This window comes from Shewanella sp. A32 (genome assembly GCF_029167175.1).
Taxonomy (GTDB): Bacteria; Pseudomonadota; Gammaproteobacteria; order Enterobacterales; family Shewanellaceae; genus Shewanella; species Shewanella yunxiaonensis.
On sequence record NZ_JARFTS010000004.1, the window covers coordinates 57,672 to 115,342 of the forward strand.

At 48.5% G+C, this 57,671-nt stretch carries 50 protein-coding genes and 1 pseudogene (2 of these 51 cut by a window edge); 24 read left to right on the forward strand and 27 right to left on the reverse strand.

What is annotated here, in order from left to right; all coding sequences use genetic code 11:
• The 3 genes in view from PY479_RS04675 to dinG are tightly spaced (at most 12 nt apart) and all read right to left on the reverse strand, a layout consistent with a single transcriptional unit that may run on beyond the window.
• Positions 1-335, reverse strand: partial view of a primosomal replication protein gene (locus PY479_RS04675; protein WP_275483039.1) — the 5' portion only. It extends 328 nt beyond the left edge of the window; only the first 335 of its 663 coding nucleotides appear in the window; its start codon is at positions 333-335; the stop codon falls past the left edge of the window.
• Positions 332-1,102, reverse strand: a complete 771-nt coding sequence (locus tag PY479_RS04680; protein WP_212593733.1) for a TSUP family transporter — start codon at positions 1,100-1,102, stop codon at positions 332-334. The genes PY479_RS04675 and PY479_RS04680 overlap by 4 nt, the downstream gene beginning before the upstream one ends.
• 12 nt (positions 1,103-1,114) lie before the next feature.
• Positions 1,115-3,187 (reverse strand): ATP-dependent DNA helicase DinG, encoded by a 2,073-nt coding sequence (gene dinG / locus PY479_RS04685; protein ID WP_275483040.1) that lies wholly within the window; start codon positions 3,185-3,187, stop codon positions 1,115-1,117.
• Positions 3,188-3,271: 84 nt separating this feature from the next.
• Here dinG and PY479_RS04690 point away from each other — a divergent pair, with 84 nt between their 5' ends.
• The 7 genes from PY479_RS04690 to PY479_RS04720 all read left to right on the forward strand — a co-directional run bounded on the left by PY479_RS04690 (position 3,272) and on the right by PY479_RS04720 (position 10,979).
• Complete coding sequence (locus tag PY479_RS04690; protein ID WP_275483041.1) at positions 3,272-5,635, forward strand: DNA polymerase II; 2,364 nt, start codon at positions 3,272-3,274, stop codon at positions 5,633-5,635.
• A gap of 393 nt (positions 5,636-6,028) precedes the next feature.
• Complete coding sequence (locus PY479_RS04695; protein WP_212593728.1) at positions 6,029-6,811, forward strand: DUF3450 domain-containing protein; 783 nt, start codon at positions 6,029-6,031, stop codon at positions 6,809-6,811.
• Entirely contained in the window at positions 6,811-8,166 is a 1,356-nt protein-coding gene (locus tag PY479_RS04700) for a MotA/TolQ/ExbB proton channel family protein (protein ID WP_212593727.1), read from the forward strand. Before PY479_RS04695 ends, PY479_RS04700 begins: the two co-directional genes overlap by 1 nt.
• Positions 8,166-8,693 carry a MotA/TolQ/ExbB proton channel family protein gene (locus PY479_RS04705; RefSeq protein ID WP_212593726.1) on the forward strand — a complete coding sequence of 176 codons (528 nt, stop codon included), beginning with the start codon at positions 8,166-8,168 and terminating at the stop codon, positions 8,691-8,693. The genes PY479_RS04700 and PY479_RS04705 overlap by 1 nt, the downstream gene beginning before the upstream one ends.
• A 13-nt stretch (positions 8,694-8,706) precedes the next feature.
• Positions 8,707-9,111, forward strand: coding sequence for a biopolymer transporter ExbD (locus PY479_RS04710; RefSeq protein WP_133037629.1), 405 nt, complete (start codon positions 8,707-8,709; stop codon positions 9,109-9,111).
• Between the two features lies 1 nt (position 9,112).
• Positions 9,113-9,733: an energy transducer TonB gene (locus PY479_RS04715; protein ID WP_212593725.1), complete on the forward strand. Its 621-nt coding sequence runs from the start codon at positions 9,113-9,115 to the stop codon at positions 9,731-9,733.
• A 1-nt stretch (position 9,734) separates the two neighbouring features.
• Positions 9,735-10,979: a tetratricopeptide repeat protein gene (locus PY479_RS04720; protein WP_212593724.1), complete on the forward strand. Its 1,245-nt coding sequence runs from the start codon at positions 9,735-9,737 to the stop codon at positions 10,977-10,979.
• Positions 10,980-11,050: 71 nt separating this feature from the next.
• On the opposite strand, the gene PY479_RS04725 is transcribed toward PY479_RS04720, so the two are convergent.
• A complete protein-coding gene (locus tag PY479_RS04725; protein WP_275483042.1) occupies positions 11,051-11,554 on the reverse strand; it encodes a deoxycytidylate deaminase in 504 nt (167 codons plus the stop codon).
• Between the two features lie 81 nt (positions 11,555-11,635).
• Here PY479_RS04725 and PY479_RS04730 point away from each other — a divergent pair, with 81 nt between their 5' ends.
• From PY479_RS04730 to PY479_RS04765, 8 genes and pseudogenes are all read left to right on the forward strand, one after another.
• On the forward strand, positions 11,636-13,462 hold the full coding sequence (locus tag PY479_RS04730) for a DUF885 domain-containing protein (RefSeq protein ID WP_275483043.1): 1,827 nt from the start codon (positions 11,636-11,638) through the stop codon (positions 13,460-13,462).
• Positions 13,463-13,612: 150 nt separating this feature from the next.
• A pseudogene (locus PY479_RS04735) lies at positions 13,613-14,101 on the forward strand (GNAT family protein); the annotation flags it as partial.
• Between the two features lie 61 nt (positions 14,102-14,162).
• Positions 14,163-14,393 carry an RNA-binding S4 domain-containing protein gene (locus tag PY479_RS04740; RefSeq protein WP_275483044.1) on the forward strand — a complete coding sequence of 77 codons (231 nt, stop codon included), beginning with the start codon at positions 14,163-14,165 and terminating at the stop codon, positions 14,391-14,393.
• A gap of 12 nt (positions 14,394-14,405) precedes the next feature.
• Positions 14,406-14,795 carry a ribonuclease E inhibitor RraB gene (locus tag PY479_RS04745; protein WP_212593719.1) on the forward strand — a complete coding sequence of 130 codons (390 nt, stop codon included), beginning with the start codon at positions 14,406-14,408 and terminating at the stop codon, positions 14,793-14,795.
• Positions 14,796-14,922: 127 nt separating this feature from the next.
• Positions 14,923-15,699, forward strand: a complete 777-nt coding sequence (locus PY479_RS04750) for a TSUP family transporter (RefSeq protein ID WP_275483045.1) — start codon at positions 14,923-14,925, stop codon at positions 15,697-15,699.
• 33 nt (positions 15,700-15,732) lie between these two features.
• On the forward strand, positions 15,733-16,866 hold the full coding sequence (locus PY479_RS04755) for an exonuclease SbcCD subunit D (RefSeq protein ID WP_275483046.1): 1,134 nt from the start codon (positions 15,733-15,735) through the stop codon (positions 16,864-16,866).
• Positions 16,863-19,937 carry an SMC family ATPase gene (locus tag PY479_RS04760; RefSeq protein WP_275483047.1) on the forward strand — a complete coding sequence of 1,025 codons (3,075 nt, stop codon included), beginning with the start codon at positions 16,863-16,865 and terminating at the stop codon, positions 19,935-19,937. Before PY479_RS04755 ends, PY479_RS04760 begins: the two co-directional genes overlap by 4 nt.
• 143 nt (positions 19,938-20,080) lie before the next feature.
• Positions 20,081-21,364 carry a peptidoglycan DD-metalloendopeptidase family protein gene (locus tag PY479_RS04765; protein WP_212596614.1) on the forward strand — a complete coding sequence of 428 codons (1,284 nt, stop codon included), beginning with the start codon at positions 20,081-20,083 and terminating at the stop codon, positions 21,362-21,364.
• Between the two features lie 159 nt (positions 21,365-21,523).
• Here PY479_RS04765 and PY479_RS04770 read toward each other — a convergent pair whose 3' ends face one another.
• Genes PY479_RS04770 through PY479_RS04780 form a run of 3 tightly spaced genes read right to left on the reverse strand, consistent with a single transcriptional unit; the run spans position 21,524 to position 23,861 of the window.
• Positions 21,524-22,042, reverse strand: coding sequence for a YgjP-like metallopeptidase domain-containing protein (locus PY479_RS04770; protein ID WP_275483048.1), 519 nt, complete (start codon positions 22,040-22,042; stop codon positions 21,524-21,526).
• Positions 22,042-22,479, reverse strand: coding sequence for a DUF3010 family protein (locus PY479_RS04775; RefSeq protein WP_212593714.1), 438 nt, complete (start codon positions 22,477-22,479; stop codon positions 22,042-22,044). The genes PY479_RS04770 and PY479_RS04775 overlap by 1 nt, the downstream gene beginning before the upstream one ends.
• Positions 22,480-22,514: 35 nt before the next feature.
• On the reverse strand, positions 22,515-23,861 hold the full coding sequence (locus PY479_RS04780; RefSeq protein WP_275483049.1) for a DEAD/DEAH box helicase: 1,347 nt from the start codon (positions 23,859-23,861) through the stop codon (positions 22,515-22,517).
• Between the two features lie 187 nt (positions 23,862-24,048).
• Between PY479_RS04780 and rssA the strand changes: the two genes are divergently transcribed.
• The 4 genes from rssA to ribA all read left to right on the forward strand — a co-directional run bounded on the left by rssA (position 24,049) and on the right by ribA (position 28,833).
• Positions 24,049-25,005: a patatin-like phospholipase RssA gene (gene rssA / locus PY479_RS04785; RefSeq protein ID WP_212593712.1), complete on the forward strand. Its 957-nt coding sequence runs from the start codon at positions 24,049-24,051 to the stop codon at positions 25,003-25,005.
• A gap of 294 nt (positions 25,006-25,299) precedes the next feature.
• A complete protein-coding gene (gene nrdD, locus PY479_RS04790) occupies positions 25,300-27,417 on the forward strand; it encodes an anaerobic ribonucleoside-triphosphate reductase (protein ID WP_275483050.1) in 2,118 nt (705 codons plus the stop codon).
• 44 nt (positions 27,418-27,461) lie between these two features.
• Positions 27,462-27,935: an anaerobic ribonucleoside-triphosphate reductase-activating protein gene (nrdG, locus tag PY479_RS04795; protein WP_212593710.1), complete on the forward strand. Its 474-nt coding sequence runs from the start codon at positions 27,462-27,464 to the stop codon at positions 27,933-27,935.
• Between the two features lie 283 nt (positions 27,936-28,218).
• A complete protein-coding gene (gene ribA, locus PY479_RS04800) occupies positions 28,219-28,833 on the forward strand; it encodes a GTP cyclohydrolase II (RefSeq protein WP_212593709.1) in 615 nt (204 codons plus the stop codon).
• 57 nt (positions 28,834-28,890) lie between these two features.
• On the opposite strand, the gene PY479_RS04805 is transcribed toward ribA, so the two are convergent.
• A complete protein-coding gene (locus PY479_RS04805) occupies positions 28,891-29,922 on the reverse strand; it encodes a purine nucleoside permease (RefSeq protein WP_275483051.1) in 1,032 nt (343 codons plus the stop codon).
• Positions 29,923-30,324: 402 nt separating this feature from the next.
• Here PY479_RS04805 and PY479_RS04810 point away from each other — a divergent pair, with 402 nt between their 5' ends.
• Positions 30,325-30,939 carry a tyrosine-protein phosphatase gene (locus PY479_RS04810; protein ID WP_212593707.1) on the forward strand — a complete coding sequence of 205 codons (615 nt, stop codon included), beginning with the start codon at positions 30,325-30,327 and terminating at the stop codon, positions 30,937-30,939.
• A gap of 337 nt (positions 30,940-31,276) precedes the next feature.
• Here the strand turns inward: PY479_RS04810 and PY479_RS04815 are convergent, their stop codons facing one another.
• The 14 genes from PY479_RS04815 to PY479_RS04880 form a co-directional block, all read right to left on the reverse strand.
• On the reverse strand, positions 31,277-31,771 hold the full coding sequence (locus PY479_RS04815) for a FlxA-like family protein (protein WP_212593706.1): 495 nt from the start codon (positions 31,769-31,771) through the stop codon (positions 31,277-31,279).
• Between the two features lie 159 nt (positions 31,772-31,930).
• Positions 31,931-32,257: a VF530 family protein gene (locus tag PY479_RS04820; protein WP_212593705.1), complete on the reverse strand. Its 327-nt coding sequence runs from the start codon at positions 32,255-32,257 to the stop codon at positions 31,931-31,933.
• A 98-nt stretch (positions 32,258-32,355) separates the two neighbouring features.
• Positions 32,356-32,727: a rhodanese-like domain-containing protein gene (locus PY479_RS04825; protein ID WP_212593704.1), complete on the reverse strand. Its 372-nt coding sequence runs from the start codon at positions 32,725-32,727 to the stop codon at positions 32,356-32,358.
• Positions 32,728-32,742: 15 nt separating this feature from the next.
• A complete protein-coding gene (locus PY479_RS04830; protein ID WP_212593703.1) occupies positions 32,743-32,955 on the reverse strand; it encodes a DUF2892 domain-containing protein in 213 nt (70 codons plus the stop codon).
• 1 nt (position 32,956) lies between these two features.
• Positions 32,957-36,208 (reverse strand): efflux RND transporter permease subunit, encoded by a 3,252-nt coding sequence (locus PY479_RS04835; protein WP_275483052.1) that lies wholly within the window; start codon positions 36,206-36,208, stop codon positions 32,957-32,959.
• A gap of 15 nt (positions 36,209-36,223) precedes the next feature.
• On the reverse strand, positions 36,224-37,231 hold the full coding sequence (locus PY479_RS04840) for an efflux RND transporter periplasmic adaptor subunit (protein ID WP_212596613.1): 1,008 nt from the start codon (positions 37,229-37,231) through the stop codon (positions 36,224-36,226).
• Between the two features lie 169 nt (positions 37,232-37,400).
• Positions 37,401-38,114 (reverse strand): SIMPL domain-containing protein, encoded by a 714-nt coding sequence (locus PY479_RS04845; protein ID WP_212593701.1) that lies wholly within the window; start codon positions 38,112-38,114, stop codon positions 37,401-37,403.
• 210 nt (positions 38,115-38,324) lie between these two features.
• Positions 38,325-39,776: a sodium/proline symporter PutP gene (gene putP, locus PY479_RS04850; RefSeq protein WP_275483053.1), complete on the reverse strand. Its 1,452-nt coding sequence runs from the start codon at positions 39,774-39,776 to the stop codon at positions 38,325-38,327.
• A 177-nt stretch (positions 39,777-39,953) separates the two neighbouring features.
• Positions 39,954-41,582: a BatD family protein gene (locus PY479_RS04855; protein ID WP_275483054.1), complete on the reverse strand. Its 1,629-nt coding sequence runs from the start codon at positions 41,580-41,582 to the stop codon at positions 39,954-39,956.
• Positions 41,576-43,645, reverse strand: coding sequence for a VWA domain-containing protein (locus PY479_RS04860; RefSeq protein ID WP_275483055.1), 2,070 nt, complete (start codon positions 43,643-43,645; stop codon positions 41,576-41,578). Before PY479_RS04860 ends, PY479_RS04855 begins: the two co-directional genes overlap by 7 nt.
• Positions 43,642-44,628, reverse strand: coding sequence for a VWA domain-containing protein (locus tag PY479_RS04865; protein ID WP_212593698.1), 987 nt, complete (start codon positions 44,626-44,628; stop codon positions 43,642-43,644). The genes PY479_RS04860 and PY479_RS04865 overlap by 4 nt, the downstream gene beginning before the upstream one ends.
• On the reverse strand, positions 44,622-45,140 hold the full coding sequence (locus tag PY479_RS04870) for a DUF4381 domain-containing protein (protein WP_275483056.1): 519 nt from the start codon (positions 45,138-45,140) through the stop codon (positions 44,622-44,624). Before PY479_RS04870 ends, PY479_RS04865 begins: the two co-directional genes overlap by 7 nt.
• A complete protein-coding gene (locus tag PY479_RS04875; protein ID WP_275483131.1) occupies positions 45,137-46,075 on the reverse strand; it encodes a DUF58 domain-containing protein in 939 nt (312 codons plus the stop codon). The genes PY479_RS04870 and PY479_RS04875 overlap by 4 nt, the downstream gene beginning before the upstream one ends.
• Positions 46,076-46,077: 2 nt before the next feature.
• Positions 46,078-47,034: a MoxR family ATPase gene (locus tag PY479_RS04880; RefSeq protein ID WP_212593696.1), complete on the reverse strand. Its 957-nt coding sequence runs from the start codon at positions 47,032-47,034 to the stop codon at positions 46,078-46,080.
• Between the two features lie 366 nt (positions 47,035-47,400).
• Here PY479_RS04880 and fadI point away from each other — a divergent pair, with 366 nt between their 5' ends.
• The 3 genes from fadI to PY479_RS04895 all read left to right on the forward strand — a co-directional run bounded on the left by fadI (position 47,401) and on the right by PY479_RS04895 (position 52,979).
• Positions 47,401-48,711, forward strand: a complete 1,311-nt coding sequence (fadI, locus tag PY479_RS04885) for an acetyl-CoA C-acyltransferase FadI (RefSeq protein WP_275483057.1) — start codon at positions 47,401-47,403, stop codon at positions 48,709-48,711.
• Between the two features lie 5 nt (positions 48,712-48,716).
• Positions 48,717-50,846: a fatty acid oxidation complex subunit alpha FadJ gene (fadJ, locus tag PY479_RS04890; protein ID WP_275483058.1), complete on the forward strand. Its 2,130-nt coding sequence runs from the start codon at positions 48,717-48,719 to the stop codon at positions 50,844-50,846.
• Between the two features lie 126 nt (positions 50,847-50,972).
• On the forward strand, positions 50,973-52,979 hold the full coding sequence (locus PY479_RS04895) for a DNA topoisomerase III (protein WP_212593693.1): 2,007 nt from the start codon (positions 50,973-50,975) through the stop codon (positions 52,977-52,979).
• On the opposite strand, the gene PY479_RS04900 is transcribed toward PY479_RS04895, so the two are convergent.
• Positions 52,976-53,173: a DUF4250 domain-containing protein gene (locus tag PY479_RS04900; RefSeq protein ID WP_212593692.1), complete on the reverse strand. Its 198-nt coding sequence runs from the start codon at positions 53,171-53,173 to the stop codon at positions 52,976-52,978. The two genes, PY479_RS04895 and PY479_RS04900, sit on opposite strands and share 4 nt — an antisense overlap.
• A gap of 210 nt (positions 53,174-53,383) precedes the next feature.
• The gene (locus PY479_RS04905; RefSeq protein ID WP_275483059.1) at positions 53,384-54,670 is read right to left on the reverse strand and encodes an alpha/beta fold hydrolase; all 1,287 of its coding nucleotides are present in this window, start codon (positions 54,668-54,670) and stop codon (positions 53,384-53,386) included.
• Between the two features lie 219 nt (positions 54,671-54,889).
• Here PY479_RS04905 and PY479_RS04910 point away from each other — a divergent pair, with 219 nt between their 5' ends.
• Positions 54,890-55,534, forward strand: coding sequence for an MBL fold metallo-hydrolase (locus PY479_RS04910; protein ID WP_275483060.1), 645 nt, complete (start codon positions 54,890-54,892; stop codon positions 55,532-55,534).
• A gap of 108 nt (positions 55,535-55,642) precedes the next feature.
• Here PY479_RS04910 and pstB read toward each other — a convergent pair whose 3' ends face one another.
• The 3 genes in view from pstB to pstC are tightly spaced (each overlapping or abutting the next) and all read right to left on the reverse strand, a layout consistent with a single transcriptional unit that may run on beyond the window.
• A complete protein-coding gene (gene pstB / locus PY479_RS04915) occupies positions 55,643-56,458 on the reverse strand; it encodes a phosphate ABC transporter ATP-binding protein PstB (protein WP_212593689.1) in 816 nt (271 codons plus the stop codon).
• Positions 56,455-57,285, reverse strand: coding sequence for a phosphate ABC transporter permease PstA (gene pstA, locus PY479_RS04920; RefSeq protein WP_212593688.1), 831 nt, complete (start codon positions 57,283-57,285; stop codon positions 56,455-56,457). The genes pstB and pstA overlap by 4 nt, the downstream gene beginning before the upstream one ends.
• Positions 57,282-57,671 carry the end of a phosphate ABC transporter permease subunit PstC gene (gene pstC, locus PY479_RS04925; protein WP_212593687.1) on the reverse strand. 546 nt of this gene lie beyond the right edge of the window, so only the last 390 of its 936 coding nucleotides appear in the window; its start codon lies off the right edge, out of view; the stop codon is at positions 57,282-57,284. Before pstC ends, pstA begins: the two co-directional genes overlap by 4 nt.

Below are 57,671 nucleotides of genomic sequence, written 5' to 3' on the forward strand. Positions count from 1 at the left end.
TGTTGCTGCTGTTCTTTGACATCTATCGCTGTGGTTGCCATAGCCCTCTTTAGTGCTGAAAAGCGATCCTGAATTTTTTCACAGGTCCTGCTGACCGTCGCTGCTGACATCTGTAATTGCAGCTGTTTTTCTAATTGGTTGATATTGTCTCGGAGTTGTTGCACACAAGGTGCGAGCTTGGCGCCATTCTGATGAAATAGTTCATCATTGAAGCGTTCAAGATGGGCCAGTAATTTGTTGTCCTTGGCGGGGAGTGATGCATCGTGTTGCAATACTTGTTGTTCCAGCTGCACCAACTGTTCACGCAATTTGCTTACCAGTTGTTGTTGGTTCATAACCAAGCACTCCAGGTGAGATGTAACGCCATTGCCATGACCATGGTGATAAACAGTGGTCGAATAAACGGCAGGCCAAAGCGAATCGCTGAATGGGCACCCACAAAGGAGCCAAGCATCATGCTAAGTCCAAGCAATAATCCAATAGCAAGGTCAACTTTGCCGAGCAATAAGAACACGGTTAGCGCAGTAGTATTACTGGCAAAGGTCATTGCTCGTGATAAAGCGCAGCTTTTAAGAAATGACAGCTTATGGAGTGTTTTTGAGCTGACTATCCAGATCGCGCCAATGCCAGGGCCTGCGAAACCATCATAACCGCCGAGGATTAACCCCTGAAGGATCTTATGGCTGCGTTTAGGATGTTCTTCGTCTAAAGCTGGTTTGTCTTTCAGTGCCTTTTTACTCAACAGACTGTATAGCGCGATGATGATGATCAGCAATGGTAGTAGCTTTTCAAGCCAAGACGTATCTACCAGATAGACTAAAATGCTGCCACATAGTGCACCAATGGCGGTCGCCACAAAACAGGAACGCCAGAGTTTGGGTTGCAACAGATGCTGTCGGTAGTAAGTGTAAGCCGCCATTGAAGAGCCAAAACTTGCTGCCAGCTTATTGGTACCCAGTGCAAGATGTGGTGGCATCCCGAGTGTCAGTAGTGCGGGGATAGACAACAGCCCACCACCACCAACTACCGCATCAATAAAGCCAGCAATTAACCCAACAATGGCTAACAGCAACCAGCTTCCTGAATGTGCAACTATTTCCACAAAATTCCCGGCTTATTCAATAACGCGGCGGTAGGGCGGTAAGGCGTCGAGCAGTGCTTTACCGTAACGTTTGCTGACCAGCCTGCGATCAAGGATGGTAATTCGGCCATAGTCTTCCTCTTTTCGCAGCAAACGTCCACAACTCTGGACTAGCTTGCGGCTGGCATCGGGAATCGTCAATTGTAGAAAAGGATTACCTCCTTTCAGTTTGATATATTCCGAATGTGCCTGTTCCACGGGGGAAGTGGGCACAGCAAAAGGGAGTTTAGTGACAATGAGATTGGTCAGATAATCACCGGGCAAATCCAGACCTTCGGAGAAGCTGCCCGTGCCGAATAAAATGCTGGGTTGGCCGCTATCACAACGCTGTTTATGCGTTTCTAGCAACAGTTGTCGCGGCGCACTGCCCTGAATAAGCGGCGCAACCGGTAATTTGTCTTTGAGTAACTCGGTGACTTTTTCCATTTGCCAGTAAGAAGCAAACAGCACTAAGGTTGCCTGCTCTTCTTCGACCAAGGCTTTAATCTGTTGCGCCAGTTCGTCCGTATAGGCATCATCCGCGGGCTCAGTCTGCATTTGTGGTAAAAACAGTGTCGCGTTATTGGCAAAATCAAACGGTGATTGTAGCGCCAGATAGCGACTACCATCATTGAGCGATAATCCCACCTGATAAGTGAAATGTTCAAAACTGTTGAGCGCACGCAGCGTGGCGCTGCAAAGTACCACGCCGGCAGCTTTTTCCCACAGCATGTTTTCCAGCATAAAGCCCACTTCGATGGGGGATGCACTGCAAAGATAGTCAGGCTGTTTACCGCTAATCACTTCAATCCAGCGGGCAAGGGGGGCTCCTTTCGGATTGTCTTCCCGCGCCATCATTTTCCAAAGCTTCTGCAGGTTTTCCAGCCGTTGCAGCATAAAACCACATTCAGTAAGTAAGGCTTCGGCCTGATGTTTGGGGATCTCACCGTCTTTAAAACTTTCATTCAGTAGCAATTGCATCTTATTGAACTGTTTGAGTGCATCGCTACTGGCGGTAGCCAGGTTTTCCGCCAGGATCAATAAGGCTCCTGGCAATTTGCCATGCTCAAAGCGCCAGCGTTGATCTTCATTGGCAAACAGCTTGGGTTGTGTTTCGCAAAAATGTGCCACTTTATTGAGTAATGACGTGAGTTCCTCAACGTGGTCCATCATCGCCTGTACTGGCGCGATGATATTGTTACTCTTTATCTGTGTTTGCAGCTTCCCGGCGAGTTTGCCTATTTTCTCCAGCCAGTCAGCAGCACCTCGCACAGGCACTTGGGCGCTGGAAAAGTCCCGCGCCACAATTGGCAGGTGATGGGCCTCATCAACAACATAAAAAAGATTTTCTGGTTCTGGTAGAATCACCCCGCCACCGAGTTCTAGATCGGCAAGCAGCAGACTGTGGTTGGCAATTAACACATCCCATTCCTCAATATCTTCTCTGGCTTTGTGAAACGGGCATTTTGCGTGGTTGGCCAGTTGCTTATGACAACTGTGTTTATCTGAGGCTATCTGTTGCCAAAGGTGATCCGGTAATGGGGTTTCTAGGGTATCCCATTCGCCATTCCAGCGTCCGGCGCGGTAATCCTGCAGTAACTGTTGCAGTGACTGTATTTGTGATTGATCCGGCTTGGTTTGCCACATTGCCATCTGACCCGTGCTGCTTTCGCCAATCAGCATCTCCAGCTTTGCCAGACAAACATAACGCTGCCGCCCTTTTACCAGGCCGAATTTAAAATCGATGCCCGAGTGCTGTAAAAAGAAGGGGAGGTCTTTGTGCAGCAACTGCTCTTGCAGTGCCACGGTTGCGGTGGAGATACAGACTTTTTTCTTGGATGCCAATGCCAGCGGAATGGTGCCCAGAATATAGGCCAACGATTTACCAATACCTGTACCCGCTTCAATCACTATGATGCGGCGCTGCTTATCGTATTCCCCTGCCAACGTTTTGGAGATTTCTGCCACCATATAATTTTGTTCCCGGCGGGAGCGGAAATTGGGTAGCGCGCTGGATATCGCCTTATAAATCTCGCGGATCTGGTTTTTTACATTGGCAGCAAGCATTGAATGGATCCTGGAAAATAATCCTGTATATATTAACAGTAATTTCTTATGCTAATAAACCTTTAATGTCAGCGGACGTGTTTTATGCCCACCAGCGGTTTCACTACAGTCAAAGGCAGAATTCTTACTCGGCAGACATTGCCAGCCACAGATGGGATGTGCCTGCGTTACTGCTTGAAGACCGATTCAGGACCGCTGACGGTGGACGTCCCTGGCGAAGCTCAGGTGGCTTTTGTTCCGCAATTTGCGGTCGCCGCCATTGCCCGCAGATTCCCGTCTGTCACCTGTCGTCATTTGCCGATGAAGGACTTTCAGCAGCAACCCGTAGCTGCTGTATATTGCCACAACCGCAAACAATTTCGTGAGCTACAACGTTGGAGCCGGGAACAGCAAATTGCGCTACATGAAGCAGAAATTCGTCCACACCAGCGCTATTTGATAGAGCGTTTTATCGCTCTGGATGCCGAATTTTTTGGCTGTTTTAATGAGAATAATGCAGCTCATTTTGTTGCCAGTAAAGCTCGACCTGCGACATTGGCCGATGATGTAGCACTTAATGTTGTGTCATTAGATGTGGAGTGCAGTTTCAATGGCGAACTGTATTCCGTTGGCTTATATGGTGAGAATGACCAAGGCGTACTGTTGCGCAAAGTGATAATGGTTGGTCAAGCTCATGGTAGTGAGGACTGGATAGATTGGGTTGCAGATGAAAAGCACTTGTTAGAAGCTTTGGTTGCCTGGTTCGCTGCATGGCAGCCAGATGTCATGCTTGGCTGGTCGGTAGTGGCCTTTGATCTAGCGCTGTTATGGCGCCGTTTTGCTTTTTATAACATTCCTGCCGCGCTTGGCCGTGATGGCGCCTTGCTGGAGTGGTTGGTTGAAGGTAAATTCCGACCGGAAACATTGCTGTTGCCTGGCATTGTTGTGCTTGATGGCATCGATTGGCTCAAAGCGGCATTTTATAAATTTGAACGCTATTCACTGGAACATGTGTCGCAACAGTTGTTGGGTGAGGGCAAGGATATACAGGATGTCGATAATCGTGGGCAGGAAATCACCAGACTTTTTCAGGAAGATAAGCTGGCACTGGCTCGTTATAACCTTAGTGACTGCCGACTGGTGTGGCAGATCTTTGCTAAAACCCATCTGCTGTCATTCGCTATCGCCAGAGCGCAACTCACTGGGCTGGAGTTCGGCCGGGTAGGGGCGTCAGTCGCCGCTTTTAATAACCTGTATTTGCCGCATCTGCATCGCGCTGGATATATCGCACCAGCTGAACCTGTGAGTGATGGCTTGGAAAGTCCGGGCGGCTATGTGATGGACTCTATCCCTGGTCTTTATCGCGATATTCTGGTGTTGGATTTTAAAAGTCTGTATCCCTCTATTATCCGCACGTTTTTGATTGATCCGCTTGGGATGATCCTCGGCTTAGCGCAGGAACCCAGCGAAACCGTAGATGGTTATCGCGGTGCTCGGTTTTCCAGACAGCACTTTATTCTACCTAAATTAGTGGCGAAACTGGCTCAAGCTAGGGAACAAGCAAAGCAGCAGAAAGATGCGCCGTTATCACAGGCGATCAAGATCATCATGAACTCACTTTATGGCGTGCTGGGGTCTCGAGGCTGCGTGTTTCACGACGCCAGACTTGCCAGCTCTATTACCATGCGTGGTCACTGGATCATGCAGACCACTAAGACTTGGATTGAAGAACTAGGCTATAAAGTCATCTATGGCGATACTGATTCCACCTTTATCTGGCTTGGCGACAAACATGGTATCAAAGAGCCCGAAGACTTTGGCATCAAGCTTGCCGCTGACATCACCGAAAGATGGCGAGACTATATTAAACAAGCCTTTGGACTGGAATGTGCGCTGGAATTGGAGTTTGACAGCCATTATCAACGCTTTTTGATGCCAACGCTGCGAGGTTCTGTTGAAGGTTCTAAGAAACGCTATGTAGGGGCCGTACGTGGTGTAGATGGTGAACTGGAGCTGATCTTCAAAGGTATGGAGCAAGTTCGCAGTGATTGGAGCCCCCTCGCTAAACGCATTCAATACGAACTTTATCAACGCCTATTTAACGATCTTGATGTTACCGAATATTTGTCCGAACAAGTAGAACTTTTACAGCAGGGTAAGCTGGATGATGAATTGGTTTTCAGTAAACAGCTGCGTCGCTCAGTAGATGCCTACCAGTCAAACGTGCCACATGTAAAAGTTGCACAGTTGCTAGTCAGTGCATTTGACGATTCGTCCTATGGCAAAAAGGGACAACGGGTTGAGTATGTTATTACCGTTAACGGTCCTGAACCGGTTGAGTTAACACGTTCCGCAGTGGATTACCTCTACTATCTCGAAAAACAGATCAAGCCTATCGCAGAGCCTGTTCTCACATTATTAAATATGTCGTTTGATTCGATAATCTTAAAACAGATGATGTTGATCTAAAAAGGTGTCAATCGGTCTTTTAATATCATTAAAAATCTAAGTTTGACTGAATAACAACCTTTACACAAAAATTATATAAGCAAATGTTAAATTTTGCTTGTTAATCCGATCTCGGATAAAACACGATGGCGCGTTGAAGACCTTTTAAACAGGAGTATTTGATCGTTTTAATCGCTGTAAATTTTCACTACTTTTTAGCTCTCCGATTAGTTGACACCGGTCAACATTTTATGAAATGATTCCTGCGGGTCTATGCCTTTATAAGGTATAGAAAGGGAAGAAAAATCTAACAATCACAAGAGAAAGATGTACTTATAGGCAATAAAAACTGAGTAAAAAACAGTAATTGTCGATAAGTTACCCTGTTTATTCACTTCAAATTGGTTGGGAACTATGTCCAAGGTAAGCAATAGAACCAAAATCGCTTCTGCGCTTGTTGGCGCGCTGGCGTTAGCCAGCAGCAACTTAGTTGTTGCCGATCCTCTTGCCGATGCCCAAAAAGCAGCCACTCAGATTCATTCTGAGGCTGCGGCGTCTCAAAAGAAGGTCGATAAATATTTCGATCAGGCTCAGGATATGCTGTTTGAATACTCAAACGTGGCAGACCAGCGTGAATCTCTGAAAGCCTACAACGACTATCTGGCAACTCTGGTTGCAGATCAGGACAATACTATGAAAGGCATTCAGGACGACATTAATGGCGTAGATAAACTGCGTCAGGGTGTTGTTCCTCTTATGTTCAAGATGGTAGATGGACTGGAAAAATTCGTAGCGCTTGATCTTCCTTTCAGAAGTGAAGACCGCCACGCTCGCGTAGAAAACCTGAAGAATCTGCTGAACAGCGCCGATGTTACATTGGCCGAAAAATTCCGTATGATTCTTGATGCCTACAGCATCGAACGTGACTACGGCAACTTCGTAGACGTTGAAACCGGTAAACTGAACCTTGATGGTAAAGAAGTACTGGTAGACTTCTTCCGTTTGGGCCGCGTAGCTCTGTATGCACAGAGTCTGGACCAGAGAACTGCTTGGATGTACAACACCGAAACTAAGGGTTGGGATAAGCTGGATGACAGCTATCTGCGTGACATCACTAAAGGCATTCGTATTGCTCGTAAACAAGGAGCAATGGACCTGTTCGCGTTACCAATTCCAGCTGCGGAGGCTGCTAAATAATGAAGAAGTTAATCGCTACAGCGCTGGTTGCTGCAAGTTTCTCTCTGGCCTCTGGTATGGTTAGCGCTGCTGACGCGCCAAAGACTATTGATCAGTTGCTGCAACAAATCAAAACTGAACGTGCCGATCAGGGTAAGATTAACGCCAAGCGTGAAGCTGAATTCCAAGCTGAACGTGGTGATAAAGCTGCTCTGTTACAGCGCGAAAAAAATGCTCTGGCTGCTGAGAAAAAACGCGGCGAAGATTTGAATAAACAGTTCACTGACAACGAGCATAAGATTGCTCAGTTGCAAGATGATCTGAAAACTGCTCAGGGTGACTTGGGTGAAATGTTTGGTGTTGTAAAAGGTGAAGCTGGTGATTTCGCTGGTAAACTGATCAACTCCAACGTAAGTGCTCAATATCCTGGCCGCGATAAATTCATCGCTGATCTGGGTGCTCGTAAGCAGCTGCCAAAAATTGAAGAACTGGAAAAGTTCTGGGAACAAGAGCTGTTTGAAATGAGCCAAGGCGGCAAAGTCGTCAAGTTCAATGGTTCAGTTACTGATATTGATGGTAACGTACAACAGACTAGTATCACTCGTATCGGCGCATTCAACCTGATTGCTAATGGCAAATATGTTGTATGGAACCCTAACCTGAACCTGATCCAGGAACTGTCACAACAGCCAGAAGGCTACATGGTTAGTGCAGCAGCTGATTTTGAAAAAGCTACTTCAGGAACTGCTAAGGTTTACATCGATCCGGGTCGTGGCGCACTGCTGAACATCTTCACCCAGAAAGCAAGCTTGGAAGATCGTATCGAATCTGCAGGTATTATCGGTTACATCATCATTGGTGTGCTGGTGCTGGGTCTGTTGATTTCTATCGAGCGTATCATCACTCTGACTATCATTGCTGCCAAAGTTAAAGCTCAGGCCAAAAACATTGATAAACCAGGTAACAACGCACTGGGCCGTATCCTGAAAGTTTACTTCGACAACAAAGATGTCGATGTCGAAACTCTGGAACTGAAACTGGACGAAGCCATTCTGAAGGAAACTCCTGCTCTGGAAGCTCGTATCTCCATTCTGAAAGTAATGGCAGCTATCGCTCCTATGCTTGGTTTGTTGGGTACTGTAACTGGTATGATTGCAACCTTCCAATCTATCCAGTTGTTCGGTACTGGCGATCCAAAACTGATGGCTGGTGGTATTTCTATGGCTCTGGTAACAACTGTTCAGGGTCTGGTTGCAGCATTACCATTGATGCTGGCTCATGCTTTGTGTGTAACTCGTAGTAAATCTGTTGTTCAGATTATTGAAGAACAGAGTGCTGGTCTGATAGCACTGCATGCTGAGAAGAGGGCTGACTAATGATGCTATACCTGATGGACGTTTGGGCAACCGTCAGGGGCTTCATGGCCGCCGGGGGTAATATCCTCTGGTTGGTAGCGTTTGTGCTGTTCCTTATGTGGGCATTGATGCTTGAGCGTTATTGGTACGTCAATTGGATCGCGCCAAAAATCCACAAGCAAATTATTGCCACATGGAACGCCAGAGAGGACAGACATTCTTGGTATGCACATCGCATCCGTGAGGCCTGGGTATCCCAGGCAACTCAAGAGATCAGAGCTCGTATGCTGATTATTAACACCCTAGTTGCTATCTGTCCGATGATCGGACTGTTAGGGACTGTGACAGGGATGGTTTCAGTATTCGACGTGATGGCAGTTCAAGGGACGAGTAACGCTCGTCTTATGGCTGCGGGTATTTCATTAGCCACTATGCCAACTATGGCTGGGATGGTTGCAGCGTTGTCAGGAGTGTTTTTCAGCACTCGTCTCGATGCCAAGATGAAAGTCCGCATGGAAAAGTTGAAAGACAGACTGCCTCAGCACTAGAGAGAGATTTAACATGGCACGTAAGAAGCATTCCAGTATAGACGAGGAAGCGCAGATCGATATGACCCCGATGCTCGACATCGTGTTCATTATGTTGATCTTCTTCATCGTAACTACGTCGTTTGTGAAGCCATCTGGTTTGGATTACAACAAACCTCAGGCTGCACATGCGACCTCTAAGCCGTCGGCCAACATCTTTATCGGCGTCAGTAAGACTGGCGTGATCATGATGGAAAACCGTCAGGTAGATATTGAACGGGTGTCAGCAAACGTTGAACGAATGCTGGCTGAGGCTCCTGAAGCCGCAGTATTGATTCAAGCCGACAAAGAAGCCAAACATGGCTTAGTGGTTCGTGTTATGGATCAGGTTAAGGCTGCTGGCGTAGATAAGATCTCGGTATCTGCGGGGAAAGACTGATATGTTTAGAGCACTAGTATCTATCATTATTGGTGCTGCTGTTACATTTGGTCTGTTTTGGTTTATGGCAACTCTGGTTGGTGGCGGCGCTAAACGTGCCGACACCTCCTCTGACTCGCCGGTCATTGAGATCACAATGGATAAGCAGGACTCTCAGGCGCAGAAAAAGGTCAGAGAAACACCTAAACCACCACCACCACCAGAGCAACCGCCTCAGATGGATGACACTCCACCTGACGACTCTTCCAATATTGATACTTCTATGAATTTCAGTTTTGGAGCAGTTGCATCAGGCCCAGCAAGCACAGGCTTTAAGCTGGGTAACATGATGACTCGTGATGGTGATGCCACTCCTATCGTGCGTATCGAACCACAGTATCCTATTGCTGCGGCTCGTGATGGTAAGGAAGGTTGGGTACAACTGAGTTTCACTATTACTGAAACCGGTGCTGTTGATGATGTTCAAGTCATCAACGCTGAACCTAAACGTATCTTCGATCGTGAAGCGATTCGTGCGCTGAGAAAGTGGAAGTACAAACCAAAGATTGTTGACGGCAAGCCCCAGAGACAACCTGGTCAGAAAGTTCAGTTGGACTTTAAACTGAATAAAGGAGGCAACTAAGATGCATAAAGTGACAACGCTTGCTGCAGCTTTACTGCTAACTTTTTCTGGCAGTGTGATCGTTAACAGTGCAATGGCAGCTGAAAAGTGTCCGATTGATTCTCGCCAGTCCAAGGCTGTCGGTGAGTCTGCTGCGCGTAAAGTTCAGAAGGCTTTTGAAGCTTATCAAGCCGGCAAGCTGGACGACGCTATTGCAACGCTGTTGGAAGCTGATCCACGTGGTGATTTTGATAAGGCATATATTGCTCGTATGTTAGGTAACTTCTATGCAGAAAAAGGACAGATGGATAAAGCCATCAAATACCTTAAGTCTGCGGTTGATGCCGACGTTTTGGGTGGTGTAGACCATGCTGCGACCTTGAAGCTGTATTCTGACTTGCTATTGCAAGAGAAGAAGTACAAGGAAGCAATCAGCTATTACCGCAAGTGGATGGATTTCACATGTAAGAAAGATGCTGTCGTTTACCGACGTATGGCTATTGCTTACACTGAAATGCAGCAGTGGGATAATGCACTGAAGACAGTCGATGAGGGGATATCCGTCATGGATAAACCCGATAAGGGACTGTATCAGCTTAAGTTTCAATCACTGTTCAACCTGAAAAAGTACAAGCAGGCTGTGGGTGTTCTTGAAACCATGGTGCCATTGTTCCCTGATGATCAGCGTTTGTGGGTACAATTAGCGCAGCTCTATCTGTTGACAGAAGACTATGATCGTTCTCTGGCTACTTATGAAATCGCCTATGCTGGCGGATTCCTCGAAAAGCCTGACAACATCATTCGTCTTTGCCAGTTGTTAGCGCAGAAGGGTTCTCCTTATCGTGGTGCTCTGATTCTTGAAAAGCATATCAAGAGTGGATTAGTGCCTAAGGATGAAAAGAACTTGTCAATGATGGCAGGGTTCTTCCACCAAGCTAAAGCGCTAAAACAAGCTGCGACTTATTACGACCAGGCTGCGTCAATATCGAAAGATGGCAAATTGTATCTGAAAGAGGGACGTATTTTGTCTCTGGATCAGCAATACAAAGCGTCTATTCCGGTACTTGAAAAAGCTTTGAATGCTGGTCTGGATAGCCCAGGTGAAGCACAGTATGAGTTGATGTTGTCTTATCTAAACTTGAAGCAGTATAAAGAAGCATATCGTTATGCTGAATTAGCAGCTAAAGATAAGAAAACCGCTAAAAGCGCAACTAACTATATTGCGTACATCAAAGAAAAAGCTCGCATCCATAAGATTTCTCTGTAAATCCGAATGGTTAGCAAAAAGCCCCTGTTAAGGGGCTTTTTTTATGCGCGTAACGATTAAAAAAATAGGCATTACTGGACTCTGATCATAATTGGTAATTTTTCGTTTCCGGCTTTAATACAGCGGCCTTCTGCCTCAATAAATAGTGCCTCAGGTTTTACCTCAGTAGAAGGTTGGCATAAACACGCAGCGATGCGGTAATCAAATCCAACACCATGATGCTGCCGATATTCTCCTGAAAATTCTTCTAGTTGTTCCGTAATCCTTTCTATTACGGTTTGAGTGCCAATTTCATCGGTGTTAAATAATCCCACGGCAAATAACGTTTGATTCAATCTTGCGAGTAGGTCAGTGGTTCTTAATAACGATGCTTGAATGCGCCCGGTAAAAAAATCCAGCAGATGTGGTCGATTGATCATTCCAGGTAACAGTGGCGACAGATACAATAAAGCCAGCGTCTGTTGATCGCGTAAATGCCGGTACCATTCGCGGTTAAACACTTCCATAAAATATGTCTGGTTGTAGACACCGGTTTCTGGGTCTCTAAAGCCGGAATTGCTGAACGAATAAATCATGAAGCTGTACCCATCAGTTTTCGTTTTCAAAGTATAGTGGAGCTTCAGCGTCATAGATCTACCATTGGAGAATTATCATAAATGAATAAGGGACTTGTCCTTTCTACTGTTATCGCTGTGGCATTGGGTTTAACGGCATGCAATCAGAAAACCGAAACTGCCAATACTGCAAAGACAGACGTTGCAGCTGAGCCGAATGTGCATGTTGTGGAGCAGCAGTATTTAAAAGTCGTCGATGATTATTTTAAAGACTATCTGAAGTTAGAGCCGCTATATGCCACTTTCTTCGGCGTAAACGATTATAACGCCGACTTTGGTGGCGATTTGACCGATACCTATCTGCAAGCCAGTCACCAGCTCAATAGTGATTATCTGGCTAAAGTTCAGCTCATTGACCGTAAGCAGCTATCGCCTCAATTACAACTCAGTTATGACATGTTCGTCTATGACAGAAAAATCGCATTGCAGGGGGAAGCTTTTCCGGGGTGGTTAATGCCCATTAGTCAGTTTTACAGCACTGTTATCACGATGGTGCAGCTCGGCAGCGGGGAGAGCGCACAGCCGTTTAAGACAGTGACCGATTATGAAAACTGGCATTCGCGAGTCAAAGGATTTGTGACATGGATGGCCTTGGCGCAGCAACGGATGAATGAAGGCATGGTAGCGAAGGTGGTACTGCCAAAAGTCTTGGTTGAACGGATTATCCCGCAACTCGATGCCCAACTCGTCAATGCCCCTGAAGACAGTATCTTTTTCGCACCAATAAAACAGTTCCCCGATACTTTTTCAGACGCAGACCGAACAAAAATTACTGCAGAGTACCGCAGTATGATCGCTGATGAACTGTTACCTGCTTTTAAATCTTTGCGTGATTACTTTAATAATACTTACCTGCCAGCAGCTCGTAACTCTTCCGGCTTTTGGGATTTACCAAATGGGAAGGCTTGGTACCAGTATTTAGCTAATTACCATACCACCACAACTATGCCGGTCGAGCAAATTCATCAGATTGGTTTACAGGAAGTGGCACGTATCCGTCAGGAAATGGATAAAGTGCGCCAACAAGTGGGCTTCCAAGGTGATCTCAAAGCATTTTTCGCTTCACTCTCATCAGAACCTCAATACTTTTTTAATACGCCAGATGAATTGATTAACGGCTATGCTGCCGTTAAACAGCGTATCAATGCGGTATTACCTAAGTACTTTCATGTAATGCCTAAAGCTGACTATGTGATAAAGCCTGTAGAAGCTTTCCGGCAGCAATCTGCCGCCGGTGCATCCTATGAAGCCCCAGCGGTGGATGGTAGTCGACCTGGGATTTTTTACATCAATACCTATAACCTCAAGGCTCAGCCTAAGTGGGGAATGACGACCTTGTCGTTACATGAAGCATCGCCGGGTCATCACTTTCAGATATCGATCAAACAAGAACTGACGGGTGTGCCAGAGTTTCAGCGTTTTGGCAGTTATACAGCGTTTGAAGAGGGCTGGGCACTATACTCGGAGTATCTGGGAATCGAGATGGGCGTGTTTAGCGATCCTTATCAGTATTTCGGTAAGTTATCCGATGAAATGCTGCGTGCAATGCGTTTAGTTGTTGATACCGGCATGCATGCCAAAGGTTGGACCCGTGAGCAAGCCATTCAGTATATGAAAGATAATTCACCCATGGCGGAAAGTGACATCATTGCTGAGGTTGAACGCTACATGGCAATTCCTGGACAGGCGTTATCTTATAAAGTCGGGCAATTGAAAATACTCGAATTGAGACACAAGGCTGAAGTCGCGCTTGGCGATAAATTTGATCTGAAAGCATTTCATGATCAGATGCTGACATCAGGCTCATTACCGCTGGCAGTGATGGAGGATAAAATCAATCATTGGATAGCAACGCAACAGAAGGCTTAATCTTGTTAGCGCCGCCATCTAGCGGCGCTTTTGATGTAAGCTGTGATAGCGGCAAATAACCCAAAGGATTAAGCAGGAGATTCCAGTGTCCTCAGATCCCATTGTGGCAAACGAACGTATTCGTTTGCGTTTGATGCAGCGCAAGATTGGCCAGTCTTTTTAAAGATCAATCAGGATCCACACCTGAATCGATACATCCGTGAAGTTGATACAGCAGAGGTCCTTCTGGATAAATTTCAGCAGCGCAGCAAAGGCATGCAAGCGCGGTGTGGCGAATGGATGTCATTGGTAGTGGAGTCTGTCGCGGGTGATTTTATCGGGTTCATGGGAATTTGTTTGACTGATGAAGCCCTTGGTCAATGGGAAGATGGCTACCTGATGGCAAGCGGTCAGCAGGGCAAAGGTTATACAACAGCAGCGCTCAAATTATTATTGCGCTGGGCCAGGCACGAACGAGATATCCATAAGGTTGTGGCGCGTTGTGTGTCAGAAAATCTCGCATCCGCCAGCGTTCTGGAAAAGTGCGGCTTTACACAAGAAGGACTACTACGCCACAACCATAAAATTTTGGGTGAATGGCTAGATGAGCGTTATTACGGACTATTGGCAGAAGAATATAGCAGTTTCATGCAATCGTAATGACGCGTTATAGCTTGCCTTGATATAATTGCCGACAGTTTTTCTGATAAGGCCAAACAGAGTGTCACAAATCCCAGAATTTTCCCTAAGAGCTGACGAAGAGTTTATCGAACTTTTTAAGCTTCTCAAAGTGGAAGGCTTATGTGCCGATGGCGCAGAAGCAAAACATGTCATTGCTGAAGGTATGGTCACAGTCAATGGCGAAGTAGAAACCCGAAAACGCAAAAAACTGCTGGCGGGCGATCTAGTGTCGTACCAAGGTAAGCAAGTTCAAGTTGTAGCTGCTGCCTGAGAGAGGATAAACATGCAATTCCCTGATGATGATAATGGCCAGATGTTGCAGGCAATGAGTGATTCCGGCATGGATCTGTCGCAGTCTATGGCGATTGATTTTTTTCTGGTGTTTGAAGAACAACGTGATGCCGAGTCAGCGCTTGAGGATTTGATTGCGGCCGGTCACAGTGATGATGTCGAACTCAGCTTCAATGATGAGATCGAAAAGTGGGAAGTTATTGTGTCTGTTGAAATGGTGCCGGATTATGATGCCATTGTCGCTAAAGAAACAGAACTTAATGACTTTGCGGCAGAATTTGATGGTATGACTGATGGTTGGGGCGTGATGCAACATCAGGACGGCGACGAATTCGCCGATGACGATGATGATCACGAGTGTGACGAACACTGTCATCACTAAATTGCCCAAAGCATCAGTACGGAAAGCCGCCTAAGGGTGGCTTTTTTGTTATGTCGTTCCCTTTGCCTTTTACGTTGAAACACCGTCTAATAACCTTCTTGCCCGAATATTCTGATAACAACCTAAGATGGAAATTGAATTAACCCTGCAACTCGCTTCAATTTTGTTTTCGGTGGCGCTGGTCGCTGGTTTTATTGACTCGATTGCCGGCGGCGGTGGCCTATTAACCATTCCGGCGCTTATGTGGGTAGGCTTACCGCCCGCTGCGGCCTTGGCCACCAATAAACTTCAGGCCTGTGGGGGTAGCTTTTTTGCCAGTGTCTATTTTGTGCGAAAAGGCATGGTTAATGTAAATGAAATGAAGTTAGCGATTGCCTGTGCGTTAGTGGGGGCGGCATCAGGAACTACGCTGGTGCAGATGGTGGATGCCAGTGTCTTGAAGATGATTTTGCCTTTTCTTATTCTTGCTATTGGCTGTTATTTTTTATTTTCAAAAAAAATTACGGACGGTGATCGTGCCCGAGTGTTAAACCCCACCGCATTTGCATTTACTGTGGCCTTAGGCATTGGTGTTTATGATGGTTTCTTCGGGCCCGGTACCGGCAGTTTTTTTGCCCTCGGATTTGTTACCTTGGCTGGATTTGGGCTCGCTAAAGCGACGGCTCACGCTAAGGTGTTGAATTTCGCCACCAATATATCGTCGCTGCTGTTTTTTGCTTTGGGTGGAAAGGTGGTGTGGCTGCTCGGTCTGGTGATGCTGGCAGGGCAGGCGTTAGGCGCGACTTTGGGCTCACGTTTGGTGGTGACCAAGGGCACTAAAATCATTCGTCCATTAGTGGTGACGATGTCGCTGGCGATGAGTATCAAGTTGCTGACGGAGCAATATCATCTCGGATTATTTTGAGTCGTACGGGATTACAGCTAACAAGGACTGTCGATGAAATTCATCCATACTTCCGACTGGCATTTAGGGCGGCAACTACACAATGAGCCGCTGCTGGATGAACAGGCACATATGCTTGAGCAGATTATGGAACTTGCCGTCTCTCAAGCGGTTGATGCGCTTATCATCGCTGGTGATATCTATGATCGCGCCATTCCTCCGGCCAGTGCGGTTGAGCTGCTCAGCCATTTTTTAGATCGAATGATTACCGAGCATGGTATTCCGGTTGTGTTGATTGCCGGAAATCATGACAGTCATGAACGCTTAGGATTTGGTTCACAGCAGATGTCCCGTAGCGGGCTGCATATCTATGGCCCTCTTTGCGCGACGGTGCAGCCGTTACAGTTGGGTGACTGCTTTTTTTATCCGATTCCATATGCAGAACCGGCGGTCGTTAGACATTTGCTGCAGGATGATGACATTTCAACGCATCAACAGGCAATGGCAGTGATGTTGCAACAGGTCATGACCCATGACAGTCAAGGGCTTCCCAAAGTTGTAGTTGCGCACTGTTTTCTGGATGGTGGCAGTGAATCAGAGTCTGAACGGCCGCTAAGCATTGGTGGTGCTGACAGAATTGATCCCACGCTATTTCAACCGTTTGATTATGTCGCCTTAGGGCATCTGCATGGCCCTCAGTATCGCGGCGAAGCGCATATCCGCTATTCTGGTTCGCCCCTGAAATATTCATTTAGCGAAGCCAAACAGAAAAAATCAGTGACTCTCGTAGAGTTGGAGGCGGGGCGCCCACCTATTATCCAGCAGCTGCCAATCACACCGCGAAAAGATGTCAGGGTCATCGAGGGCTTTCTGGAAGACCTGCTGCTGGCAGCAAAATCCGATCCCACCCCTGAAGATTATCTGATGGTACGTTTAAGTGACACTCAGGCTCTGCTTGATCCGATGGGACGACTGCGTAGCCGCTATCCGAATGTGCTACATCTTGAGCGCACGGGGTTGATGTCCCGGCAACAAGGTGAAGAAAGCGGGCGAGAGCGAATTAAAAAAGGCGAATTGGAGATGTTCAGCGATTTCTTCGGCCAGGTTGCTGGTGCGCCAATGACTGAAGCGCAACAGCAGATGATGACTTCCCTGATTGATGAACTACATAAAGGGGAGTTGCAATGAAGCCGCTGACGCTGGAGATGAGTGCTTTTGGGCCATTTGCCGATACTCAGCACATCGATTTTTCAGGTTTGGGTGATAACCCACTGTTTCTGATCAATGGGCCAACGGGCGCAGGCAAGACCAGCATTCTTGATGCCATCTGCTTTGCGCTCTATGGCAAAACAACTGGCAATGAGCGCGAAGGCAGCCAGATGCGTTGCGATTATGCTGATGATGAATTGCTCACCCGGGTCATTTTTAGTTTTGAGCTGGGACACCGGCGTTACCGCATTCGGCGAGTACCGGAACAACAACGCGCTAAAAGTCGCGGTGATGGGTTCACCCTGCAAAAAAGTGAAGCAGAACTTTTGCGGATCCATGAGGATGGCAAAGAGGAATTACTCGTCGCCAATAAGGTAACCGATGCCACCGCCATGGTGGAGGACCTCACCGGACTCGATGTCGATCAGTTTCGCCAGGTAATGGTGTTGCCGCAAGGGAAATTCCGGGAACTACTGCTGGCTGATTCTAAAGAGCGGGAAAAAATATTCAGTCAGCTATTTCAGACACACATCTATAGTCGTATTGAAGAGCGTTTGAAGCAACAAGCGTTGGACATCAAAGCCAAGGCGCGTGATATGCAGCAGCGGCGACAAGGCATTTTGGACACCGCAGGTGTCGAGTCTATTGAAGCATTACAGCAAACCCTCTGTGAACTGGCGGCACCGTTGGCGCTGGCAGAACAGGCTAAGCTACAAGCTGTCGCCGCGAAGGAACAAGCACTAAAGGCATTGGAAGCCGCGAAAACATTGGCAAAAGAATTCGATGCACGGCAAAAGCTGCAACAGCAAGCTGATGCCTTTACCGCGCAAGAGCCGCAGCAACTGCGTCTGCAGCAACAATTGCAGTTGGCCCGGCGCGCTGAAAAACTGCAGCCAGCCAAACATCAACTGCAACAATGGCAACTGGAGCTGACTCAGGCACAGCAGGCATTAGTCAACGCTGAGCAACAACAATTACAAGCAAAAGCCGTGTTGCAGCAGGCGGTAACCGCTCAGGCTAAGCTGCCGCTTCTGGAGACTCAGAAGCAGCAACTACAACTGCAATTGCAACAATATCAACAGTTACAGCCATTATTAAATAACCTTGGCGCACAGCATCAGCAGTTAAAACAGTTGGAACGCCAGATCCAGGCGGCTGTAGCTTCTGAGCAACAGCAGCGACAACTGCTGCAACAACAACAGCAACAGAAAACCGCTTTTAATGCCGAGATCGTTAAGCTGTCGGCGGTTGCTTCTAAAATGGCGGCATTGCAACAACAACAGTATGCGCTGAGTCGGCAACTGGAACAGCGCCAGCAACTGGATCAGCTGAACCAGCAACAGCAACAGTTGCAACAAGCGTTAAATGTCGCCGAGGCGCAAGGGAAGCTGGCTCGGGACAAGAAGCAACAGGCGGAAACCGAATATAAGCAGTTGCAATTAGCCTGGCATCAAGGTCAGGCCGCTATTTTGGCCAAAGAATTGACGGCTGATCAGCCTTGCCCAGTCTGTGGTAGTCGGCAGCATCCACAACCGGCGCACAGTCAGCAGTCGTTGCCCACAAGCGAACAGTTGGACCAGGCGCAGATGCAATGGGAGTTGGCTCGTACGGAATATGACAATATCCGCAGTGAGTACAAAAGTCTGCGGGATCGCCTGCAGCCGTTGACTGAACAGATAACCGTGCAGCAGCAACAGCTCGAAGGTAAGGCTGACCAGAATGTTGCGGTGACCAAGACCATGCTGGATAACATCGGTATCGCACTGCAACAAGCGCAGCAGGCGACCGAACAACTGGAAGTTCGGCGAGGTGAACTGGAAACGTTGGAGCTCAACATGCAGCAGTCGCAGCAGCAACTGGAACTGTGGCAGCTGCAATCGGCAGAACTTCAACGTAACGCCAGTAATATTCACGGTATTCTCAGCGAACAGCAACGCCAGTTACCCCAGGAGTTCCAACAACTGGATGCTGTGACGGCGGAGGCGAAACTGACCCAAGCTCTCAGCGATATTGCCGGGCAGTTAACCGTAGCGGCGCAACAAATAGATTTGATCCAACAGCACTTTCAACAAGCCAGTATTGCGGCAACACAGGCCGATAGTGAGGCCAACAGCAGAATGGAGCGGCTTAATGCAGCGAAAGTCCATCAGCAACAGGCTGAAACGGAATTCCTGCAGCAGTTACAGGCCGCAGGTTTTAACGATAATACGGCGTTGGAACATGCCACATTAGCCAGTGCTGCGATGGCGCAGTTGGAACAACAATTGCGCGACTGGGAAAAACAGCGAGATCAACTCATCGGTAAATTAGAGGCGTTACAGCAGAAGCTTCAGGAGAGCGCCGTACCGGATCTGCCGACATTGGAGCAACGGTTAACTAATGCTCAGCGTCATTGGCAACAAGCAGAGTCCGCTTGGCAACAGTTACACACGCAGATGGCCAATCTCCAGCGCGCCGCAGACAAGTTACAACAGGAAGCGCAAGCATCACGACTCCTGGAACAGCAATATGCTGTGGTGGGTACCTTAGCCGATGTGGCTAACGGCAATAATCAGGGCAAACTCAGCCTGCAACGGTTTGTGCTGAGTGTCTTGCTCGACGATGTGCTGCTAGAAGCGAGCGAACGACTGGCGTTGATGAGCAAAGGACGTTATCGCTTGCTACGTAAAGAAGATCGGGCAAAAGGCAACAAGGCGTCAGGGCTGGAACTGGAAGTGGAAGATGCGTACAGTTCTCGAGTGCGACCTGTGGCAACCCTTAGCGGCGGCGAGAGTTTTATGGCGGCACTGGCATTAGCGCTCGGACTGTCGGATGTCGTACAGGCTTATGCGGGCGGGATTCGTCTTGATACCTTATTTATCGACGAAGGGTTTGGAAGTTTGGATCAGGATTCATTGGAACTGGCAATTCGCACACTAATCGATCTGCAATCCACCGGTCGTATGATCGGTGTTATTTCACATGTATCTGAAATGAAAGAGCAGATAACGACGCGTATCGATATCGCCAAACAGGTGAGAGGCAGTCATATCAGGGTTGTGACACCTTGAGAATGCCTGAAAACTGGTGAAAATTGTATCTAATGTGACAGACATATCATCTAACCCTTGTATCCTGCCCTTTTTTTGATATAACTTTGGCGTTCCCCTTCAATTTAAGGGGCTTTTATTGGCAGTGGCATGGGAGAGAAGTGTTGCAGACTGAGAAAATATCATGGTTGAATTTTAACCCGATGATGCGTTTGCAGGCGCTTCCTTCTTTACATAAAAAGCTGTTGTTAACTGGCGGTCTGGCTATCGGTATCGCGATGTTATGGCCAGCCAGTCAGGAATTTAGTCCACAACGTGTCGCGGTTCCGCTGGATGTTGAGTCCATTTTGACTAACCCGGCTCCCATCACTGCCCCCCATATTGCTAAACCTTCCTATGTTCACACCATTACCTCTGGCGATACGCTCAGTGCGCTGTTTTCTGAGGCAGGCGTCGATCAGCAGACCATGTACAAAGTACTGGAGGCCGATCTTGACGTGTTGGCGTTAGATACGCTGATGCCGGGTAACCGCATCAGTTTCTGGCAGGATGAGCAGGGAAATCTCACAAAGTTAGAGTTGTACTTCAACGCGGCTCGCCAGGTGGTGTTTACGCGCTACCCGGAAGGTGGCTATGAAGTAAACGAGATCAATATTCCCGGAGATTGGCAGGATCGTATTGTCAGCGGTGATATTCAGGGATCTTTTTACCGTTCTGCTGAAAAAGTGGGTTTGAGTGCTGCTGAAATTCAACGCATTGAAATGTTGTTGAAAGATAAACTTAATTTCGCACGCGATTTGCGGGCCGGTGATAACTTCTCTGTGCTGCTAAATGATCAATATGTGGCCGGCGAATCGACCGGTGTCAGTCATCTTCTGGGGATTAGCATCAATTTGGGCCGCAGCCGAGTGACGGCGTTTCAGGACAGTGATGGTAACTTTTACGATGAAAATGGCCAGAGTCTGGTACGTGCCTTTCAGCGTTTACCATTGCTGAAGCAATATCGCATCAGCTCCGCGTTTAACCCGCATCGACTTCATCCGGTCACCGGACGTATCGCGCCGCATAACGGCGTCGATTTCTCTACACCTGTAGGCACTAAAGTGGTTGCCACCGGTGATGGTGTCGTCACTCTGGTGACCAACCATCCCTATGCCGGTAAGTACATTGTGATTGAACACGATAGCAAATACACCACACGTTATCTGCATCTCTCCAAAGCCCTTGTGCATAAAGGTCAGCGTGTAAGCCGTGGTCAGGTGATTGCCTTATCTGGGGCAACCGGCCGTATTACCGGGCCGCATCTGCATTATGAATTTCACATTAACGGTCGTCCGGTGAATCCGATGACGGCGCAGATCCCCATGGCAGGTCATTTGGCGGGTAAGGACAAGCAAGCGTTTGAACAGTTGGTGGCATCCCGAAAACATATGATGAATCTGGGTTAACTGGTTAACGATTTAAAGCGAAGGCTACCAAACGGTGGCCTTTATTGTTTTTGTCGTTGATGCAATAACGGTACAAGCGGCTAATTTGTCAGCCAATGACGCGAGGTGCGAGCCTCCACAAGTGAAATGATTGCCCCGCATTTACAACAGCGGATGGTGTTAACTCGATAATTCGCCCTCATAAGGGTCGATACCTTCGTCGGCCAGCATCAGATACACACGCAGCTCAAACTCCAACTGGTGATACTCTGGCTCCATATGACAACACAATTGATAGAAGGATTTGTTGTGATCTTTTTCTTTTAGATGTGCCAGTTCATGCACCACTAGCATCCGTAAAAACGCTTCTGGTGCCCGTTTGAGGCGAGAGGAAATACGAATTTCATTCTTAGTTTTGACCTTGTTACCCTGACGCCGTGCGGCATATGTGTGTAACCCCAAGGCCTGATGACTCAACGTTATTTTGTCGTCAAAACACACTTTTGCTAGTGGTGCTGATTTTCTCAGATAACTATTTTTCAGCGCCACGGTGAAGTCATAAAGGGCGCGGTCAGAGCGGATTTGATGGACTTCCGGGTGGCGTTTTAACAGAAACTGCGGTAACAGTCCTTGTTGGTGCAGCGCCGTCACCTTGGCGCGCACCTCCTCGCTGTAATGTGCCAGGTAGTCTGTTGCCATCAGTCTTTGGCGAAACGTTTCTGGGTCAGGTAGGCATAAGCTGCTTCAAATGCGGATTGCTGGAATTTACGCAGCTCCAAAGCGGCAAATTCTACCAATGGTGGATTCCGCTTGTTTTGCTCGCGTATCGCTTGTGGTGTCAGCATCGCAACGGGTTTGTCGCTGAGTTGAATGGCGCTTTCCAGCTTAAAGCTGCTGGCACTCCCGGCAAATTTACCTTTGTATTCCCGGGCAATGAGCACTACTTCATCCACCTGATAGTCTTCCAACAATTTATGGAAGGCAAAATGGAATTCACGAATAGCTTCCTGACTCGCGGCATCCTCTAATGTAAAAGAGTGCCGACGACATTCTGGGACGTTATAGCTATCCCCTTTGTAGCTCACCAAACAGATAACAGCTTCGCTGCCTTTTAGTTCAACACCACAGACTCGCATAAATATCCTTGCATTCAAGAACGGCGACAGCCGTATTACTCTTCAGATTCGTTGTTGTTCGGCGTTTTTGCCGGTGCAGGTTTACGACGCATTGGTGTATCCCCTGCATCTACCGCCGTCAGGAAGCGTTTATCCCGAGACTGCGGTTTACGTGATTTGTTGGCGGCCGCCTTTTTCCATACTTCAGGCTCGGTCGCTACTCGACGTTTAGTTTGAGGCTTTTTCGGTGCCAGCCCTTTAAATACCGGTTCAAGCCCTTCAACTGTCGCCGTCGCTAGTGGCTGTGACAGAAACGCTTCCACACGCATGTACGCTTCCCAATCCTTTGGTCCCACTAAGGAGATGGCATCGCCTTTTGCTCCCGCGCGGCCGGTGCGGCCAATTCGATGGACATATTCTTCCGCGAACTTCGGCATATCGAAGTTGATCACTAACGATACGTTAAGTAAGTCTAGTCCGCGAGAGGCAACATCGGTCGTTACCAGAATTTGCTGCTGACCGCGGCTGAACTGATCCATGATCTGATTACGCGTACTTTGTTTCAATTCACCGCTGAGCGCGGTGGCTGAATAACCTTGGTGTACCAGTTCGGTTGCCAAGCGCTCGGTGTCTTCACGCGTTGCAGTAAAAATCATTATTTGCTTGTGTGACCCGGCTTTAAGCAGTGCCAGCAGCAGCGATTCTTTATGATCAAGATGGTCACACAAATAGATACGTTGCTGAATGTCCTGATGCGTTTCATGGCTGGAGCCAATTGCGACATGTTCAGGATTATTGAGCAGTTCTAGCGCCAGTTCGTGAATATCGTGATGATCCAAGGTGGCAGAAAACATCAGTGTCTGACGTCGCCGGTGATCCGCTGCCTGATGAATGGCCCTGAGTTGCGGGGCAAACCCCAAATCCAGCATCCGGTCTGCTTCATCAAGGATCAGGAGTTCCAATCCGTTAAGATACAGATGACGTTGCTGCAGGTGATCAGCAATACGCCCCGGCGTTGCCACGATAATATGGGGATTACGTGCCAGCGCTTTAGCTTGATCATTGAAGTTCTCGCCCCCGAGAATACTCACTGCTTTGTACTGAGTATTGGCCACCAGCAGCCGCAACTGACTATACACTTGGTTGGCTAATTCTCGGGTGGGTAACAGGATCAACACGCGTGGATCCTGTTTACTGAGCGCTCTAGTAGACATCAGTCTTTGCAATGCCGGCAGTAAAAACGCCAACGTTTTACCTGAGCCGGTTTTGGATGACGCCATCAGATCTCGTCCGGCCAACGCAACAGGAATTGCATCAGCCTGGATTTCAGTCGGCTGTTCAATCCCCAAATGCTTCAGAGATTGCAGCAGGCGCTTATCCAATGAAAAATCGGTAAATTGCAAAGGTTGTCTCCATAAAATTCTGCGGGGGCATATTATAGCGGGTTTTACCGTGTTAGGCAGTTTTGATCTTAGCTTAGCTAGATTTTTCTCATTAGTTGTGGCGGAGATTCTTGAATCTGAATTTATCGCCCCGATAGAATGCATGAATAGTTCGTTAACTGCATCACCATACGGGAGTTATTGGCACATGGTAGACGCTTCACCGGTAATAGGGATTGCATTAGGCAGCGGAGCAGCAAAGGGCTGGGCGCATATCGGCGTACTTAAAGGGCTGGCAGCGATGGGGATCCATCCACAAAAAATTGCCGGCTGTTCTGTGGGGGCTTTAGTCGGCGCAGCTTATGCTAACGATCGTTTGGAGGAGCTGGAAGAATGGGTTTGCAGTTTTTCCAGTTGGGATGTGCTTGGGTTGATGGATATCAGCTGGCGTCGCGGCGGGCTGATCAGCGGCGATAAAGTCTTTGATGCGATCCAAAACCGCATTGGTGATTTACTGATAGAAGATTTGAAAAAGCCTTTTATCGCAGTGGCCACTGATCTGTATTCCGGCCAGGAAGTGTGGTTTCGCAGTGGTGATTTACGCCAAGCGGTTCGAGCATCTTGCTCGATGCCGGGCATTATGTCACCCGTGCGGCAGGGAAAACGCTGGCTGGTGGATGGTGCGGTGGTAAACCCCATTCCGGTGTCTGTCTCGCGCGCCATGGGGTGTCAGGTGGTGATTGGTGTTGATTTACACGGATATCATCGCGAAAAACTGCAGGTATTGCCGGTCAATGTCCAAAGCATGAAAGCACAGCAGCAGATTGTAACGGAAACGGCCAACTCAGAAGCTCATGGTGATTCTGGTTTTATGGATCTGTGGGCCAAGGGTAAGGACTACGTCGCTGGGCTTTCCCATAAATTTTCTCGTGGCAACAAAACCGAACCCGGTATGCTGGCGGTAATGTCACAGTCTATGGATATATTGGAACAGCGCCATAAGCGGGCGCGCTTAGTGGGTGATCCCCCAGATATTTTTGTTGTCCCTAATGTTGCCGATATCGGGACGATGGAATTTCACCATGCCAAAGAAGCCATTGCTGCTGGAGAAGCCGCTGTCAGACAGTCAGCGCATCTCATTGATGCGGTACTCGGCGAGTGTTGAGGTTTTAGCCAATGACGTCCGCCGCCGGTCACCGTGACCGGTTGCTGTGTTTTTTATCACATATTTTTCGCTTTTTTTGCGTCACTATCGTTGACTGACTCTCCGGTCAAGTAGTAATTAGTCACAATCAGCGGACGCCAACAACAAATTTTGCCAAGTGGTAAAAGCTGTCCTTTTACATGATCCAGATCAATATCCCTTTAGTGTTTTTGTAGCCTAATCTTACCACATATAGTGGTTAGCTAAAAAATGAGCACTATATATGGTTATTACAATCATAAGGGAGTGAAGATTATGCCAGTAGTGATTAAGAGGGACGGGTGTCGTACTCAATTCGATGAAAATAGAATCCGGGATGCGGTGCTTGCAGCCTCGACGCACTGTGGTATTAACGATGATGACTATGCAGCCACGCTGGCTGCGGTAGTGTCAGCTGCTGTTAAAGATAAAGCTGAGGTTGAAATCCAGGAATTACAGGATCGGGTGGAGAACTTGTTGATGGATGGTCCATACAAGTCTGTCGCCAGAGCCTACATTGAATATCGCCACGACCGCGATATCTGCCGTGAAACCGGCAGTAAACTGAGCCTTGAAATTCGTGGCTTGGTTGAGCAGACCAATACCTCACTGCTCAACGAAAACGCTAACAAAGATGCCAAAGTGATCCCGACCCAACGTGACCTGTTGGCGGGGATTGTGGCTAAACATTATGCCAAGCATCATATTCTGCCAAAAGACGTCGTTGACGCGCATGAACGCGGTGAAATCCATTACCACGATTTGGACTATGCGCCATTCTTCCCAATGTTTAACTGCATGCTAATTGACTTAGGTGGCATGCTGAATCATGGCTTCAAAATGGGTAATGCCGAAATTGAAACACCAAAATCAATTTCGACTGCGACCGCAGTTACTGCGCAGATTATTGCTCAGGTTGCCAGCCATATTTACGGTGGTACTACTATCAACCGTATTGATGAAGTACTGGCGCCATTCGTGACAAAAAGCTACGAAAAGCATATGGAAGTAGCGCAGAAGTGGGGCATTAATAATGCTGCCGCGTATGCGGAAGAACGCACTGAAAAAGAGTGTCATGACGCATTCCAGTCATTGGAATATGAAGTTAATACCCTGCATACGGCTAATGGGCAAACTCCATTTGTGACGCTTGGCTTCGGCTTGGGCAAATCCTGGCAGTCACGCCTGATCCAAGAGTCCATTCTGAAAATCCGTATGGAAGGTCTGGGTAAAAACCATAAGACTGCGGTGTTCCCGAAACTGGTTTTTGCGATTCGTGATGGCGTTAACCACAAGCCGGGTGATTGCAATTACGACATCAAGCAATTGGCGCTGAAATGTTCCACTATGCGCATGTACCCCGATATCCTCAATTATGATGAAGTTGTGCGGGTGACCGGTTCCTTCAAAACCCCTATGGGTTGCCGTAGTTTCCTCGGGGCTTATGAACAAGATGGCGAGTTGCAGCACGAAGGTCGGAATAATCTGGGGGTTGTTAGTCTTAACCTGCCGCGGATTGCATTGGAAGCTAACGGTGATGAAAGCGCATTTTATCGGATCCTTGATGAACGGCTGGCCATTGCCCGTAAGGGACTGGATACCCGTATTGAACGTCTGCAAAATGTGAAAGCGCGGGTAGCGCCTATTCTGTATATGGAAGGTGCTTGCGGGGTTCGCCTGAAAGCGGATGACTGTATCGCCGATATTTTCAAGAATGGTCGCGCCTCTATTTCACTGGGCTATATTGGTGTTCATGAAGCGATCAACGCATTGTATGGCACCGGGACCCACGTGTATGACAGTGAAGTTCTGCGTCAGAAAGCCGTTGAAATTGTCGCCTATCTGAAGGCTGCCACAGTGCGCTGGAAAGAAGAAACTGGCTACGGTTTTAGCCTGTATGCCACCCCGAGTGAGAACCTGTGTAACCGCTTTGCCAAACTGGATGTCAAAGAGTTTGGCATGGTGCCTGGTGTTACCGATAAAGGGTATTACACCAACAGCTTCCACTTGGATGTTGAAAAGTCAGTTAATCCGTATGACAAGATCGACTTTGAACAGCCATATCCTGAAGTGTCAAATGGCGGTTTCATCTGTTACGGCGAATATCCCAATATGCAACGTAACGTAGAAGCGCTTGAAAACGTTTGGGATTATAGCTATACCCGCGTGCCATATTACGGTACTAACACGCCTATTGATGAATGTTACGACTGCGGCTATACCGGAGAATTCAGTTGTACCAGTAAAGGGTTTGTGTGCCCGAAATGTGGCAACCATGATCCGGCTCGGGTGTCTGTTATCCGTCGTGTCTGTGGATACCTTGGGAGTCCTGATGCCAGACCCTTTAACCAAGGCAAGCAGGAAGAAGTAAAACGTCGTGTAAAACATCTTTGAGTACAACCAGGTGCGCCCGAGCGGGCGCACCAGAGGACAATATCATGAATTATCATCGTTATTATCAGGTCGATGTAGTCAATGGTCCCGGTACTCGCTGCACCCTGTTTGTTTCCGGCTGTGAGCACCAGTGCCGAGGCTGTTATAACCAGTCCACCTGGGATCCTCGTTCTGGTCATCTGTTTGATAAAAAGATGGAAGACCAGATTATTAAGGATTTAAACGATAGCCGCATACACCGTCGCGGTCTGTCACTCTCTGGTGGTGACCCACTGTTTCCAGCTAATGTCCCGGCAGTATTGCAACTCCTCAAGCGCGTAAGACAGGAATGTGATGGCAAGGATGTCTGGCTGTGGACCGGTTATAAATTAAGTGAGCTGAACGCAGCGCAACGTTCTGTTTTGCCCTATATCGATGTGTTGATTGATGGCAAATTTGAGCAAACGCTGGCCGATCCATCATTGATTTATCGTGGTTCCAGTAACCAGATTGTGCATCATCTGCACGAGCATCAATGACACTCCGCAATTTGATGGGTTATATCGAAAAATAGCCGTCATTTTTTGCATTCACAAACCACTGCCGTCATAGCCGGAAATTGTTATACTGCACAATCAACGGTTTTCAGGTTACTAACTGTGCGGCAGTGCTTTTCTAAAGTAGAACAAGCCTTTGCTACAGGTATTCCGATTTAACGTGAAACAGCCTAAAATGGCCCGCCTGAATCAATGTATATGTAAGTCTCTATGCTGAGAGACATTAACCGTCTCATGGAATGAGAGCAGTAGTTAAGGTTAATCGATGTCAATTAAATATATTGCCACTGCCAAGCTACCAACGCCTTGGGGTATTTTTGCAATGCACGGTTTCGAAGACACTGAAACTGGCAAGGAACATGTGGCATTGACCTATGGTGAGTTGAATGCGCAAGAGCCAATGCTAGGACGTATTCATTCTGAATGTCTCACCGGTGATGCACTTTTCAGTTTGCGTTGTGATTGTGGTTTTCAATTGCAAACTGCGATGCAGAACATTGCCGCAGAAGGTCGCGGTTTTATTCTCTATTTGCGTCAGGAAGGGCGGGGAATTGGGTTGCTCAATAAAATCCGTGCTTATGCATTACAGGATCAAGGAGCCAATACCGTTGAAGCAAATGAGCAGTTAGGCTTCCCGGCCGATATGCGCAAATACGATATGATTGCCCCCATGCTGGAAAAGATCGGCGTCCACAAAGTACGGCTGATGACCAACAATCCGCGCAAGATGAAAGCCATGAAGGATATTGGCGTCGAAGTCGTGGAACGGGTGCCGCTGCAAGTAGGTAAAAACCGCTACAACGAGTTTTACCTGAAAACCAAATCTCACGAATTAGGGCATTTAATTCCGGATTCCTATTTTGAGGAACATCAGGATTAACTTTCCGAGGGTTGTGAATAAAGGCCGGATTATCCGGCCTTTATCGTTAATAGCGAATTAAATCCCGTCTTGCCATTGCGCCCAGTGCGCAATGATATCTTGGGTTACCGCATCGGCAACGCGGTAAGCATTGACAACCGCAGGCTTATACCCACTACCGTTAGCCGCCAGCGCTTGCACCGGAGTTTGTCCAGGTGCTTCCTGGTCGTAATCGGAAGCTGTACGGAGTACCAGTACGCGGTTGAAGTCGAGCTTCCCTGCATCTGCACCACGTTTCAAAGCTGTCAAACTGGCATTGTCTTCCATTTGTGAGGTACACACATCAGCGGCGCCATCTGTCAGCAGCTTTGCGTATTGGTCCATGGCGTTGGCAATGGCGGAACCCACCCAAAAGGTATCGGCGGAAACCGTGTCGCACACCGACACAAACGGAGCTTTGGTAGCAACAGAACCCACAGGAAACATTTTTCGATCGGCCTGAGCTTCCGGGGTATCCAGCAGTTCAACATTTTTACTCAGCATATAGGCTTTATTGACTAAAGCGCCATTAAGTTCGAACACTTCACTGCCTGCATGCCACTTCGGCTTTTCTCCGGGGTGAATGGTGCCTAAGGCAAACATTCCCGTGGTCCATTCTTTGGGCATCTGCCGCGCATCAATTCGATGTACCAGTCCGCCGTCAATCACATATTGAGCCCAGTGCGCCGAGCCCAATGTGCCTTTTTGCGGATCGACACCACCAATACCGGCGATGATGATATAGGTTTGGCGTAGGTCGAGTTGGCTGCTAAAAGCCACCGATGTCAGCGTTGTGGCGGCATTGGCATACCCCATCGCGGTTGTCAGCATACATACAGCTTGATCATTACATTTTAAATCGGGGTAATCGGCACTGAGGCCCGGTAATGGGTAGGTATGGGTAAACTTAGCGTGCTGTTCCCAAGGTTTTGCTTCACTGCCAAACATGGTCACAATGAGCACTTTTGGGGTTACGGTTGTTGCCGGTAATGCTGCCAAAACGGGTTGCGCGAAACCGGTTGTGCTGATTGCAACCGTCGCTGAAAGATACTTAAAAAACGTGCCTATCATAACGCCTCTATGTCGTGTAGTGCCAGAGATGAATGTATATAACTTATTGTTTTATTTAGGTGGAAACGAAAACTAAACCAATGTTGAGTCCTGTTGGAAATGCGTAACCAGACAGCATCAAAAGGACTTAATAATCGAATCAACAGCTTAACATGTAATTTCGGCAGCATATTGAGTTTATTGCGATGATTTTTTTCAAACCTTTATCTTTAGGATTGGGGGAGTAATCCAAAGCATCTCATTAGGACCTGTTTTCATGCTTTTTATTGAAATGCTCAGAAGACCTTAAGGTTTGCTCGGTACTTTGCATTAGCAGTTGGCTGATAACGGCATGTTTTATTGAAATCAATACTGTCATAAACACGCGTTATTCTGCTTAGCAGGTTTAGATGTGGAGCACATATGCTTAATTCCGGTAAAACCGCCAAGTTAAATGCGCGCAAGATGTCGCTAGTCCGTATGCTGATACTAAGATCGACATTTTGGTTAATTATCGCACTGGCTTCATTAGGACTTTATGCCGGTTTTTTGCGAATAACCGGAAATTTTCATACGGTCATCTCTGGGGAACTCTATCGTTCCGCTCAACCAACGCTAAAAGATATCGCGAACTATCAAAAGATTTATGGCATTAAAACCATTATCAACCTTCGTGGTGAGCACAAGGGGAAATTATGGTATGACAATGAAATTGCCGAGTCCCAAAAATTAAACATTAAACATATCAATTTCGGCATGTCAGATGGCCGCGATTTATCGGATACGGATGCGCAAGCGATTATTTATCTGCTCAGACATGCAGAAAAGCCAATATTAATTCATTGTCGGGCGGGCGCGGATAGAAGTGGGCTTGTCGCCGCTTTATATGAGGCTGCGATTGCGAAAAATAGTGAAGAAATCGCTGAGGCTCAGCTGTCGTTCCGTTATGGCCATGTTTCAGTACCTTATATCTCTCGCGCCTATGCGATGGATGAAAGTTTTGAACACCTCGAACCGATGTTAGGCATTTATGACTGAGTCTTAGCGCATAGCAATAGCGACTAAACTTTCATGCAAGGCGGGCGAGTTTCTAGGCCGTTTATCTGCTTATTACCGCTTGCTTGAGTCTATTGATCTGTCGAGCAGTAATCTGAATTTGATGTAGCAAGCCTTTTCAAGAATGCACACTCCCAGTTGGTAAGTGATATTAGGATTCAAACATAACCGGCCTCAACTGAAAATATTAAGAGCGTCCAGTGGCGTAGGGGACGAGCTGCATATCGGTCAGAATTATGTGGTTAATCCGAATCCGATAGGTTTAAGCCATTGTGGGGATATCTGCAGCAACAAACATAGTTGCTGCAGATGATGCTTGTCAGGACGCACTGGTACTATCCTGGTTTTGGAGTGTAGATTTCTGATTGTTCAGCGAGGCAATTTGGCCGCTGACGGTAGCTATTTGTCCTTGTAACTGCTGACGTTTCGCATCTGCTTCATCAGAATTATCACCCTTCAGTGCCTGAAGTTGCTGCTGTAGTTCTTCGAGTTGCTGTTGCAGCTTTTCAATCTGCTGGTCAATTTTGGCCACAGGGTCAGTGCTATCTTGGCTACTATCACTGCTGCTGGCTTTTGCGGTGCCTTTAGCTTCTGACGCCTGCGAGGCATTGCTGTGCAGCGTTGCACCACTGTCAGCAGATAGTGCTTTCAGCGCATCTGCTGAAATGGTGACAGTGTCCTGCGTATCACTGCTATCGCTGCTTTCAGTGGCAAGTGTGGTCGTTGTCGAATCATCTTCGGTGGTGATAGTGACACTAAAAGACGTGGTGCTACTGCTTTGGCTGCTGAGTTGATTAAGTCCGCTAATATTCATCTAATTGTCCCCTTAGGGTCATCAATACAATAGGTGCTGGTTACCTGGACAACGGCCACTTAATCACAAACTTGATAGGGACTCTGCAAAGCTGACTTTTCTTTACCATGGAGTGTCAGATAGATCACGATTTTGGCTGCCTTAAAAGATTCAGTGAGACTATTTGCCCCAAATATCGCGATTGACCTGTTTTGTTGTGGGGGTTTTGTCAGCGCTGGCCTCGGGGTGCTTCAGATGCTCGGGGATCGGTAACCCTTGCATGGTCAGATAAAGCCGTTCTACTTTAGCGCGCGCCCACGGGGTTTTACGCAAAAATTTCAAACTGGACTTAATACTGGGGTCATGACTGAAACAGCGAATGTTGATCTGCGCGGCGAGCCCATCAAAGCCATACTGCGACACCAACGCTTTGAGTAAGTTTTCCAGCGTGATGCCATGCAATGGATCTTTATGGCTAGAAGCGTTGTTATCTGCGGAAGTGCTCAAAAGAAAACCTCATACTGATGAAAGAAGACGTTGCTAGTTTAGCACGAGTTCCTCTGCAGTATGAGGTTTAACGCTGTTAGCTAATGCGACCAGCCAACCTAATTTTTTTGTTTAAATGCCTGTAATTTTTGCAAACCACCAGCGTTGTAGATCTGGGTATACCCTGATTTTTCCAACGCCGTTTTGGCAATACCTGCTCGATGACCACTACGACAATACACAACGACCGGCTGGTCTTTGCCAATATTAAGCTTTTCTACCCCAGCAATAATCTGCTCATAGGGAATGTTGTGTGCCTCTGGCAGATGTCCGGCAGCAAACTCTTCCGCTGTGCGTACATCAATGACCGTGGCGCCCTGAGCAATTTTTGCGAACGCTGTCGCTGGATCTTGCTCACTACTGCGGCCAAAAGCCCGCATACTGACAAACAACACCACAGCAATGACGACCAATAAACTAATTTTCAACATAACAACTGGTTCCGATTATTTGCCCTGAGCAATTTCTGCCTCAGTTTTCAATCCCAGCTTATGAAACAGCATACTAGCTGGGCAAAAGCGAGTGAAAGCGCTCTGGAACAGGTTGGCACCGACGAACAGGGTCAACCAGAAAAAATTATGGTGTACGGTGGCAGTCAACAATAGTGACAACATCACCATAAACCCAGCAAACGCCATCGTGGCACGTTCTACAGACATATTAAGCTCCTTTGGCTTCTTCGGCCATTTGGATTAAATGACCAATACGATTACGCATGGCAGCGTAGTACAGTACTGGGATGACCACCAGCGTTAGCAGGGTGGAGATAAAAATACCGAAAATCAGACTGATGGCCAGGCCGTTAAATATCGGGTCATCCAGAATAAAGGTGGCACCGATCATCGCGGCGAGTGCCGTCAGAATAATGGGTTTTGCCCTCACCGCACCAGAATGGATCACCGCTTCTTCAAACGGTCTGCCTGCGGCCGTCTCTAGATTAATAAAGTCCACTAACAATATCGAGTTACGCACAATAATTCCGGCGAGGGCGATCATACCGATCATCGAAGTGGCGGTGAACTGAGCCCCTAGAAGCGCATGTCCTGGCATTACCCCGATAATGGTTAATGGGATAGGAGCCATAATGATCAGCGGTACCAGATAGGAACGGAAGTGGGCCACTACCAACAAGTAGATGGCGATCATTCCGACAGCATAGGCAATGCCCATGTCACGGAAGGTTTCGTAGGTGATCTTCCATTCTCCATCCCACTTCACGCTCACGGCATTCAAACCATCGGGTTGGTGGATGTAATACTGGTCAAAACCCAAACCGTTGGGACTGTCAATCTTCGATGCCATTTCAAACATACCGTACAGCGGGCTATCCAATGGCCCCGCCATATCTGCCACTACCATGATCATTGGGATCATGTTTTTGTGGATGATTGGCATGTCAATGCTGCCTTTATGAACGGTTACCAGTTCTGACAATGGCACGGTACCCCCGAATTGGCTATCAAGTTTCATTGATAACAGCTGGGTCAGATCCGGTTTGTCGGCTTCGTTCAGCTCCAAACGGATGGGTACTGGAGATTTCTGCATGTTCTTGTGCAGGACATTGACGTCAGTGCCACCGACAGAGGTTGCCACTAAGTCAACGATATTGGCATAAGGCACCCCCAACAGACTGGCTTTGCTACGGTCGATACTGACCTGCCATTTCTGCTGCATTGCCGGTAGGTAAATATCAATGTCCACCACGTCTTTCGTTTTGTGGAACAGATCCATTAACTCATGGGCAGCCTGCTCCCGAATGGATTCGCTTGGTCCATAAACTTCGGCCACAATCGGTGACCATACGGGTGGACCTGGAGGCACTTCCACGACTTTGACATTCGCTTGATATTTATCGCCAATTTTCTGCAGCGGTCCTCGCACCGCCAAGGCGATGTTATGACTATCACGATGGCGATGATGCTTATCAGTCAGGTTTACCTGAATATCTCCCGCTTCCTGGGTGCTGCGTTGGAAATAATGACGTACTAATCCGTTAAAGTTGATAGGCGCATGAGTCCCCGCATACAGTTGCATATTGCGCACTTCTGGCACCGTTGCCAGATAACCCGATAATGCTTTTAGCACCTTTTCGGTCTGTTCCACAGGTGTGCCTTCCGGCATATCCACAATCACCTGAAACTCAGACTTGTTATCGAATGGCAGCATCTTGAGCACCACTAATTGCGCTACTGGCAATGCAACTGCCATCAAGATCAGTGCTGCTACGCCCCCCGCCAAACCTAAACGCGCCTTACGGCTGTCAAGGAAGGGTTTAATCAAACGGGTGAAGATGCTGAGCATTTTCGGATTCACTGAATCCGGATTATGGGATGCGTCATCTGCCTTATGCGCCTTTAACAGGTGACGGCTAAGCCAAGGGGTGACAACAAAGGCAACACACAAGGAGATCAACATCCCCATGCTGGCATTAATCGGGATTGGACTCATATATGGGCCCATTAATCCAGACACAAATGCCATAGGCAGTAGTGCGGCAATAACGGTGAATGTCGCCAGAATGGTCGGTCCACCGACTTCGTCCACGGCTAACGGAATGAGTTCTGCAAAGGAACGTTTACCCATCGACATATGGCGGTGGATATTTTCCACCACCACAATAGCGTCATCCACTAAGATGCCGATGGAGAAAATTAACGCGAACAGCGACACCCTATTGAGCGTGAAGCCGTATGCCCAAGAGGCAAACAGGGTAATGGCCAAGGTAATACCAATCGCCACACCCACCACTAGGGCTTCGCGCATGCCCATGGTGAACAATACCAAGATAACTACAGCGGTAGTTGCAAAAATCAGTTTGAAAATTAGGGTGTTGGATTTTTCCGCTGCCGTCACACCATAGTTGCGCGAAACCGTGATATTCACTTTTTCGGGGATGAGCACATTGCGTGTTTGCGCAACTTTAGCCAGCACTTCATTGGCTACATCCACTGCGTTTTCGCCAGGTTTTTTCCCAATGGAAATCGTCACCGCTGGGAATATTCCTGCTTGCAACTTGTTGCCATCACGTTGGGTGTTGTAGTGCCAGGCACTGGCGGTGGGGATGTCTGCTTTAAGACTGATATCAGCCAAGTCTGACAAAAAGACCGGTGCAGCATGGCCGTTGGCGTCAGTATTGACGGCGACGACTAACTGCTTAACATCATCGACCGATTGCAGGAACTGACCTGCTTGCACCTTGATTTCCTGATTGCCCTGTACCAGCGATACTGGCATGGAAACTGAGTTATTGGCCGACAGCGCGGTACGGATCTTATCGTAGCTGACCCCATAGTAATTCATCCGCTGTGGGTCGATACGCACATTCAGCACCAAATCATGCGGCGCCACTGTGGTTACTTCACGAGTACCGGGAATACGTTTCAGCTCGGTTTCCATCCCGTGTGCCACATGGGTCAGTTGCTCTGCAGAAATCTTTGGATCTTCCGACCACAGCGTCAGGCTTACGATGGGGACATCATCAATGCCCATGGGCTTAATTTGTGGCTGACCCACACCGGCTGCAGTTGGCAACTTGTCTAGATTCGAATAGATCTGGTTATACAGCTTAACGATGGCGTCATTGCGTGGCACGCCAACTTTGAAAATGACGATGATCAGTGCGCCATCAGGGCGGGAAAATGAATACAGAGTGTCAATGCCCTTGATCTGGGAAATCACTTCTTCGGCAGGCAGGGTTACCAGTTGTTCAACTTCAGAAGGCTTGGCACCGGGGAAGGGGATATAAACATCCGCAAACGTCACATCAATCTGCGGCTCTTCCTCTTTCGGTGTCACTATGATGGCAAACACCCCCATCAGTAGGCCAAGCAGCGCCAGCAAAGGCGTAATTGCACTGTTCTGGAACTTGGCCGCAACCCGGCCAGAAATGCCTGTTCCTGTAGTTTTACTCATAGCCTTAACTCCCGCTTACTGCTGTACAGGATGGGTGAGCAACACCTGATAGGCATTGGTAGCAATCACGTCGCCAGCCTGCAATCCTGCCAGCACTTCCACATCATTACCGCGAGTTTCGCCTAAGCGTACTTGCTGCAGTACAAACTTGTCGCCTTGCTTGAGATAGACGCCAGACAGCTCGTTAACGCTGTAAAGGGCAGTTTGTGGAATGAGGGTAATTTCTCGCTCATCGACTTGGAACCGGGCTTTAATCCAGCTTCCAGGCAATAGGGCTGGGGTATCATCAGGTAAAGGTAAGCGAACTTTATAGGCATGCGATTGGGTGTCGGTAAAACCGAAAATCACCGGGTTGGTAACATCGAATTCTCGACCATCTGCTAAGGTCACTTTCACCGCTCCGGCTTTAATCAAGGCTCCACGATAACGTTGAGGCACTTGAATTACGGCGCGCATCTTGTCAGTCGCATATCCGGAAAGGAGTGCCTGACCGGGGCTGACAGTTTCACCGACTTCAACATGGCGTTGAGTCACCACGCCAGCATAAGGTGCAGATACCACAGTATATTTCAATGACTCACGGGCTTTGGTCACCTGCGCACTGGCCGCACTGGCGGCTTGCTTGGTGGACTTGGCATTGGCGATAGCCTGATCCATGGTTCCTTTAGAAATTGCTCCTTGTGGGAACAATTTTTCATAACGCGCCAAAGTCTTTTGCGCTTCAACGTTGAGTGCTTGTGCTTTGGCATAGTCAGCCTCGGCTGCAGCCAGCTCCGCCCCTTGTTCCTTACTGGTGATCTCTAATAACGGCGCACCAGCCGGGACGAGATCATTCACGTCGAAATTAAGCTTTACAATCCGGCCGCTGGTCTGGGCGGAAACGGTAGCGGACTTTACAGCTTCCAGTGTACCGTCCAACACCAGCATATGTGGGGCTTTCTGAGAGACGACAGTCAGCGTTGCCACATCACTGTTTGCGGCGTTCACCGCAGGGCTGACAGCTAATCCGAACCCCACCATCATGGTGGTCAACAACAGTCCTCGCATAGGTATTTATCTCACGGCATCACATTTATGAGAAAATTCTAATGGATGGTAACTCAATACGCAACAGCGTACGCGAAAAAATAAAAAATTAAGTAAACCCTGAATTAGAAACGAAAAAACGCAATCATGATTGCGCTACACTCACTTAGTCTTTCAGATAGTAGGTGAGGGTAGACACCACTCTAACCTTCTTAATGTATGGCGTATTGCTATCCCGATCACTGATTGAAAAGGTCCCCTGGCTGGCATTCTTAATTTTCCCGAGTGACGATTGAGAGTCACGGGCGAATTTCTCTGCCACCTCTCGTGCGTTTTCGGTTGCCTGCTGCACCATTTGTGGCTTGATGCTGTTGAGTTCGGTATAGATGAATTCAGTGCCGTTACCATAATTTTGTGCCACCGCGATATCATCCTTCGCCAGTTCCAGCAGTTTTTTCCTGCTGTCTAAGACTTTCTCTATCTGCTGGGTATAAATCGATACGGTTACTTTGGCGTTATAGCGAAATTTTACATTGGGATCGGCGTAGCCCTGCGCTTGTCGATCTTCAATAGACGGCTGAGAAACGCTGATTTCATTGCCACTGAATCCCTGAGCTAACAAAAATTGCCTGACTCGCTCCGTTTTCTTCTGAACTGAGTCATAGAGATTATTCAGATTGTTATCGACGTCATTAAAAGTGATTGGCCAGATCGCAATATTGGCCTTTACTTCCTGTTCGGCTAATCCTTTCACGGTAACGACGCGATCCATGGCTTTCATGGCTAACAGGCTGTTACCGATACTGGTACCGAGCAAATATAATCCGCTGCAGATGAATGCGCCTAAAAGCACGGTGGCGAGGGCGGTGTGTTTATTCATTCCGGGACTCCTTGTGTACGGAAAGAAATGTATGCTTAACGAGCGTTAATCATGCTGAAGTGCTTAATTAAGATAGCAAAAAGCGGGGAAAATGTTCACCCGCTTTACGATGCAAATTGGAAAACTAGATAGTTTAAGTGCTGGATGTGATGGCAATGCTTCAGCCCGCTATCAAATCAGCTTACCTCAGGTCAGCCTTTGGGCTCGTGCTCACAATGACTGTTTAACAGTTCGGTACTGCTGTACGGTATCGGCTGGTGGAGGAAACAGCAAACTCACAACAATCCCCGCCAGTGTGGCAAACACAAAGCCTGGCAACAATTCATACAAGGAAAAGATCCCGCCTTGGGCCAGTTTCCACAGCACCACGGTGACCGCACCCACCACAATGCTGGCAATGGCACCTTGACGACTATAGCCATGCCAGAACAGCGATAGCAAAACGACGGGACCAAATGCCGCACCAAAGCCGGCCCAGGCATAACTCACTAAACCCAGTACGCTACTTTTGGGATTCAGCGCAATGACCCCGGCTAATACTGCGATAATTAGCACGGCTAAGCGGCCCACCAGCATCAACTCACCGTTAGAGGCGTTAGGTCGCAGCCAGCGACGGTAGAAATCTTCAGTCACCACGCTGGAGCACACCAGCAGCTGAGAATCGATGGTCGACATGATGGCTGATAAAATTGCCGCAATAAGAATGCCGCCAATCCAGGGATTGAACGCAATTTGTGTCAGGTGAATAAAGACTGTCTCGGGGTTATCCAGCGGTTTGTCGGCAAAATACAACATCCCAGCGATGCCTGTTGCCAAGGCACCCAGCAGTGACAGTAACATCCAACTCATGGCAATGCGGCGAGAGACTGGTAAATCTTGTGTACTGCGAATCGCCATAAACCGACACAATATATGCGGTTGACCGAAATAACCTAAGCCCCAGGCTAACGCTGACAGTAAGCTGATCAGCGTCAGTTTGTCATTAAACAGCGATAATAGGGCGGGATCCAATGACCCCAAACTTTTATGGCTTTCGGGATGAGTGAACATACTGACCGGAACGATTAACAGTGCCAGCAACATCAGGCAACCCTGAAAAAAATCGGTCCAGCTCACCGCAAAAAAGCCACCAACAAAGGTATACGCCACAATCACCACTGAGCCGACAACCAATGCCACCGTGTAATCCATTCCAAACACTTTTTCGAACAAAATGGCGCCGCCTACCATGCCAGAGGAGGCGTAAAAAGTGAAAAACACCAAAATGGTAAGTGCGGAGACGAGTTTCAAGATGCCAGATTTGTCAGCAAAGCGTTTTTCAAAAAAGTCTGGCAAAGTGAGTGCATTGTCAGCCATCTGGGTGTAGACCCGTAGGCGTTTGGCCACAAATAACCAGTTTAACCAAGCGCCAAACAACAACCCAATACCAATCCAGGCTTCGCCCATGCCGCCGAGGTAAACCGCCCCGGGGAGGCCGAGTAACAGCCAGCCGGACATATCAGAGGCACCAACACTGAGTGCCGTGACTGCCGGCCCCATTTTGCGGCCACCAAGGATGTAATCATCAAGAGAATCTGTGGCGCGGTAGGCCCAGTATCCAATTGCCAACATTGCGACGAGATAAGCGACAAACGTGACTGCGATAGGTGTTTCAATTTGCATTAGATTTAACTGCTTGTTATTCGGATGTTATTGTTTGACGGCCAATCGTAGCAGATATTTGAAATTGCTCACAATATTGTTGTTTCAGTTAATTTTCACAAAACGACAACCCAATGATTTAGATTTGTTTTTTTTAAAAAAAAGGAGCCATGAGGCTCCCGATGGTTGAGACATCCATTAAGGATTAAGTGATGACAGTGGCGATTTTTGCTGTTTTTTCTGCAATTCGTCACTGCGAAATTGCGCGAGCGCCCCTTGTAATTCCTGATACAGCGGAGCGGTTTCCTTAGGCGTGCGACTATAATGTGCGGCCTGGATTTTGCTGGCAATTGCCGCGAGTGGTGCAGAGAGCTGTGTCAGCTGTCCCAGGCTAATATTTTGCCCTTTAATGCTTGAGACTTCATGCAACAACGCATTGAGGACCTCTGCTGCATCATCTTTGTCGATGGCACTTTGCAAATTTGCCGGCGCAGTGGGTGTCGTGGCAGTCGCCATTATCCGGTCTACAACCTTAATCGGCGCTTTACGACGGGCGCTTAACCACAATCCCAGTGTCACCAACCACAGCACGGCCAATATGGCGGTGGCGGCAGGCCAGTATCCTGCACTTGTCGTGGTAGTCGGTGTCGGCATTGTGAGATCGGGGGCCGGGGTATTGCTGGCAGGCTTTACCTTAATCTGTCGTGCGGGCAGCGTGGCGTACTCTTCTTTATTAAGATGCGGATTCCACCAGGCCACTTTCACTTCCGGTAGGGTAAAGTCACCGGCTTTGCTCGGGACGATCGCCACAGTTTGCGTCAGCTTTGCCACTGTTTGACCATCGCGGGCGATAGTCTTCTTAACGGCTTTATCGGGATAGCTGCGCATGCCCGGTGGTAACGGAATATTCAAATCCGGCAGGCTGGTTTCATCGGCATTGGAAGCATATAAACTGATGTTGCGCGTAATTGGCTGTCCGGCTTCATAAGTTTGCCCGTCTTTCCAGTCTTCCTGCAGGGCGACAACATCAGCAACCAACCAGTCACCGACATAACTTTGCGGCACCGGTTTGATGGTGACAACCGTGCTGTCTCCCTGTGCCTGCACCGGCCGACTTTCCTGAAATGAAAACATACCGCCACCAGCACCATTCACCAGAACATCGCCTGAGAAATTCACGCCGCTAATCATCAATTTGCCAGGATTATCGGCAACGATACTGTAGGTGCGTTCGATGACTCGATAACGTCTGCCATTAACAATATCGGTACTGTCTTTGTCATCGCCGACTTGCTTCACTTGAGCACCGTCGAGATTAGGGGCGGATAACACTCCACGTTGCAGATCCACTGCCAGATACAACTTCACTTTGTAAGTGATTAATTGTCCCACATAGGCTTCGTCACTGGAGACACTGGTGCGCAGAAACAGGTTTTGCATCTGTTGTGGCTGACTGGCCGAATCAACTACCTGCAATGCAATAGGGTTGGATTTAACGTCGTTGATTTCAAACGCTGGGATGGTCACTTGTCCTAGCTGCTTGGGCGAAATCAGGATTTGCCAGCGTGTTTCCTTGCGGGTGTCAAAATTGATGATTTGCGTGCTGCGACCCACGCTGGTGCGACCGACGATAAAGTTCTTGAGCAACGCGGACGTATCTAACGCCTGACTTTCCAGATCATCATCAGCGGTGACCGTTAATGCGATATATTCCCCTTGGGTCACCGGGTTTTTGTCGACTGACGCCTGCAGTTCTGTCAGTGCCATAGCTTTCAGCGGCAATAGCACCGCCAGCAGCAGCCAAAAAGAAATGCGTAGTTTTACCACTGTTGTTGTTCCTTGGGTGTCTCACCGCGTTGGCGGCGTTTTTGATATTCGAGTTGCATCTTATTACGCAGCAGTGCTTCTGGATCATCGACAACTGCTTTTAATGCCCGCTGCATATCAGCTGGCAGTTTATCTTTATCGTCCAGGGATGATGCTGCCACCGTGCCATTTTGGGACTGCTTCGGCGAGTTGTTTTCGGCTGGCTTGGCAGTGCTTGCCTGAGCTTGCTGTTTATCGTCCTGGTCGGCGTTATTTCCCTGGCTGGCATCGGCTTGCATCTGTGGCGACGGTTGCTGCTTATCCTCTCCCGATGAAGATTGTCCTTGCTGAGCTTGTGGCGGCGACTGTTTATCGTCAGCCTGCTTTTGTTGCTCATTTTTATCAGCAGCGGGCTGTGACTTAGCCGATTGCTCACGAGAATTGCTTTGCTGATCCGCCGGATCCTGAGCTTGTGACGACTTATTCTGTCCTTGCTGTTGTTCACTAGCGCTTTGCTGTTTATCGCCTGACTGCGGTTTATCGCTGCCTTGGTTATCGTCACCACTATTTTTTTGCTTGTCTTGTGGTTTTTGGTCCTCAGGGGGATTTGACTGTTGGTTTTGCTGCTGACCAGACTTATTCTGATCCTGCTTGTCCTGCTTGTCCTGCTTGTCCTGCTTGTCCTGCTTGTCCTGCTTGTCCTGCTTGTCCTGCTTGTCCTGCTTTTGTTTTAACAGCTGCTGTGCCAGCGCTTTATTGGCTTCCGCATCATCAAACTGCGTTTGCTGTTTCAATGCTTGGTCATAACGCTTGATCGCTTCTTCATAATTACCCAACTGCATCAAAGCATTACCCTGGTTGTAATAACCATCTGCGCTGTTATCCTTCTCAAATGCATGGAGTGCGGCTTGATAATCGCCAGCACGATAAAGAGCACTGCCTTGCCAAGCCGGATTGGCAAATTTGCCTGCCGCGGTTTTGAAATCCTGTTGTTTAAATGCCTGCATTCCTTGTTGGTCAGCTGTTTGCCAAAGATTGTCCCAACTGCTGGCATGGGCCTGCGGTGGTAATAGCAGCCCAGTGAGCGGCAGTGCCACCAGCCACATGGGCAAACCATAGCGGAATGCGGCTAGTAAAGGGATGAGTAGCAACAGCGATAAATATGGCCCCAAATCAATCCACACATCTCCGGCAACGTTGGTCGCTTTGGCATCATCGTTTTCGTCTTTCGACAGCCATTGGCGTAACTTAGTAAGATCGCTGCCGTCGTTTGCAAATGGGATCAGCATGCCGTGGCTACTTTGGGCAAGTTCGTTTAGCTGGGCATAATTGGTTGTTGGCACGACTACTTGATTGCTGCTATCCCGCATTAACTGACCATCACTTAAACGGACTGGTGCACCTTGGGCGGATCCCAGCGCCAGTATCACCAAGCGATATTGGCTATCTTGCAGTACCGCTTTGGCTTCGTTGAGTTGGTCAGTTGCTACACCATCGGTGACTAAAATAATGTCGCCTTTAATATGGCCACCTTGTTTGAGTAACTCTTTGGCTTTTGTCAGTGCGGCTGGCAGGTTTGAGCCTCTCACTGGCATGATATCGGGGCTGAGTGTCGGTAACAGATTCAGTAAGGTGTTGCTGTCGCGGGTGAGGGGGCTGATCACAAACGCATCACCGGCATAGGCCACCAAACCCGTTTCGCCCTCTTTGAGTCCTTTAAGCAGGTCCGTGACTCGAAAACGTGCCTGCGTCAGCCGGTTTGGTGACAGATCGGTGGCATACATCGATAGTGACATATCCATCAGCACTACACGGCCTTGGGTCGAGGCAAATACCGGTAATGATTTTTTATACAGTGCTGGTCCGCTGAGCGCCAGTATGGCGATACACCAGCTTAAGACCAGCAGTGGTAGCCATTGCCGACGTTGCTGCTGGGCGTGGCTGACTAAAACGCCAGCGAGATGAGGCGCAATATATTTGTTCCATTGAGAGTGACTGCCGCTGTATTTCAGTTTTAGCCATAAACCCAAGGCTAGTGGCAGCAGGGTGATAAACCATTCCGGCCGGATGAAATGCAGACTCATGATGACCTCCCGGATACGACTGAACGTGAGGACAGAACGCTACTAATGCTGAATAACAGACTGAACAGTACTGCCAGTCCTAATGGCCAATAAAATAGTTCCGATTGGGGACGGTAGGTCTGCGGGTTCCGACTGACAGGCTGCAACTGATCAATATCGTGGTAGATTTGCTCCAGCTCTTTGGGATTGCGCGCGCGGAAATACTTACCATGAGTCACGTCGGCAATCCGTTTCAGTTGATCTTCATCAAGGTCGGCAGACGGATTAACGCGTTGCACGCCAAACAACGTGCGTTGTTCCATAACATCAGCTCCGACCCCGATGGTATAGATGGTGACGCCACTCTTGGCCGCGATTGCGGCGGCTTCATCTGGATCAATGCTGCCAGCATTGTTGGAGCCATCCGTTAGCAATACCAATACTCGGTTACTCTTATCCAGTTGGCTAAACCGCTTCACCGCCAGGGCGATAGCATCACCGATGGCAGTCTGTTTTCCTACCAGGCCGATTTGTGCTTCTTTCAAATATTGGGCTACAGAGCGTCGGTCCAATGTCAGCGGCGCTTGCAAATACGCCGCATCCGCAAACAGAATGAGACCGATACGATCGCCAGCACGGCGGTCGATAAAGTCACTGACCACTTTTTGGATAACACTGAAGCGGTCGACGGTTTTACCATTGAGCACCATATCTTCAATCTGCATACTGCCAGAAAGATCCACAGCTACCATCAAATCGCGCCCTTGTGTCGGGAGCTCTATAGGATCTCCTAACCATTGAGGTCTGGCTAAGGCCAGGATTAGCAGCAACCATAACAACCATAGTACCCAGTGGCGTTTGGTTTTATTACTGGCTTCGGTGACATCATATTGCTGGATACCCGGCATCTGTAATTGACCACCAGCAGTAGTCAAAGGTTGAAACCGGATAATAAGTGGCAGTGGCAACAGTATCAGCAGCCAGGGCCAGGCAAGAGTTAACATGATTTCGCCCCCTTGCTAGCTTTGCGATAATAACTCGGCGCGCATTGTAACCATTGCTGACAAAGCGTCAGCAGCTCGCGGGTAGTGTCAGTGTCGCTATGAGGTTGATAACGACTTTTCAAAAGGCGGCTGAATTTTCCGTGCATTTTAATTGGCAGCGCTTGGTCTAGGTATTGATACCAGTCTTCACCTGTTAGGCTGGCCACCTGTTCTCTGCCGCCATAACTGATCGCACAGCGCTTAAGTAAGCTGCTCAGTTGCAGCATCAGTTGGGGATCATTGGCATCTAACTGCGAAAGCAGTTGTAACGCAGCTTTGGCCGGCGCCTGTTGGCGCAGGTGGCGTTTGTGGCGCAGGTAAAGCCATACGATCAGCGCGATGATTAACATCAGTGACAGTATCAGCAGTGCCAAAATTCCCGGTGCGGGTGGCCAAAAGCCAACCTCAGCTGGCAGCCGGATATCTTTCAGGGCATTGAGTGCCGGATTGGCAGTAGTGGACGTTGGCGTCATCTTAACAAATTCATTTGTTGATTGAGATTTTGCCCGGCATCTATCAATCGCACCGGGATACTCAGAGATTGCATCATCTTTTCAAAGTGCCACAGGCTGTGTCGTTGCCGTTCTAACCAGGCATCATAACTGTGGCGGTCCAGTACCAGCGACTTTCCCTGATCCCGTACCGGCAGTGAAAACCGTTTCGGTAATTGCAGTGTGCCGTTACGCAAAGGATCCGTCACCACAAATGCGGCGACTTCGTTATGACGGGTCAGCGCTGACAGTGATTGACGACAGTCATCATCAAAACCATTGCCATCAGTGATCAACCATACCTGTGAACCGGGTTTGGTCAGTCGCACCAACTGTCGACAGCTCTGCGCCATCAATCCCTGACTCGCCGACACGGGTGTTTCAAGGTGTTCCAGTTGGTGTTTATGTACTTCTGTCATCGCAGAAATTAATGCCAGAATTCCATGTTCACGGGTCCGGGGTTTTAACTCCCGACGCTTATTATCGCCGACAATCAGTGCCCCGAGGCGGTCGCCCTGCTGAATGGCATTCCATCCCAGCGTTGCGGCTAAATGAGCTACCTGTACTGACTGTAACAGCAAAGTCGAACCAAAATAGAGACTGTGTTTCAGGTCAACCAACAGCAGTACCGGCCGTTCACGCTCCTCAACAAATAGTTTAGTGTGCGCTTTGCCGGTTCTTGCCGTCACTCGCCAGTCGATAGTGCGGACATCATCACCGTGCTGGTAGTGACGAACTTCCGCAAACTCCATCCCACGGCCCTTTATCAGACTGCTGCGATTGCCTGCCATAGCGGCTCGTGCGCGAACGCTTCGATCCGGTATTGCTCTGGCGAGATTGCGGCAGGCTAGCAGTTCCGCCTCGCTCAGATGCACGCCATCAGCGAAGAGCGGCAAAGTGTTCGGTGGCGTTTGCATCATTAGGGCACAGCTACCTGACTGAGAATATGGTTGATCACTTCATCCCGGCTGATGCCTTCTGCTTGCGCCTGATAACTCAGCAGTAACCGATGACGCAGCACATTTGGCAGCACGGCCTGAATGTCTTCTGGCGAGACAAAGTCTCGTTCGTGTAACCAGGCGCGGGCGCGGGCGCAGCGCTCAATGGATTGAGTGGCACGGGGACTGACACCATATTCTAACCATTTGGCTAACTCTGCGCTGTATCGTGCTGGCTGCCGGGTCGCCATTACCAGATCAACGATATAACGCTCCAGTGGCTCGGCCAGATAAATCTCCAGTGCCTGCACACGCGCACTGAAAATATCGTCCTGTGAAATGGGCGTCATTTTTTCCATCGTGCGCGTTTTGGCTTCATTACGCGACAGCCGCAAAATCTCCAGCTCAGTTTCTGCACTGGGGTAATCCAGATTCAGGTGCATCAGGAAGCGGTCTAACTGCGCTTCCGGTAATGGATAAGTGCCTTCGTTTTCTAAAGGGTTTTGCGTCGCCATCACCAGAAACAACTGTGGCAGCTTATAGGAATGCTTGCCGACCGTAACTTGTCCTTCCGCCATCGCTTCCAACAATGCTGACTGCACTTTGGCCGGAGCGCGGTTAATTTCATCCGCCAGGATCAAATTGTGGAAAATCGGTCCGGCTTCGAATTCAAAGGTACCGGTCTGCGCGCGGTAGATATCGGTGCCGGTAAGGTCAGCAGGCAACAGATCTGGCGTAAATTGGATCCGGTGAAAATCTCCCTGGATCCCATCACACAGCGCTTTCACTGCGCGGGTTTTTGCCAGCCCTGGAGGCCCCTCGACCAATAAGTGGCCATCGGCAATCATGGCAATCAGTAGATTTTCAGTTAACGATGGCTGACCAACTATCACATGGTCAAGATATGTTCTTAATGCGTGAAAACGACTTAACGGCATAGGGCTTCTCTTTTCCAGCTCGTGCAGTGTCAACTGCAGGGTTTTCCTGTCATTGTGCGGAATATTGCAGACCGATTGAAGTACAAAATACTATGAATTAACAGTTAATTTTTATTTAGATTGTTGTACTTGCAGTCATGTCTATAGCTTAGGCGATCTACGGTTGTAGACCACCCAATATCGCTAAATATCCCCGAAGTAGAATAGCTGCTGATAATTTATCCGTGTGATAATCTAAACAAGTGTTTAAAACTTGGCTGGAAGAAGTTAGAATCGGATCACATTTTAATGGTCAGACCTGTTGAACGCTGTCTGATCTGAAAATTCAGTTTCCGGTGATGGATCAAACGAGAACGAGGATAACAAATGAGTGACAGACAGCAGGTAACCAATGCCCGAGGCGAACGCATTGCTATTGTGGCGGGTTTGCGGACACCATTTGCCCGTCAGGCCACCGCTTTTCATGGGTTGCCCGCAGTAGATCTTGGCAAAATGGTTGTTGCAGAGTTACTACAACGCACAGAGTTAGACCCAGTGTTAGTGCAGCAATTGGTCTATGGTCAAGTGGTGCAGATGCCTGCCGCCCCTAATATTGCCCGTGAAATCGTGCTCGGTACCGGCATGCAGGTAACCACTGATGCTTATAGTGTGACCCGTGCCTGTGCCACCAGTTTTCAGAGTACGGTCAACGTTGCTGAAGCTATCATGACCGGTAACATCGACATCGGCATTGCGGGGGGCGCAGATTCTTCCTCATTACTGCCGATTGGTGTCTCCAAAAAATTGGCAATTGCATTAGTCGATTTAGGAAAGGCGCGCAGCCTCAAACAAAAATGGCAGGTGCTCAGTCGTATTCGCCCCAAAGATTTGTTGCCGGTACCGCCAGCTGTCGCGGAATATTCCACTGGCTTGTCTATGGGGCAAACCGCAGAGCAAATGGCCAAAAGCTACCATATCAGTCGTGCCGATCAGGATGCGCTGGCTCATCGCTCCCATACTTTGGCAAGTAAAAGCTGGGGTGAGGGAAAACTGAGAGATGAAGTGATGGTGGCACATGTCCCGCCGTACAGTAGCTTTATCGAACGTGATAACAATATTCGTGATAACTCGACACTGGCGTCATACGCCAAGCTCAAACCGGTGTTCGATCGTAAACATGGTACGGTGACCGCCGCAACCAGCACCCCACTGACAGATGGCGCATCTGCGGTGTTAATGATGAGTGAAGGTAAAGCGAAAGCCATGGGCTATCAGCCTATCGGTTATATTAAAAGTTACGCGTTTAGTGCCACTGATGTATGGCAAGACATGTTGATGGGACCGTCTTATGCCACGCCATTAGCGTTAGCTCGTGCGGGTATGCAGCTGGAAGATCTGGATTTGATTGAAATGCACGAAGCGTTTGCGGCACAGACTCTGGCCAATATTCAGATGTTTGCCTCGAAGAGGTTTGCCGAAGAAAAATTAGGGCAGAGCCGTGCTATCGGTGAAATCGATATGGACAAATTTAATGTACTCGGTGGCTCATTGGCCTATGGTCATCCTTTTGCCGCAACCGGTACGCGCCTGATCACTCAGGTTTGCAATGAACTTAAACGTCGCGGTGGTGGTACAGCGTTAACGACTGCCTGTGCCGCAGGCGGCTTGGGTGCTGCCATGATCCTGGAAGTGGAGTAAATGCCATGGAATCGACTGTAAAAACTTTCACCTTAACTCGTCGGGATGATGGTATCGCTCTGTTAACCATGGATGTGCCTGGCGAAACCATGAACACCCTGAAAGCGGAATTTGTGCCCGAGATGACCGATCTATTGGCACAGGTGCGTGGCGACAGCAGTATTAAAGGGCTGGTGATTATTTCTGGAAAAAAGGATTCATTTGTGGCGGGTGCCGATATCGCTATGTTGGATGCCTGCGATACCAGCCAGAAAGCCAGCGACTTGTCGATCGCCGGCCACAAGGTTTTCGGTGAATTGGAAAAACTGGAGATCCCTGTCGTCGCCGCGATACATGGTGCATGCCTAGGCGGCGGTCTGGAGTTGGCGCTGGCTTGTGATAAACGCGTCTGTACTGACGATAGTAAAACCGTGCTCGGTCTGCCCGAAGTTCAACTGGGATTATTACCGGGTAGTGGCGGCACTCAACGGTTGCCAAGGTTGATTGGTATTGCCAAGGCACTGGATATGATGTTGACCGGTAAACAACTGCGGCCAAAACAAGCATTGAAGCTGGGCTTGGTTGATGACATGGTGCCGCAAACCATTTTATTGGACGCCGCCATTGAACTGCTCAAAAGCGGTAAAAAACGTCGCAAACGTCAACCTGGTATCATGGAGTTGTTGCTGGAACATTCACACTTCGGTCGCAATATCATCTTTGATCAAGCATTGAAGCAGGTTGAACGTAAAACACAGGGCAACTATCCGGCACCCGCAAAAATCATTGATTGTGTGCGCATTGGGGCTGATGAGGGCATGGCCGCAGGATTGGCGACAGAGTCACGTTATTTCGGTGAACTGGTGATGACTCCGGAATCGGCGGCGTTACGTTCAATCTTTTTCGCCACTACGCAGATGAAAAAGGAAACCGGTGCCGCAGGTGCTCAGCCGCGCCCACTGAAGAAAGCAGTGGTCCTCGGTGGCGGGCTGATGGGCGGCGGCATCGCATCAGTCACTATCAGCAAAGCCAAGCTGCCAGTACGAGTCAAAGACATCAGTGAAAAAGGGCTGTCAAATGCCTTGTCTTATGCCTATAAACTACTGAATAACGGCGTAAAACGGCGCTATATAAGCGCAGCTCAGCGCGATAAGCAGATGGCGCTGATGAGTACCACAACTGTCTACAACGGTGTGCACGATGCTGATATTGTGGTGGAAGCGGTGTTTGAAGATCTGACACTTAAGCATCAGATGGTGCAGGATATAGAACGTGAATGTCGTGAAAATACCGTATTTGCATCTAATACCTCATCCTTGCCGATTGCACAGATCGCCGCGGTTGCCAGCCGTCCGGAAAATGTGATCGGTTTGCATTACTTTTCGCCCGTCGAAAAGATGCCGTTGGTAGAGGTGATTGCTCATGACAAGACCGCGCCAGAAACCATTGCAACCACAGTAGCGTTTGCGCGCAAACAGGGTAAAACCCCCATTGTGGTAAAAGACGGTGCCGGTTTCTATGTCAACCGCATTCTGGCGTTGTACATGAATGAGGCGGCGCAGTTGCTACTGGGAGGGCTGAGCGTTGAGACTCTCGACAGTGCCCTGGTCAAATTCGGTTTCCCGGTAGGCCCAATGACCTTACTGGATGAAGTCGGGATTGATGTTGGTGCTAAAATCGGCCCGATCCTTGAAAAAGAATTAGGTGAGCGGTTCCGGGCGCCTGCCGCCTTTGCCAAACTGTTGGCCGATGATCGCAAGGGCCGTAAAAACAGCAAAGGTTTCTACGTGTATGGCAAACGAAAATCCAAGAAGAAGCAAGTAGATGCCTCGGTTTATAAAGTCTTGGGGATTACCCCTGGAGTAGCATCGGAGAACAGCCGCCTGGCCGAGCGCTGTGTGGTACAGATGCTCAATGAGGCGGTGCGTTGTCTTGAAGAAGGAATTATCAGCAGTGCCAGAGATGGTGATATTGGTGCTATCTTTGGCATCGGTTTCCCACCGTTTCTTGGCGGACCATTTCATTACATCGATACCATGGGCGCGGCTAAACTGGTGGAAATCCTGCAAGAGTACCAGTACCGATTCGGTGAACGGTTTGCGCCTTGTGAACGGTTAAAAACGATGGCGGCTGAAGGTCAGAAGTTCTTCAATTAGATCAGAATATACCAATCATTGACGCCCGCATTCGCGGGCGCTTTTTGTGAGGCTCACAAAACCGTTTTGCAGTCGTACGAAAAGTAGGTTAAATTTACTGTAATTATATACAGTAAATACACGATAATGATCCTCTATATTGCGGAAAAACCCAGTTTGGGACGTGCAATTGCCGACGCATTACCCAAACCGCAACGTAAACATGATGGCTATATTGAAGCCGCCAACGGGGATTGTGTTTCCTGGTGTATTGGTCATCTGCTGGAGCAGGCAACGCCAGAAGCCTACGATCCGCAATATAAATCCTGGAAATTGGAACATCTGCCGATAGTGCCGGAGCAATGGCAATTATTGCCGAAAAAAGGCAGTCGCACGCAATTAAGTATCCTCAAAAAATTGATAAAGCAGGCGGATACGTTGGTGCATGCTGGCGACCCGGATCGGGAAGGACAGTTGCTGGTGGATGAAGTGCTGTCATACCTGGGCACCAGTCATGAAAAGCAGCAGCTGGCTAAGCGGTTGTTGATTAATGATCTCAACCCGCAGGCGGTCAATCGGGCGCTGCAGCAGATGCGCGCTAACCACGAGTTTGTCCCAATATCAACATCGGCGCTGGCTCGTAGTCGTGCAGATTGGTTGTATGGCATGAATCTGTCTCGCGCTTATACGCTTCAAGGTCGCAAGGTAGGCTATCAAGGGGTGTTATCGGTCGGGCGGGTACAGACACCACTATTGGGACTAGTTGTGCGTCGCGATGAAGAGATTGCTGCGTTTGAGCCAAAGCCGTTTTATGGTGTATTGGCGCATCTGCAATGTGATGATGGCGCTGGGTTTTGCGCACATTGGCAGCCAAGTGAGGCCTGCCAGCCGTGGATGGATGGCGATGGACGAGTCTTAGCTAAGGGGTTAGCGGAGAATGTTATCCGCCGTATTCATGGTCAGCCAGCCACGGTTATTGCGGTGGATGAAAAGCCCAAACGGCAGGCTCCGCCGTTGCCTTACAGTTTGTCGGCACTGCAGATAGATTGCAATAAGCGCTTTGGGATGAGTGCTAAAGAGGTGCTGGATACGGCGCAGTCGTTGTATGAGCGACATAAGCTGTTGACCTATCCCAGATCTGATAGTCGCCACCTGCCGAGCGCACAATTTTACGATGCTGCCAATGTGTTAACCGCAATTCACCATGGTGCAGCGGAGTTACTCCATGGGTGCGATGCTCCGGACGCCCAATTAAAGTCCAAAGCTTGGGATGACAGTAAAGTTGATGCGCACCACGCCATTATTCCGACTGCAAAAGTGGCCAAACTTGAAAGCTTGTCAGTGCGTGAACGTCAAGTTTATCTACAAGTGGCGCGGCAGTATCTGGCGCAGTTTTATCCTCATTATCGTTATCTGGAAACCGAAGTAAAACTGGACATTGCGGGTGGGAGCTTTGTTGCCAAAAGTAAACAGGAACAACAGTTAGGCTGGAGGCAGCTGTTTCGTCGAGAAGTAAACGCCGATGAAGACAGTGACAGTGAAGCGGGTCTGTTACCACCGTTAAAAGCAGGGCAACACTTACATTGCTTGGAAGGGCAATTGCTGGAGAAAATGACTCAGCCACCAAAGCATTTCACTGATGCGACATTGTTGGCGGCAATGACGGGAATTAGCCGATTTGTCACTGATCCGCAGATCCGTAAAGTGTTGAAGGATACTGATGGTTTAGGCACCGAAGCTACTCGTGCTGGGATTATTGAACTGCTATTCAAACGTGGTTTTTTACAGCGACAGGGCAAAAATATCCTGGCAACAGCTGCGGGCAACGGGCTGATCCATAGTTTGCCAGAAGTGGCGACTACGCCAGATATGACGGCTAAGTGGGAAAGTAGTTTGGAAGCGATGAGTCGGCGCGAAATGCGATATCAGGATTTTATGCTGCCACTGACTGAACAGCTAGCGGGATTGGTCGCGGCCGCACAGGCGTCATTACCAAGCGCACTTAGTGGGATCAAAGTTGCCCATCAACGTGCGAAAACCAACACTGGCAGGCGTTATCCAGGCAAGAAGCCGACCGCTGGGCGGCGTACACGAGGACGGAAATCATCGGCATCTGTCTCTTCAAATCAGCAGCGCCGCACCCAAGAGATTTAATTATCGCGCATTTTTCGATATTGGTTGGCCACGACATCATATTCATAGCCTAGCTGGTTAAGTTTTTGCTCCAACTGTTGTGGCGAAATATCGATATCGTAGAGTAATTCCTGCTGGTTCTTACAATACAAACGCAATTTTTCATTGATGATGCCGAGGAGAATTTCGGCAGGTAATTGTTGTAGTTCTGGCATATTCAGCGGCCTCCGTTAGCATCTTTTAAGCATAGTCATTACCACAACAGTAATCGGGTGATAATTGAGCTTTTACCTTATTTAGGACAAGTCACGCCCAACAAAAAGGCCTGCCTTATGAGCAGACCTTAAACACATTTCTCAAATCGGCGGCAAGCTGGCTACGCTATTGTCTTCGGTAGCCCGGTTGCTCATTAAACAACGTTAAAATTAACGTAATTGATGGCCACGATTGAGTGCGATTAAGCGGTCAAGGATATGTTCACCGTCCATACGGATACCGTTATGTTCATATTCAGAGGTCAGCCAGTATTTTAGATGCGCAACGCTCGCTGCGGTTTCCAGACTGAACTCCCGTTCCACATACATATCTTCGCTATAAATGGCTGCGGTGACCGGTACGGTATTGCTCGCCAGCGCTCGGGCATCATATAGCATTGGCCAGTCTTGTTTGGATGCCAATAGTTCGGCACAAGGCTGCAAGGGTTGTAAATTGCTGATCTGCTGCATCATCCACGGATATACCATCTCACCAGTAAGCAACAAATCGCTGGCATCTGGTGAAAATTCAGGATATTCCGCACGGATGCGATGCGCTGCCCAATTGGAAGAAGACTGCTGGCAATAAATGGCCTCATGCAGTAGGACATATAACGGGTTGGTGTGATAGCTCAGTAGCTGGGTAAAGTGGTCGGCAAATAGTGGATTAACTATTTTAGCTTCAGGACCATCGATTAATGCTTGTTCTAGCAAATAATAAACGGCTTCTGCACCTTGCATCATCCCCAGATTAATGCCCAGCAATTGCAACATTTCCACTGTGAGTAGATCTCCATTCGGCAGATACTCCTCATGGGTCCGCAGATGATCAGCAAGCGTGTTAAGTAACGGCTGGGCATCAGGGAAACGCCGGAAAAAGTCCCGGTTTTTAGTGAGTACTCGGCTGTAGGTCGCCCGGTATACCTCATCAGCAGTGCGTGATAGCGATGGAATGCCTCCGGTAATATAGGCTTCTTTTAAACCATGAGCAGCGCTGCTCAGGTAACGCAAAATACAAAAGCCGCCGAAGCTCTGACCTAACACGCTCCAAGGCGTATCAGGGCAAAGGTGCTGACGTATAGCTTCAGCATCCCGCACGATATTGTCGGCGCGAAAATGGCTAAGATATTGGGCCTGTTCGCTGGCAGTCATTCCGGCTAACGAGCGAAAGCTGACGGGCGATGACAGTCCGGTGCCACGCTGGTCCAGTAATAACACCCGATATTCCTGCAACGCTCGTTTAATCCAGCCACTATTTGCAAGCGGACGTTGTGCGGCGAATCCTGGACCACCCTGAAAATACAATAAGATTGGCAATGATTCGGCGTTTGTTTGTAATCCGCGCAATTCGCGTGCAAACACACTGATGGTAGGGCCTTGCGGCCGCGAGTAATCCAGTGGCAGCGTGAAAAAGTGTTTGTGGCAATGTATGCCTTCTATCTGTGCGATGTTGTGCATTGATAGTCTCACCTAGGGATGAAATTGTCGGCGATTGTACACTGAATTTAGCTCTCGTGGCCTGCATAGGCCAAATTAGCCGGGCAATCATTGTTGGTAAAAGTTAAACTGGTAATCTACTTATAGCTTTTACGGTTTAGATCAACCTTTGATGGCGGTGACTATTAGATGATAAAGCCGTTTATCAAGGATAGATAAAACCTGAGAGTAACAAGCAAAATGAAATTTCAAATAATTCCCGTAACCCCGTTTCAGCAGAATTGTAGTTTGATTTGGTGTGAGCAGACGCTTAAAGCTGCAGTCGTGGACCCCGGTGGCAATATTGATCGGATATTGGATGCCGTTCATGAACATGGATTAACACTGGAAAAAATCCTGTTAACTCACGGGCATATTGATCATGTCGGTGGTGCAGCAAAACTCGCCGCCGAACAACAGTTACCTATTATCGGCCCCCATATCGCAGATAAAATGTGGCTGGAACAGTTGCCTATTCAAAGTCAGAAATTTGGTTTCCCGCCGAGCATTGCGTTTGAATCCGATAGGTATCTGGATGATGGTGATGAAGTGACCGTCGGTAATACCGTGCTGAAGGTGTATCACTGTCCTGGTCATACACCTGGTCATATGGTGTTCTGGTCCGAAGCGGACAAACTGGCATTTGTTGGCGATGTGTTGTTCCGTGGCTCGATTGGCCGCACGGACTTTCCCGGCTCCAGTTATCAGGCGTTGATTGATTCTATCTGCAATAAATTATGGCCACTGGGGAACGATACCAGTTTTGTGCCAGGGCATGGCCCGATGTCCACCTTTGGTGAAGAGCGGCAGAGTAACCCGTTTGTGGCAGATCAATTATTAAAATAAGCCCTTAGTTGCACAAAAACGCCAGCATCTTTGCTGGCGTTTTTGTCTATAAAGCAAACTACAGATAGTGAAATGGTAAAGCCCGCAGCGTTTTGCTCAACATCGCAATTAACCGAAAGTACCACTTACATAATTGCGGGTGCGGTCGTTTACCGGTTGCTGGAATACCTGTTTAGTTTCACCGAATTCAATCAGCTCACCCAAATACATAAAGGCAGTAAAATCGGAAATACGGGCAGCTTGTTGCATGTTATGGGTCACAATCACGATAGTGTAATTTTTTCGCAGTTCAGTTATCAGCTCTTCAATCCCCTGCGTGGCGATGGGGTCCAAGGCAGAAGTCGGCTCATCCATCAGAATAACATCTGGTTTCAATGCGATAGTACGTGCTATACATAGCCGTTGCTGTTGTCCACCAGACAAGCCTGAAGCATCGCTATGGAGCTTATCTTTTACTTCATTCCATAACTGAGCCTGCTGCAACGCCTCTTTGACGCGATGATCCATATCTTTTTTAGACAATCGTTCGTAGAGCTTAATACCAAAAGCGATGTTGTCATAGATGCTCATTGGAAACGGTGTAGGCTTTTGAAACACCATGCCGATTTTGGCGCGCAGGTCATTTAAGTCGACTTTGCGGTCCAACACTGACGTTTCGCCCAGCGTGATGCTGCCTTCTGCGTACTGATGTGGATACAACTCATAAATACGGTTAAGACAACGGAGCAGGGTAGATTTACCACAACCCGATGGACCGATCATTGCGGTAACCCGGTTCTGATAGATTGGCAAATTGACGTCAAACAATACTTGTTTGTCTTTGCCATAGAAGAAATTCAGATCCTTAATTTCCATCCGACGTACCAGTGGTTTTACTTGTTGGGGTTGTTTGTAATCTTTTAATTGCGCGACCAGACTCATCATGACCTCCGCTTTTTCAACTGGGGCAGTACCCTAGAAATAATGTTCAAAAACAAAATGGCCATTGTGATCAGCAGCGCGCCAGACCAGGCCAGTTGGTTCCAGGAGTCATAAGGACTCATTGCAAATTGGTAAATAGTGACCGGCAAGTTTGCCATTGGCTCATTGGGATTGACGGTCATAAAACTTGAATTGAGCGCGGTGAACAGTAACGGGGCTGTTTCACCGCTGATGCGAGCGACTGACAACAGAATGCCAGTGATTATGCCGGTGCCGACAGCGCGATAGCTCAATTTAACGGTAACTTTCCAGCGTGGTGTGCCGAGGCCAGCCCCTGCTTCACGCAAGGTGACAGGCACCAGCTTTAACATCTCTTCCGTGGTACTGATGATGACTGGCAGCGCAATGATGGCCAACGAAATAGCGCCCGCCCAACCGGAGAAGTGACCCATGAATACCACTACCATCTCGTAAACAAACAGGCCGATAAGGATAGAGGGGGCACTCATCAACATGCCGTTAAGGAAGCGAATAGTGTCAGCGGTTTTAGAGTTCTGGCCATACTCCGCTAACCAGGTGCCGGCCAGAATGCCAATTGGTGCGGCAATCACAATACCCAGTAAGGTCATGATGATGCTACCGACAATCGCATTGGCCAAACCACCTTCACCACCTGGTCCGGGAGTGATCTCGGTAAACAAACTCCAGCTCATACCTGCCATGCCTTTCTGGAACAGGGTAAACAGGATAAGTACCAAAATGCCCAGACCAATCAGCGTGGCCAGTAAACACAGGGCTTTGAATAGTTGATTTTTAAATTTGCGGATCATTTAGCTTTCCTCCGCAACAAAATGCGGGCAGAACCCATCACCAGGAAAGTGATCATGAACAGTACCAGTCCCAACCCAATCAAGGCGGAAATATGCATATCGCCTGTGGCTTCATTGAACTGTTCTGCAATGGTGGCGGAGATGGACGTTGCCGGCATAAATAGACTGGAATCGATACTTTGGGCACCACCGATCACAAAGGTGATTGCCATGGTTTCGCCTAGGGCTCGGCCAAGCGCCAGGATCAATGCCCCAAAAATCGGACCTTTGATAGCAGGCAGTAACACTTTTACAATCACTTCAAACTGGGTTGCGCCAATGCCGTATGTTGCTTCACGTAAGACCTTGGGGACGGTAGATAAGGCTTCTTTAATCAATGAAGTCAG

What these genes read in the sequence shown, in the direction of transcription:
- dinG (WP_275483040.1), bottom strand. Translation starts at nt 3,187, where the DNA reads ATGCTTGCTGCCAATGTAAAAAACCAGATCCGCGAGATTTATAAGGCG.
- PY479_RS04775 (WP_212593714.1), bottom strand. Translation starts at nt 22,479, where the DNA reads ATGCGAGTCTGTGGTGTTGAACTAAAAGGCAGCGAAGCTGTTATCTGT.
- PY479_RS04815 (WP_212593706.1), bottom strand. Translation starts at nt 31,771, where the DNA reads ATGAATATTAGCGGACTTAATCAACTCAGCAGCCAAAGCAGTAGCACC.
- PY479_RS04845 (WP_212593701.1), bottom strand. Translation starts at nt 38,114, where the DNA reads ATGAATAAACACACCGCCCTCGCCACCGTGCTTTTAGGCGCATTCATC.
- PY479_RS04730 (WP_275483043.1), top strand. Translation starts at nt 11,636, where the DNA reads ATGAATAAGGGACTTGTCCTTTCTACTGTTATCGCTGTGGCATTGGGT.
- PY479_RS04895 (WP_212593693.1), top strand. Translation starts at nt 50,973, where the DNA reads ATGATCCTCTATATTGCGGAAAAACCCAGTTTGGGACGTGCAATTGCC.
- fadJ (WP_275483058.1), top strand. Translation starts at nt 48,717, where the DNA reads ATGGAATCGACTGTAAAAACTTTCACCTTAACTCGTCGGGATGATGGT.
- PY479_RS04705 (WP_212593726.1), top strand. Translation starts at nt 8,166, where the DNA reads ATGATGCTATACCTGATGGACGTTTGGGCAACCGTCAGGGGCTTCATG.
- PY479_RS04875 (WP_275483131.1), bottom strand. Translation starts at nt 46,075, where the DNA reads ATGCAAACGCCACCGAACACTTTGCCGCTCTTCGCTGATGGCGTGCAT.
- PY479_RS04720 (WP_212593724.1), top strand. Translation starts at nt 9,735, where the DNA reads ATGCATAAAGTGACAACGCTTGCTGCAGCTTTACTGCTAACTTTTTCT.
- PY479_RS04905 (WP_275483059.1), bottom strand. Translation starts at nt 54,670, where the DNA reads ATGCACAACATCGCACAGATAGAAGGCATACATTGCCACAAACACTTT.
- PY479_RS04825 (WP_212593704.1), bottom strand. Translation starts at nt 32,727, where the DNA reads ATGTTGAAAATTAGTTTATTGGTCGTCATTGCTGTGGTGTTGTTTGTC.
- nrdG (WP_212593710.1), top strand. Translation starts at nt 27,462, where the DNA reads ATGAATTATCATCGTTATTATCAGGTCGATGTAGTCAATGGTCCCGGT.
- PY479_RS04690 (WP_275483041.1), top strand. Translation starts at nt 3,272, where the DNA reads ATGCCCACCAGCGGTTTCACTACAGTCAAAGGCAGAATTCTTACTCGG.
- PY479_RS04745 (WP_212593719.1), top strand. Translation starts at nt 14,406, where the DNA reads ATGCAATTCCCTGATGATGATAATGGCCAGATGTTGCAGGCAATGAGT.
- PY479_RS04760 (WP_275483047.1), top strand. Translation starts at nt 16,863, where the DNA reads ATGAAGCCGCTGACGCTGGAGATGAGTGCTTTTGGGCCATTTGCCGAT.
- PY479_RS04865 (WP_212593698.1), bottom strand. Translation starts at nt 44,628, where the DNA reads ATGTTAACTCTTGCCTGGCCCTGGCTGCTGATACTGTTGCCACTGCCA.
- PY479_RS04840 (WP_212596613.1), bottom strand. Translation starts at nt 37,231, where the DNA reads ATGATGGTGGGGTTCGGATTAGCTGTCAGCCCTGCGGTGAACGCCGCA.
- PY479_RS04900 (WP_212593692.1), bottom strand. Translation starts at nt 53,173, where the DNA reads ATGCCAGAACTACAACAATTACCTGCCGAAATTCTCCTCGGCATCATC.
- PY479_RS04725 (WP_275483042.1), bottom strand. Translation starts at nt 11,554, where the DNA reads ATGATTTATTCGTTCAGCAATTCCGGCTTTAGAGACCCAGAAACCGGT.
- PY479_RS04870 (WP_275483056.1), bottom strand. Translation starts at nt 45,140, where the DNA reads ATGACGCCAACGTCCACTACTGCCAATCCGGCACTCAATGCCCTGAAA.
- PY479_RS04715 (WP_212593725.1), top strand. Translation starts at nt 9,113, where the DNA reads ATGTTTAGAGCACTAGTATCTATCATTATTGGTGCTGCTGTTACATTT.
- PY479_RS04860 (WP_275483055.1), bottom strand. Translation starts at nt 43,645, where the DNA reads ATGAGTCTGCATTTCATCCGGCCGGAATGGTTTATCACCCTGCTGCCA.
- PY479_RS04710 (WP_133037629.1), top strand. Translation starts at nt 8,707, where the DNA reads ATGGCACGTAAGAAGCATTCCAGTATAGACGAGGAAGCGCAGATCGAT.
- PY479_RS04755 (WP_275483046.1), top strand. Translation starts at nt 15,733, where the DNA reads ATGAAATTCATCCATACTTCCGACTGGCATTTAGGGCGGCAACTACAC.
- nrdD (WP_275483050.1), top strand. Translation starts at nt 25,300, where the DNA reads ATGCCAGTAGTGATTAAGAGGGACGGGTGTCGTACTCAATTCGATGAA.
- PY479_RS04830 (WP_212593703.1), bottom strand. Translation starts at nt 32,955, where the DNA reads ATGTCTGTAGAACGTGCCACGATGGCGTTTGCTGGGTTTATGGTGATG.
- PY479_RS04880 (WP_212593696.1), bottom strand. Translation starts at nt 47,034, where the DNA reads ATGCCGTTAAGTCGTTTTCACGCATTAAGAACATATCTTGACCATGTG.
- PY479_RS04770 (WP_275483048.1), bottom strand. Translation starts at nt 22,042, where the DNA reads ATGGCAACAGACTACCTGGCACATTACAGCGAGGAGGTGCGCGCCAAG.
- pstA (WP_212593688.1), bottom strand. Translation starts at nt 57,285, where the DNA reads ATGATCCGCAAATTTAAAAATCAACTATTCAAAGCCCTGTGTTTACTG.
- PY479_RS04750 (WP_275483045.1), top strand. Translation starts at nt 14,923, where the DNA reads ATGGAAATTGAATTAACCCTGCAACTCGCTTCAATTTTGTTTTCGGTG.
- PY479_RS04695 (WP_212593728.1), top strand. Translation starts at nt 6,029, where the DNA reads ATGTCCAAGGTAAGCAATAGAACCAAAATCGCTTCTGCGCTTGTTGGC.
- pstB (WP_212593689.1), bottom strand. Translation starts at nt 56,458, where the DNA reads ATGATGAGTCTGGTCGCGCAATTAAAAGATTACAAACAACCCCAACAA.
- PY479_RS04805 (WP_275483051.1), bottom strand. Translation starts at nt 29,922, where the DNA reads ATGATAGGCACGTTTTTTAAGTATCTTTCAGCGACGGTTGCAATCAGC.
- rssA (WP_212593712.1), top strand. Translation starts at nt 24,049, where the DNA reads ATGGTAGACGCTTCACCGGTAATAGGGATTGCATTAGGCAGCGGAGCA.
- PY479_RS04910 (WP_275483060.1), top strand. Translation starts at nt 54,890, where the DNA reads ATGAAATTTCAAATAATTCCCGTAACCCCGTTTCAGCAGAATTGTAGT.
- fadI (WP_275483057.1), top strand. Translation starts at nt 47,401, where the DNA reads ATGAGTGACAGACAGCAGGTAACCAATGCCCGAGGCGAACGCATTGCT.
- putP (WP_275483053.1), bottom strand. Translation starts at nt 39,776, where the DNA reads ATGCAAATTGAAACACCTATCGCAGTCACGTTTGTCGCTTATCTCGTC.
- PY479_RS04835 (WP_275483052.1), bottom strand. Translation starts at nt 36,208, where the DNA reads ATGAGTAAAACTACAGGAACAGGCATTTCTGGCCGGGTTGCGGCCAAG.
- PY479_RS04700 (WP_212593727.1), top strand. Translation starts at nt 6,811, where the DNA reads ATGAAGAAGTTAATCGCTACAGCGCTGGTTGCTGCAAGTTTCTCTCTG.
- ribA (WP_212593709.1), top strand. Translation starts at nt 28,219, where the DNA reads ATGTCAATTAAATATATTGCCACTGCCAAGCTACCAACGCCTTGGGGT.
- PY479_RS04810 (WP_212593707.1), top strand. Translation starts at nt 30,325, where the DNA reads ATGCTTAATTCCGGTAAAACCGCCAAGTTAAATGCGCGCAAGATGTCG.